Consider the following 54,606-nt stretch of genomic DNA (forward strand, 5'->3'; position numbering starts at 1 on the left):
AGAAGCAGAGAAATTTATCGAGGACTCATCGGAACTAGAATTTGATTTCAACCGTATGTGTATCGGTCCATATAAGCTGCTGGTTGCCCCCTACGAGGGCGTTTATCGTAGTGGTAATCATGTCATAAACACAGATGAAACAGTCAGAGTTGCGGAGTTTTATCAACATATTGGCCTCGTCATTGATGAAAAACTTAATGAACCAGCGGACTTTATCGGTAATGAACTCGAGTTTCTCTACTGCGTTCACGCTTTAGCAGATGAGCAAAGATCAGCAGGTAATATTCAAAACCATGAGGAGCTAACAGCAATTGCTGATGAGTTTATCTCTAAGCACCTTGGCACTTGGATCACTCCTTTCTGTGAAGGGATAAAACACCATGCTCAACAGACTTTTTGGCGCGAATTTGCTACTGAACTGCACCTTTTTATTAGCCAACAAATACAGTAATGCGCTGAAGAGATTTATATCTATTTACGCACTTTGTAATAAGTAAAACAGCATCATCCGTCTCAATCTGCACTCCAAGCCTGCAGATGCTGGCGGATAGCGCTTAATAGGCGACCTTGGTCGCTACAGGAGTTATGAATGAACAGAGCAATAAGATTATTTAGTTTTATTGTCATCAGCCTGTTTGCCTCAACAGCAATAATGGCCGCAGAAGTGGCAACACTACAACCTCAACAATGGCAAAAAATTGAAGTACAACCCATTGCAGGCGATATCCCGGAACTGCTTGGTATGCCAACTCAAGCGGAATTATTGATGCCAGCATCAATACCAGAGGAAGCCAACGAGACGACCTTAGGCTATTTAAGCAATACAGACAGTATCGCATTGCTAGTTTTTGCGAGCCTATTTGGTGTCATCGCGTTATTTATCATCTTCATCAAGGTCAACGGCATCTCACGCCTGGATAAAGGCTTTTCAGGTAAGATGATCAAACGCTGGTCAGGCTTAAGTATTAGCGTCCATTGGCTAGGTGCTATAGCTTGCATCTTGCTCATCTTGACTGGCTTAGTCTTAGCTGGCGGCCGTCACTACTTCGAGCCAAGTATGAATGCACCGAGCTGGGCATCACTGGTAGGCCTTTCCAGTGGCCTGCATGAGCTGATGGCCTTTCCCTTCATCCTAGGCTATATCCTGATGATATTGATGTGGGCACCCAAGCAGCTCCCAGCAAGCTATGACTTGAAATGGTTTGCCGTATTGGGGGGGTATCTCAACGTGGGTAAGAAACATCACCCAGATGCAGGCTTTGCAAACGCAGGTGAAAAATTATGGTTCTGGGTATTTGCACTCTTCGGTGGTGTGATGGTGATTTCAGGCCTGACAATGATGTTTCCTGAAACCTTTGTCGTCACTAAGAATACCGCGAACTTAATGCTGCTATTGCATATCCTATCGACCATCATTATTAGTGCCTTCTCTGTGGTACACATCTTTATGGCAACTGTGATGTCAGAGGGCGGTATGTCTAACATGATCTCCGGCTACTGCGATGAAAACTGGGCTAAACAGCACCATAACTTATGGTTCAACGAGCTTAAGTAAACGACTAACTCTCTAACATCAAACTATGCTCACCTTCCCAAGAAGGGGGTGAGCATTCTTAAATAGAGCCCCGGCTCTGATAACAGATTATTCAGCACCGCACTAATCAGCTCTTCCTTAAGAGATTGATGAATTGTTGCGGCCTGAATTTAACAACATAGAAGATGCATACGATGAAAACACTACCATCACTAGTAGCACTTGCCGTTACACTTTGCAGCTACAACGCCTTTGCAGATGATGCTCAGTCTTTAGAGCAGCGTATCAAACAACTTGAAAACAGACTCGAAAAAAGTACCACGCCCTCCCAGTTTGAAAATAGCCAACTCAGCCTCTACGGCTCCATTCGCCCAACACTAAGCTACTTAGATAATGAGCGAGATGAAACCTGGGATGTCCGTGATGCCCTGTCTCGTGTAGGTATTAAAGCTAGCACTGAATTTGCCGACGGCTGGACAGCCATCGCCCAAGGTGAGTGGAGTGTCGATATTGCCAACTCTGGTAACTTTGGTAAAGCACGTCAAGCATATGCAGCTATCGCATCACCCTATGGCCAAATCGGCATTGGTAAGCAACGTCCTGCGCAATACACCTTAGTGGCTGAGTATGTGGATATCTTTAACCATGGTAATAGTCCTTACGCCTATGACCATGAGAGCCCCTTTTTCGTCGATAACTTCGTGACCTACCAGCTAGTCACAGGTGACTTCACTTGGATGGCTGGCGCACAGTTTGATGGTGAAAGCGGTGATGATGCAACCGATATGGTTAACCTCGGCCTTGGCTACGATGTCGACCAACTGCATATAGGTCTTGGCTATGTTAGCCAAAATACGATGACTGATGCAGGTATCGAAGGCGATGACCAAACAATAGGCGGCGTCGTCGCTTATACCTTCAGCAACGACCTCTATGTCGCTGTCAGCTACCAAGACAAGCAATATAACCTAGATGCATTGAGCCAAGACCGAAGCGGAAGCACGCTAGATAGTGCTTTAGCCTACCCAATTGCTAAAGACTACAAGGTAAAGTTGGGGTATTTCCAGTTTAAGGATGGCATCGAAGATAACACTTCAGCTGACTATGATGGCTTCAATACCACACTTGAATGGAACCCAATTGACAACCTGCGCGTGCACTTAGAGTACCTAGATAAGAGCTTCGAACATCGCAATGACGATCAAGCAATCACCATCGGCTTTAGATACGACTTCAACCTAACTTGGACTGACTAAGCTTAATTAGCGCCTCGATTACTCGGGGCGTCTATTTTTTAACTTATTTTGCTGGGTAAACTCAGCCTTTAAACGTTCGACAAAACGCCTCATCACTAAAGGAAGCTGCTTTTGATATGAATGCAGTGCGTAGACATCCCGTACTTCACCAGTAAACTCTGGCACAAGTTGCAATAATCCCCCCGAATCAAGTTCGTCCTGTACAAAGATTGAGGGGACTAAACCAATGCCGACTCCCGACTTAATACAGTTAATTGCGCTGATCGACGTATTCACTTTTATCGTTTTATCACTAATAAAGTTCAGCACTTGCCCCTGCTTTCCCTTTAAAACAGCCTCTTGTTGCCAAGGTAATACCACTAAAGTCTGCATTGTAAGATCTGAAAGTTCAAGCTTGCCAACCCTGGCAAGGTAACGCGGTGATGCCACTAAGATACTGTCTAGCTTGCCGATAAGAATCGCTTGATAGCTACTGTCTTTTTGCGGGCCAACTGATATCGCAATGTCCAGCTTATGCTCTAGTAAATCTAGCCTTTCATCGGTAAATGCCAATTCAGGAGTTAGCTTAGGGTATTCATTACAAAGCTCAGCCACTATTGGCGTTACCATATTAGCTTCAAAAGCATGAGGCGCTGTGATCGATATTCTGCCTGTTGGATCATGCTCAAGTGATTGCATCTCATCGAGCGTCATTGACAACACCTCTAGCAGTTGCTCGCTACGCTTAGCTAGTTTTACGCCTGCAGTGGTTAGGTTTAATTGCCGAGTACTGCGATTAAGTAGCCTAACACTGAGCCCGCTTTCCAGCTGGCTCACATACTGACTGACTGCTGACTTAGTGTGGCCCAGAGACTCTGCCGCTGCGGTAAACGAGCCCTGCTTAATGACCTCATCAAATACCAGCATCTGGTATGCCAAGCGCTTTTGTTCACTTTTTATGAACATTGATTTCAATATCCACATAATTATTAATAGTTAAAATAACAATAAACTGCTCAGCATACTTAAACAAGCAAGAGATAAATAAGATGAGCCAGTCAATTCGCCAATCAGTCATGCAAGCAAGCCGAGAATGGGTTGCCGATTTCAATCGTGGTAATACCCAAAAATGTATCGCCCGCTACTTTCCTGAAGCTAAGATGCAGGTATCGCCATTCGGTCGATTCGATGGCCTTGAAGCCATCTCTCAGTTTTGGTTAGGGTTTGCCGAAAGTAAGCCTGGGGATCTCGTGTATCGAAATGTTGAGATCAAGGTGCTTAACGATAAGCAAGCCATCTTATCGGCAAACTGGTCGATGAATATCGCCAGCGGCTTTATCAGTAAGGAGCTATGGACCTTAGCGCAAGACGGGCAGTGGTATTTAGAAGAGGACGATTTTAGCGTACTCACGCAACTTGAGGCGCCATTAGCCCAAGCGCAACGCACGGCACTTGTCTTGGTCGATTTGCAAAATGATTACTTCCCTGGTGGACGTTTCGAGCTGGAAAATCCAGTGACGAGTACTCAAAAAGCAAAAGAGTTACTCACTCACTTCAGAGCTAAGCAGCTGCCTGTTATCCATATTCAGCATATCTTTGAAGATGAAAATGCGCCCTTCTTTGCAGTGAATACAACAGGTATTGAGATTGAGAACAGCGTCGCACCGATTGAGGGCGAGCCAGTTATCGTCAAACATCAGATAGACAGCTTTATCAATACTGCACTGGAACAAACTCTGGTTGAGCTAGGCATAGATAAACTCGTGATTGTCGGAGCAATGGCACAAGCCTGTGTGCAGACTATCTGTCGCAGCGCTGTTAATAAGGGCTATCAATGTGAAGTAATTGAAGATGGTGTCGCGGCGCCTGCGTTAGAGTATGCAGCCCATAGCTTCTCAGGTGCAGAGCTGATTGCAGCCAATATGCTGTCACTCACTTTTGGTGGCGCTGCAGTGACTAATAGCCAAACCTGGTTCGCACAAAACAGCTAAATGAGCAGCTCACATTAACAGCACAGCTAATCAAACCAGGTGGCAGCTTTGGCTGCCGCCTGACTTTCTACGGCATCATCGATATACATGCTTACCATAGCAAGTGCGGCGGCTAATGCGCCCAAATCATCAGAAAAACCAACCAATGGCGTTAAGTCTGGAATCGCATCTAACGGGGTAATGAAATAGGCTAAAGCACCAAAGATGATGGTCTTAGCCCATTTAGGAGTATCAGGTCGTTGCGCCGCATAATAGAGACATAGTGCATTTTCAATCACTTCTCGACCCGCTTTCTTGGCAAACAGCTTTACCTTGTTCCAGAAGCCTTCATCAGTATACCCCTCAGTGGTACCCGCTGAATTATCACTCATAAACACTCCTAGGGCCTGTTGGCTTTCACGGTTGTTGTTACTCAATCTTAATGGGTTGGGTGTAAGGAATCGAGCAATGATGCCAAATAGGTTAAGCAAAAAGCTCGTAACACTACAACAGGGCCACAAAAAAGGAGTACCCATTGGATACTCCCTTATTTTATATAATTTAGCTAGAAGCTGCGCTACCTTTGATGCTTAGGCGTAGTACCCCAAGCATTTTTCTTAGCTGGACGCTTCTTGCTATTAGCACCTGCTCCCTGCCCTGTGGGGGCTTTGCCACCCTGTTTATTTGAGGAGCCTGACTTATTTGAACTGCCAGCTTTTCCTTTTGGCTTTCTATCGGCAAACTGATCTTCAGAGAAACGGGTAAAGGCCTTCTTGCCATCTGAGCTCGCTTTCTTGTTGCCCTTATTCGCGCCGCTCTTATTCGTGCCATTCTTACTCTTATTACGCATGGCTTCACGTTCTTGACGTGATTCTGCTGGGACGAGACAGTTGGCACCATTACCAATTAACTTCTCTTTACCCATCTCGATTAGCGCTTCACGGATCATAGGCCAGCCCGCCTCGTCATGATAACGCAGCAGTGCTTTATGTAATTTACGTTGGCGGCCTTTCTTCGGCACACTCACCTCTTCACTGGTGTGCTTAACGTTTTTAAGTGAGTTAAGCTCAGTGTGATAAATCGTTGTCGCGTTAGCCATAGGTGATGGATAGAAGTTCTGCACCTGGTCTAACTTAAACTTTTCGCCTTTTAGCCACAGCGCTAGGTTCACCATATCTTCGTTGGTGGTCCCTGGGTGAGCCGAGATAAAGTAAGGGATTAAGTACTGCTTCTTGCCTGCTTCTTTCGAGTATTTATCGAATAGCTCTTTAAACTTGTCATAAGTGCCCATGCCCGGCTTCATCATCTTGTTCAGCGGGCCCTCTTCGGTATGCTCTGGCGCAATCTTAAGATAACCACCGACATGGTGCGTCGCTAGCTCTTTTACATAACGCGGATCTTCTGAAGCTAAATCATAGCGAACACCTGATGCAATTAAGATCTTCTTAATGCCTGGCAAATCGCGGGCCGCACGGTACAGGTCGATTGTCGGCTGATGATCGGTATCCATATGGCCACAGATATCGGGGAAAATACAGGAGATACGGCGACAGGTTTTTTCAGCTTTCTCACTCTTACAGCCCAAGTGATACATGTTAGCCGTAGGACCACCAAGATCTGATATAACGCCGGTAAAGCCTGGCACCTTGTCTTGAATATCTTTAATCTCATTCACAATCGACTCTTGCGAACGACTCTGAATGATACGCCCCTCATGCTCTGTGATAGAGCAGAATGAACAGCCACCAAAACAACCACGCATGATATTGATTGAGGTCTTAATCATGTCATAGGCAGGGATCTTCTCTTTACCGTACGAAGGGTGTGGCACTCGCTGATACGCCAGACCAAACACACCATCCATCTCTTCGGTGCTTAATGGCCATGCAGGTGGATTTACCCAGATAGCACGCTCAGCATGGGGTTGAAACAGAGCTCTGGCACAACCAGGATTCTGCTCTTGGTGCAAGATTCTAGACGCATGGGCGTAAAGGTATTTATCGCCAGCCACTTTTTCATAGCTAGGCAGTAAGACATAGGTCTTCTCCCATGGCTTAGGGCGAGCAGGCTGTACACTGATAGCCTTAGGCGCATCATTATCGAAAACTTTCACATCCGATGGGCCAGAGAGGTTTTTACAACCAACATCATCTGCCCCATACGGGTTTGGAATGGGGTCAATCTTGTGTAGCTGATCGATCTTACGCGAATCCATGCCCTTCCATTCAGGCAAGGGTTCTTTACGGATCACTGTGGTACCACGAATATTGTGCATTTCACTGAGTGATTCTCCACTCGCCATACGGTGAGATATTTCCACCAGCGGACGCTCGGCATTACCGTAAACTAAGATATCCGCTTTAGCATCTAAAACGACTGAACGGCGCACTTTATCTGACCAATAATCATAGTGAGCGATACGACGTAGGCTCGCCTCTATGCCACCAATGACGACAGGCACTTGTTTAAACGCTTCTTTACAGCGTTGGGTATAAACAGTGACCGCACGATCTGGGCGTTTACCGCCGATATTACCTGCGGTATAGGCATCATCATGGCGCATACGACGCTCTGCCGTATAACGGTTAATCATCGAATCCATGTTGCCAGCTGTTACCCCAAAATAGAGGTTTGGCTTGCCCAGCTTCATGAAGTCATTTTTATTAGACCAGTCAGGCTGAGAAATAATCCCCACTCTGAACCCCTGAGCTTCAAGCATACGACCGATAACAGCCATACCGAAACTGGGGTGATCCACGTAGGCATCGCCTGTGACTATGATAATGTCGCAGCTATCCCAACCTAACTTATTCATCTCCTTACGAGACATAGGTAAAAAAGGCGCCGCTTTCGTTTGATCTGAGCGGTATTTGGGATAAGTAAAAAGAGTGGATTCAACTTGCATGAGTCATAAAGCCTAGCTATCTAATGGTGAAAAATCATTCGCGCCCATTAACGGGACGCGGATTATAGCAGGGGACACACCATCTAGGCGAACAAAAAACGAACAAAAGTAAAGAAAAGCGGCTTTAAGATAGAAATACTCGTTTACCCTTAAAACCTGTGTGGCCTTTTGACAAGCTAAGCTTTACCGCTTAACTTGTCCTATGCCGCTCATGAGTTAGCTAAATAACCCATCGAATCCAGAGTGAAGTGAGTTAGGTTAAACACAGCTAAGATCAAAATGACCGACCAGCTCAGTAAACCTCCCCAGAAACGCCCTAGGTGATAGCCTCCACGACCTTTAGTTAAACCTACGGCATGCAGGCAGCGCCCCACTAACCAAGTGATACCAAGCAGGTGCATATAGATAGCAGAAAGACTATTCAACTCGGCGACCAGCAACAAAATCATTGCAATTGGGGCATTTTCAACTAAGTTAGCATGGACACGATTAGCTATTCTCAGCTCCTCATTACCTGAGCTGCCAAGCCCTATTTTATGTTTTCGGCGCAGCTTAATCACCCTCATCGCAAAAGCCACCACTAAGATTGCAGTGAGACTGATATAAAGACCTGAGATTACCACTGACATATGTGTTCCTTTTCCTTGGGTAGGTTGTTTTTACGATCAGCATTACAACATACAGCAAAGATGTAAATATTTTCCAGACGATTAACCTTTTTTCCACAAACTAGGTTAATATGCGCTCGTTTGATGGAAACGGTAATTTAATCCAAAACAGGCCTAACGAGTGAACAACGAAGAATTTATAACAAAACGACGATTTATCATTAAGTTAGGCAAGTCGTTACATAAATTTGGTACCCCTGCTTACCGACTAGAAGCCCACCTTCAAGCGGTCACTCAACTCTTGGGGTTGGAGGGATATTTTCTAATCTCCCCCACAGCTATGACCTTTGTGTTACAACATGACACAGACCAAGAATATAACCATGTCGCCCGCGTTAATCCTGGCGAGTTAGATCTTGGCTCACTTGCCAGAACTGATGAGCTGGTCGAAGAACTAGTTTCCGGAAAGCGCACGCTTTCTGAAGCACTAGAACGCCTCGAAGAGATAGCTAACAAACCTAATCCATACAGCAATAGGCTCACCCTACTTGCATTTGGTAGCTCTGCAGGTGCCTTTGCCATGCTGATGGGCACCAGTTGGAACGATGTTTTCTGGTCAGCACTGTTAGGCCTTATGGTTTATGGCTTAGTTTACCGTGCAGAGCGTTCTAAGCGTATGGCTGAAATGCTAGAACCTTTAGCCGCGATACTCTGTGCGGTTATCGCCAGTGCAATCTCTCACGTCGACCCCAATATCAATATGCCAGTAGTGATCTTATCCGGGATCATTATCTTTATTCCCGGGTTAGCCCTGACACTCGGTATGGCAGAACTGGCCGCAAGAGACTTAATATCTGGAACAGCACGCATCATGGATGCCTTCATGCTGCTGTTTAAGCTCTACTTTGGTGTCATTTTGGGTATGGTTGTTGGCAGCGCTATTTTTGGTGACGCCATAGGTTTCGACCCAGACCCTGTGCCACAATGGGCTATCTGGTCTGCAGTCCCCATTCTTTCGATGGCGCTGGTGATCATATTCAAGGCACGAATGAAAGATGCTCCCTGGGGCATACTCGCCGGGATAGTGGCCTTCTTCTCCTCTATGCTAGGCAGCATCTACCTCGGAGACTCTATCGGTATCTTCTTCGGCGCATTTGCCGTTGGTGTCTATTCAAACTTATTTGCTCGCTGGATGAAGGCCCCCGCCTCTATCGCACTCTTGCAGGGGATCGTCATCTTAGTCCCTGGCAGTAAAACCTATATTGGCCTTAATACGCTTATTTTAGGCGAGACCATGCTCAACCAATCACATATAGGCACGCAAATTTTCCTTATTTTTATGTCGTTAATTGCGGGATTAATATTCGCTAACGTCGCAGTGCCTCCAAGAAGAACGCTTTAATAAGTGATGATGTCACTGAGCGCTAATATATCAAATTAGTGCTCAGTAATTTTTACCCTTTCGCATTTTCCTCTGCACCCTATACCCAGCCTGATGTGTCTCTTAAATTCAAACTAAAACTGAATAAAAATCACCCATTTATTTTCGGTTTCTCCTTGACTAACGCCGACTCCGAGTGTGTTATTAAGTTGTAATAAAATTTTTTAAATTGCGCAGCCAAACATACACTAAAAGTGTATAAGGCCTTTATATGATGGGATTAAAGCGGATTTTATCTCTATCTATTCTTTGTTTTTTGGCAAGCATGCCAAGCAGAGGAGACGAGGCCAGTGTACCTACTTCATCGGTATTGGCAGCCCAAGAGTGGGCATCTCTTCCAAGCAATAAAAAAACGTCTAAAGAGCCTATATTGATCCGCAAGATCGTGGTCTCCAGCCACCCTATCTTTGATGAATCAGAACCGGATACCTTTTTTATTCACCACTGGGCCAACTACCTACATATCAATACCCGTGAGCCTGTCATCATCAACAAGCTAGATTTCGGTGCTGGGGATGAGGTCAGTCAAAAAGATCTGGATGAAGCCCAGAGAATACTCAGATATGAGCCCTACCTTCGTGACGCCAAAGTCACAATCGCTGAGCCCGCCCCCGATGCGGACATCACCGAAGAGGGAGAAACTTTATTGGTTGAAACTTGGGACAATTGGTCTCTTTTACCCACATTGAGCCTTAGTCGAAGCGGCGGTGAGAGTAAATTTTCAGTGGGATTAAAAGAGGATAACTTTCTTGGTTATGGCATACGAACCCGTCTTAAATACAGTTCAGATGCCGATAGAACTGGTTACAAGTTTGCCATAGAAGCCCCATTAGAGAGCTTTGTTCAACACTCTAAAGTTGCGTTCCATTATGATGAGAATAGCGATGGCCAATCGACACAATTCTACTTCAATAAACCTTTTTATACACTCAATACTCAAGACATGTACTCAGCCATGTACAGCGATGACCTGCGTGTCGATACAGTAAAACAAAATGGTATCGATATTAATGAGTTTGAGCATCAGCACGATTTTAATAGCCTAGTATATGGTTGGCGCATCACCCTAAATGATGACTCACGTTCTCGTATTATTACTGGTGTGACACAAGATCGCAGTCAGTTCGATAATCTTGAAACCTATCCTGACTCTGCACTCCCTAAAGACAGAGACTTCCTCTACCCTTGGCTAGCTTACGAGTACCTTCAAGATGATTTTAGAGTGCTCAATAATGTCCACCTTATCAACTATAACGAAGACTTTAACTTAGGTTGGCATCACTACTTTAAACTTGGCTTAGAAACCCAAGATACCAATGACGGCTCACCTCTGGGTTATCACCTCAATTGGAAAACAACCCGAGGTTACCAAGCTGGTCAGGAGTTATTGCTGCTTAGCTTTGATGGCCAGGGCGTATTTGCCACCAGCCAAGATGACTTTTTTCAGGTCAATATAAACGCTGAATACTTTTATCAAATAGATCCTAAATGGACTGTCTATACAAAAACCAGACTCAGTACTTCACAAAATAATTACTTAGATAAACCCTTTGCACTTGGCGATGATACAGGCATCCGAGGCTATCCTAACGACTATCAACACGGTGACAACCAGTGGCTGTTTACCTCTGAGATTAGAAACTATCCCAATATAAACTTGTATCAATTAGCTGAACTGGGCTGGGCTGCATTTGTCGATGTAGGGCAAGCCTTTGGTGGACCCGATGATAATAATGAGATCAACGGGCCAATTGGTAGCGTCGGCATAGGGGCGCGCATCTACTCCTCCCGTTCAAGCTATGGCAATGTCGCCCATATCGATTTCAGTGTCCCCTTTACTACTGGCGTTGAAGTAAACAGTTGGGAGTGGCGTTTTCAGGTCAGAAACCGATTCTGATTGAGGCGAGATATCACTGATACACGTATGTTTACAGACTAGACTTATCTTTATGGAACTTAGAGTGACTCTTTATGCTTCGTTACAGCCTCTTACTTATACTGCTTTTCTCTACGATTTTTCAGTCCCATGCTGAGTCGTTGAAGATCGTATGCCATGAATTTGCCCCCTTTAGCTACGAAGATGAAAACCATAACGTTACAGGGATCTTAGTTGAAATAACCAGACAAGCCTGCAAGAGTTGGGAGCACTCATGCGACATTGAACTCTTGCCCAATAAGCGCGCTAAACAAGTTTTTCACAGTGGCTTAGCCGAAGGGCATTTTCTTGGTTGGAATGCTGAACGCGCCAACAGTATCTGGTTCTCAGTTCCCCTGCTTGAAACTGAATATGGCTTCTACACACTCAAACATAAAGAGGTCAAAACAATTAACCAACTCGCCGGCAAAAATATCGGCGTTTTTGCTCCCTCAAACACTTACCAATCTTTGCTCGATATAGATAAAAGAGTGCAGCAGTCGGGCATGCCAGCTATGCATATCTATCAGTTTAATTCAGCCAATGAGCAACCATTGAAAATGCTATCGATTGAACGTTTCGATGCCTATTTCGTCAACAGAGATGTTGGCGCGTTTTATGCCCACCAGCTCGGCTTAAATGGCCTAGACTATCTGGGTAGCGAAGACAAGATTCATTATTTTCTTGGATTTAAGATGAGATATAACAACTACGACATCATTAAATCTTTCAATCACCATTTAGATACCCTGTTACGTCAGGGCGAATTTGATACCTTATATAAACAGTGGAAAATGCAGCCTCCCAGCCTGCCCCAATCTGAATACTCCCCGTTGAATATCCCTTTTTAATTTTTTGCCAACTTAATGGCTATGCCCTTGTGAAAGATTGATCATCACTACACCAGCAGCGACAAAGATCATTCCCACCCAAGCCGTCGCATCCAGGTGTTGACGATAAAAAAGCGCCGATAACATAGTCACAGTCACTATGGCTAATCCTGCCCATAGAGCATGCACAACACCAACAGGCATCCCCTTCATCGCCTGACCTAAAAATAGAAAGGCAGTGAGATGTCCCAAGATAACCATAGCCGCAGGCAAAGGTCTGGTAAAACCATCGGTCGCCTTAAGTGCCACATGGGATAACGCTTCAGCCATTACCCCTAACAATAGAAAAACCCAACTCATAAATAGCTACCTTATCTGAAACAGATCAAATTCCGCATGTGTTAGCGAGATGACATATCTACCGCTAAACCTAGTCACACCAAGTAAGATAAATGTTCAGGCATAGCCTATTTGCTATGCCCGAACCTTAAACGTCTTACTTATCGAAATGAATAACAGTACGGATACTCTTACCTTCATGCATAAGGTCAAAAGCTTCATTAACCTGCTCTAGCCCCATGGTGTGAGTAATAAAATCATTTAACTGAAACTCACCCGCCATATAACGCTCAACGTATTCAGGTAACTCTGAGCGACCTTTAACACCACCAAATGCAGAGCCTTTCCATACTCGGCCTGTTACTAATTGAAATGGACGAGTTGAGATCTCTTGGCCTGCACCAGCAACACCAATCACCACTGATTCACCCCAACCTTTATGACAACACTCAAGTGCACTACGCATCACGTCAACATTACCAATACACTCAAATGAGTAATCTACGCCACCATCGGTTAGCTCAACAATCACATCTTGGATTGGTTTGTCGTAGTTCTTAGGGTTAATAAAGTCTGTTGCACCTAACTTACGTGCTAATTCAAACTTACTTTCATTAATATCGATAACTATGATGCGTGCCGCCTTTGCCATAGAGGCACCAATGACAGCCGAAAGGCCAATACCGCCCATGCCGAAGATAGCAACGGTAGCGCCCTCCTCAACTTTAGCTGTATTCATAACAGCTCCCATACCCGTAGTGACACCACAACCCAGCAAACATACTTCCTCTAAAGGCGCTTCAGGGTTCACTTTTGCTAGTGATATCTCAGGTAAAACGGTGTACTCAGAGAACGTTGATGTCCCCATGTAATGGAAGATATCTACGCCATCTTTTGAGAAGCGCGTAGTACCATCTGGCATTAAACCTTTACCTTGAGTCTCACGGATCTTCTGACAAAGGTTAGTCTTACCGGACAAACAATATTTACACTCACCACATTCAGGTGTGTACAGAGGAATAACATGGTCACCGACTTGTACGCTAGTCACTCCTTCACCGATAGACTCAACGATTCCGCCACCTTCATGACCTAATATACAAGGGAAGATCCCTTCAGGATCATCACCTGAAAGTGTGAACGCATCGGTGTGACAGACGCCAGTGGCGATCATCTTGATACGTACTTCGCCAGCTTGCGGTGGCATTACATCAACAATTTCCATTGAGAGTGGCTCACCGACAGCCCAAGCGACTGCTGCTTTTGATTTGATTGTTTGTGCACTCATTTATCTTCTACCTTTCATTCTATTCAAGGCCAGCCATCTGCTCCCTTGTTTGTATGGCAGCTATTATAGCTATCTCACACAAGGTGATAATCCACCTACCAAGCAAATAACCTTTACCGTACAGTAACAATCCAGGTAGCCGTTCTCATTAATATGCTTTAACGATCTTCTCGCCTTAATATAAGTGCAGCTTTTACGCTTAGCTTGCTCAATAAAGCCTAAGGGATCACCTCGGAAACCAGCCAGCCAATTATTACAACTGAGTAAAAGTTATTTACCTTTTACACCAATTGTTCCTATTTAAAGCCAAATTATAATAGCCGCCATCAGATATCCCAGTCTCAATACACTAAATTGAAACTAAGCATTAAGCCCTGGGAGTCATCAATCAATATATGTAAAGCACCGCTCAGGGTGCGCGAAGGAACTATTATGTCTCGTGTTGTTATTGTCGGCGGTGGTGCTGCCGGGCTTGAGTTGGCCAGTATGTTAGGCCGCTCAGTAAATAAAAATGATGAAGTTATCTTAGTCGATGGTGAAACCCACCATTACTGGAAACCAAGGTTCCATGAAATTGCTGCTGGCACATTCGATAGTGATTTAGATACCTTATGCTACTTCAGTCATGGGGCCAAAAATGGCTATATGCATTATCAAGCTTGGATGACAGATATCAATCGAGCAGATCAGCAGCTGATCGTCCGTAGACCCAGCGGTAATCTAGATACAATCAATTATGATTACCTAGTGATTGCTATTGGCGCGATCAGCAATGACTTTGCCACTCAAGGAGCACTTGAGCACTGCTTGTTCCTGGATACTCCAGAGCAAGCACGTGACAGCTGGCAACAGATAAGCTCGTTACTGCGCTCAGGTGAGCAGCGTACTGTCAATATTGTAGGCGCTGGTGCTACAGGGCTGGAGCTAGCCGCCGAGCTGGCAAAAGTAAGTAGCAAGCTCGCTCAGAACCCTCACGCAGCGAAGCTAACAATCAACTTAATTGAAGCAAGCGATAGAGTCTTGCCAAATAGTCCGTTAAAGATGTCTAAACATGCACAATCAACCCTAGAGAAATATGATATCAATCTTATGCTAGATACCCGCATCTCCCATGTAACAAGCCATAGCATGACCACCAGCAGTGGTCTCACTATAGATGCTGATATTCAGTTTTGGGCAGCGGGTATTAAGGCCCCTGATTGGTTAAACAACATCGCTGGGTTAGAGAGTAATAATGTTAATCAGCTTAAGGTGCATCAAACACTAGCAACAACCTTAGATCCACATGTATTTGCACTGGGTGATTGTGCTGCCATTCCACAAAGTGATGGCACTATGGTGCCACCCAAAGCGCAAGCAGCAAACCGCGCCGCTGTACACCTATCAAAAAGCTTAGTTGGCTTAATGAAGGGTAAGGCATTGAAGCCATTCGTCTACAAAGACGGTGGCATGGTGGTAGCTATTGGTCATAACTTTGCTATCAGCACTATGATGAATGACAGACTAATATTGAAAGGCCGTTTAGTACGTCGCCTCTACGACACTATCTTTCGCTTACATCAAAAGACAGTCAGTGGCCTATTTACCATGTCACGCTTGATCATAGCTAAAAGGCTGAAGTGTATTTTTCAGCCGAGTAGGTAGCATAGCCTCACAATAATCAAATTAAATAGATAGCCGTTTACTATGAAGTAAGCGGCTTTTTTTATGCGAAAACCTCTATAAATATGCTTTGATATTTACTTATAATGAGATCTGCTCACGATGAGCCCACACCATGGTATCGCCCCACAAAGGCAACATCCACACACCGCTTTCATCATCCTGATAAAGCTGCCTCAAAACCATCCGCTCATTTTGAAGTACACTTTTACGGATCTCTCGATAGATGGTAGCAGACTCTTTAGATAATGTTTGCGGTCGAGTGAATGTTCGATCGTTAATATCAACGAGAAAAGTTTTAACTGTTTTGCCATCAACCTTGGATTGCTTAAGTTTAAAGTCACCACTAAATTGATACCGTATAGAGATCTCTTTAAGTTGATCGTCAGTAATACAGGCTGCGGCAACCAGTTTTCCTCTTATGTCCGAGTCAAAAATCAGCGATAAACGCACATCGGCACGCACAACATTCTTACTCTCGGAATAATAGTAGACATCGGCGCGAAAAATATCCTCTACCACCCCTTTATCGCTACCCTCAAACTGATCTAGCAGTATCTTATTATAGGTAACCTGTTCCATCCTTAATTTCGTATCGGCGAGCCATTGAATATCGAGCGGAGCAATAGGGGCGACAATAGAGCGAACAAGGTTAAGTGGCTGGCTGTCCACGCAGTTCTTTTCAAATTCATTGCATAAGGCTATAGATTCATACTGGCCATTATCAAACATAAACATCTGTTTATCTGAGCTGTTATTTAAAACAGCATCATAGTTAACCCAGTTATCGAACTGATGTTCGACAGGAACGCGTTGATCGTGCTGATTATCTAACAGGACTGTATTGGCTAAAGATGGTGCTTCAGCTAAAGCAAAACTCCTCTCCGTAATGGAGGCTATGTTGGGCTCGGTGATTAATGACAGGGTATTCACGACTCTTTTTAGACTGCCAGTAAAATGCAATGTGGCGATAACGACCAATAACCCGACTAAAGATAGCCATCGGTAAATAAAATTTCTCCGGTGTTGAGCTGTGCTAGGCATTACCGCAGCTTTAGTCGTTATTTTCCCAGAAGGCTCAAAATCACCCATATTGCTTTTTTCGATATCAGTGCTGGTAAACGCTTGCTCTTTGAAGCCAGCAGTATCGACAATACAGAGGCTATAGCCATAACGGGGAATATTTTTAAGTTCAATCTCATCTTGGCTAGCAAGCTTTTTTCGTAAGCTACTCATACATTGAGTCAAAGATGAAGGAGCAACAACTCTCTGTGGCCAACCAGCATCATTTAGTACTTCTTTGCTAACCACTTCACCAACATGTTCGACTAAACATTTTAAAACTTCTAACTCCGCAAGTGACAGTGCACTTCGACTCGAACTTTTAAGATCAACTAAGTCTCTAGCATCTAAGTCTATAATTAAAAATTCTGTAATTTTCACAATCTACCCCTAGCGACTACTTAATACGTAGATCCATAGCAGCACATGCTATACGATTTAACGATTTACAATGCTGATATAATGCTGAGTTCTGTCTAAATAACTCATACATTCTTAATATTTGTGATCCCTGTAAAAAGGCCCTAGAAAAATCCTAGGGCCAAATACTTATAATCAAAACTTTGCAGGAGATGAATTTTTGTTATTTCAGATGATGAGATTCCTTCAGATTATTAAGGCTATGACATACATTACATGACTCTTCTCCAGTGTACTCATCAAGTGTTACACCAAACTGTGCACCGTTTTGCTTCATATGAGCGACGACTTCAGCACGGACTTGCTTACGATCCTCTCCCTCTTCAGCTGCACGCTTACCGTGACAACTTAAGCATACGGCAGCAGTAGGCGAGACGTACGCATCAGCGACACCATCAACAGCATAACGGCCATTCACAGGGTTAGTTGGATCGGTATAGCTATCCATATAATCTAGATCTAATGCTAAGGGCTTACGTCCAACAAGATATTTGGCATCGAAGCTATCATCTGTATGACACTTGGTACAATTAGCCAGATCGGCAGAGTAATCAACGTTACGTCTCCACCCTTCGCCACTTTGGTTAGCTCGGTTATTCGCATGCATTGCATGGATCCACACTTTCTGATCGGGGTGGCTCATGGTCAGCTGCTCAACATAATCCTTATCACCTTGCTTTGTATGGGCATCGCGAATCACCTGAGTGGGTACCACGTTGGCATTATGACAAGCCATGCACTCTTCTGCAGCATTAGAGGCGGTAGTCCAATCACGTTCACCACGAGGCATCAAATCTTTCAATAGAATTTGTTCATTGCTATCAACATTGCCAGAGACACAAGTTGTGCCGTGAAACTCACTATCACCCGCTTTTGAGTGGCAGTTACGACAGTTCAACGTCATCTGCACAAAACCATCTTCAGATGTTGTTGTGCCATGGCAATCACCACATAGCTCATTGGTCACAATTTGACGGCGTGGACGCTCCTCCATCAAGCCTTCGGTATTGAAAAACTCTAGCCAGTTATAGCCCGCAGCACCGTTACTCCAATCAGTCTCACCGTCACAATCCATAATGTTCTCGCCTGCAGCATCCATACAGAACCAGATACGTGGAGAGATGGTGCCATATAGATCTGTCACATCACCTTTGAACTTATCTTCCATTGAGAAGGGACCTATCTCATAAGTCGTCTTACCATTTTTATAATCAACAACAATGGGCTTCTCTGAATAACCTTCATATGGTCCTTTATTGGTATGTACGCGTAATACCTTGCCGCGCCCATCAGCAACGCCTTCTCCAAACCCTAGGCCTTGATCATGATCGCCCCAGTTGATATAAAACTCGGCATAGTAGAGGTAGTTAACTTTATCTAGCTGTTCATTACGCGATACACCATTCTTATCTAAAATATCGATCGTAACTTGAACGAATGAGCCCTCTTTACCCTGATTTTCTTCAGCTTGTGGCTGAGAAATCATCTTAGCGTCGGTTACTGTTAAGTGCAGATTCTTACGGCGCTCATTTTGTCCTTGGTATGTGCCAAGATGTAAACTTTCAATCACATCAGGTGTGTGGCAATTTGCGCACTGAGCGTTATCGGCATAGGGCCAATGATTGATCCCCTCTTTGAAGTCAACCTCTGTATGACAGGTTACACAAGTCTCTGCTGTCGGTACTTCACGCCAGTTAGCATAGTCAGTTGCCAGCTCATTTTCAGAGTGACAGTTATCGCAACCGCCAACTGGCGCTGAAATAACACCAACATGAACTTCATGGGCCAGCATAGGAAAGACTTTATTCGCCTCACTCATCTTGTTATCGGTATGGCATGAAACACAGGTTTCAACCTCTGTATATTTACCACCATGAATAGAAAAGTCATCATGACATCCGACACAGTTTTGATTATTAACCACATTTTTGCTGTATAAGGCCTCCTCGCCCTGAGCTCTGAAGTCATAGTGAGTGTTGGCGTAGGATAACTCTGTTCCTCCTACCGCTTCCCCACCGGTACGTAAGACTAACCTTAGCGTCTTTTCATCTGTAACCGTAAAAGATGGTTCGGCAGTAACATCTTTATCGAAACTGTATAGGTAGCTACCATCTTGATTATCAACAAGGGTTCCACACTTAGAATACTTACTCGCAGGGCAAGCTTCAGAACTCAATAAGCTCCAGCGACTTGCATCACCTTCCACGCCCTCTTCAAGCCCTGAAAGGATAAAGCCAAAGTTCTCTAAACCAACAACAGGTAATTCTTTTTCATTGGTTACTGTAAAAGTAATATCAGACTGATTACCTACTGAGATTCTATCCACTTCAACATTCAGTACTTTTGCATCTGTTGCCACTGGAATACTTGGCTGGCCTGGCGCTCCATCTTTACCATTTTCGCCATCATCACCTGAACAACCCGTAAGGGCTAATCCAATAAACGTTGCTAAGGTTGCAACTTTCATATTGATTCGTTTCATCATCAACTCCACTCTCTTGTCTATAAACCCTCTTTTTTTGGGGCAAGAGAAATGTATCGAATCAACAGAAACTAAAGTGTGACAACCTCGATTGCATTTCATGCAATATCTTCTAGCGAGAGTTCCCCCCCAAAACCAGCGACAGATGTAAACAACAAGTAAACAAACACCCCTTAGCGAGAAGCCCAAATGTTAAGTCAAGGTTAAGCCAGCTTATTTATTCGTGATTGTTAGCACATTTCAAATTCACAAAAGCTAACAAAAGTCTGAATAGTTACCAACAGGTAGGATTTCGAACCGTTTTGCCTGTTAGAACAAAAAATGTTTTTTGATCTCGTCGACGATAACCCATAAAAAAACAATCAAGATTATATGATTGAGCGGCTTTATTTGAACTGCGTAGCGAGTGAGCTAACCTTCAGCCACATAGTAAAATGGTGTAATGAGCCATAGTTATGACGATACTAACTGATAACAAAAAGCCTGTTTACCTATAGGTAAACAGGCTTTCTTTCATTAGGTGACATTTATAACCGATAAGCTGATGCTTTCAGGCAGAAACGTAAAAGGCCCAACATAGCTGCGAGGCCTTCTACTTTTATTAGGTGACATTTATGCCCGATAAGCTGATGCTTACAGGCAAAAACGTAAAAGGCCTCACATTGCTGTGAGGCCTTTCGTGTAAATTAGGTGAGTTGGCCGATAAGCCGGGTCTTGTCGTGGACAGTTATTCATCTAGGCCTGCAATCGCTCACAGGCTCAAGCGACCTACCCGGTTCCAACGCGAGCCGCGCCGTATGGAACCCTATTTGGTCTTGCTTCGGGTAGAGTTTACCTTGCAACGACTATTACTAGCCGCCCGGTGCGCTCTTACCGCACCCTTTCACCCTTACCGACCTAATCGAAATTAGGAAGGCGGTCTCCTCTCTGCTGCACTTGTCGTCGGTTCACACCGCCCAGGAGTTACCTGGTACCCTGCTCTATGAAGCCCGGACTTTCCTCCCCGTTCTTGCGAACGCGGCAACTGTCTGGCCAACTCGGCGCGGATTATAACGAGTGTTAGCCATGACAGCAACACTATCTTGCTCTGATAGTGATGCGGTGACTTTCTCTTAGCACGAAGGCCACACTAAAAAACTAAGCAATACGCTAAGAAGCAACTCTTATAAGCCTATCTCTAAGCCATATTTATACAGAGCGTTTTTCTTTATGCCATAGATTTGGCCAGCGATTGCTGCTGCTTTCTTCAAAGGTAGCTCTTCGACAAGGATCTTAAGGGTATTAACCACTTCGGTCGGAATGCCTGAGTCCTCTGCATCGTTACGATAGCCATGACACATTAGAACGATTTCACCGCGTTGCTGGTTGGGATCATTCTTTACTGTTTCTAGGACCTCACTGACAGGACCAGATAAAAATGTTTCGAAAGTCTTAGTCACTTCTCGCGCCATCACTATCTGACGTTCTTCACCTAACGCAGCTAATATAGACTCCAAGCTGTGAACGATTCGGTGAGGAGATTCATAAAAGATAAGCGTTCTTGGATCTTCTTTAAGCGCAGAGAGTTTATCTAAGCGTCCCTTCTCTTTTGAAGGTAGAAATCCCTCAAAGGAGAATCGGTCTGAAGGTAAGCCTGATGCACTTAACGCTGTAATTGCAGCACAAGGACCTGGTAAAGGGATTACGTTATAACCCGCTGCGCGTACCGCAGTCACTAAGTGATAACCAGGATCGGAAATTAACGGTGTTCCCGCATCAGAGATCAGAGCAACAGGCTCACCATTACTCAATTTTTGAATAATCCAATCTGCTCTGTCTCTTTCATTATGATCATGAAGCGCTGTTTTACGTGTTTCTATGCCAAAATGGCTAAGCAATTTTCCACTATGACGGGTGTCTTCACAGGCAATTAATGCCACGTTATTAAGCACCTCAATGGCACGCGAACTGATATCGGCAAGGTTACCAATAGGGGTTGGAACTATGTAAAGAGCGACCGCCAGATCCATATCTACCTCGGTTTGACTATCACAAGACTTTCGTCAAGCGTAAGAGAAGGTTAAACTATTGGCTGCATCTTACCAGAGTGGCCTCTTGTGTTGAAAAAAAGTGTGTTGAAAAGACTGAATACAACTAAATTTATTTCTATCGCGATTTTATCTACGGTATTGTACGGTTGTGGCTCAACGCCAAGCCAAGTAAAGCCCACTGAAACGCAGGTATCTCTTGTCAGTGCTCCTTTACAAGCTGCTGATTATCTCACTAAAGCCTCAAATTCAGCCAATCAAGAAATGCAAAATAGGTATGCACTACTTGCTGCTCACGCATTTATTAATGCTGGCGATGGCAGCTCTGCAATCAAGACATTAGAATCCATAAAACCGAATTTAGTATCAAAACCTGAGTTACTTGCTGAGCATAAATATCTTACAGCCAGAGCGTTAGAGCTTACATCGACCTATGATCATGCACTCAGTGAGCTCAATTATCCGTCTCAATGGCAACTTGCTGACTGGCAGATGGTGGCCTACTACCAATTTAAAGCCCGCCTGTTTCAATTGACTCAACAGCCAATTGAGCAAGCTAGGCAACTAAGCTTGTTAAGTGTATACCTGCCAAACGAACAGGCAAGTGAAGTCAATGATAATATCTGGCGTATCCTTCAGCCGCTACATGAACAAACATTACTGACATTTAGCAAGGACACCTCAAACCCCATTTTCGCTGGTTGGTTACAGTTAGCCTATATCGCTAAACATTATGCAATAACGCCCAATGAGTTAGTGCAACACTTAGGTGAGTGGCAACGTTTAAACCCAACTCATCCGGCTTCAGTCAAGCTACCAACAGATCTTGAAAAAGCATTAACAACTAAGCCCTACAAGCCACAAAACATAGCAGTATTACTACCTCTTACGGGCCCTAGAGCCTCTGTAGCCAGTACCGTAAAGCATGGGATTGTGTCTCGTTACCTTGCTAACCCGGATGCAAATGTGTCAATTAACTTCTTTGATACCGCAAATGGGGCTAAGGTTGCCTATCAGGAAGCAATGGCTGCAGGCGCTGAGTTTGTCATAGGTCCATTGTTACAGTCTGAGGTTGAAGAACTACAGCAACCTATTCCTGTATCTGAGGCCAGAGATAATCACACAATAGAGCCCGTTGAAAATGCAGCAACACAAGCTCCAACGTTCGTTGATCGTGTCCCCCAGCTATATCTAAACCATATTGATGATTTCATCCCTGATAATGACCAGTTTTACTTTGCCCTTTCCCCTGCACACGAAGCCAGTGATGCGGCAGCTAAGCTATTTGCTGACGGCATAACAACACCACTAATTTTAGCTAGCAATAATTCAATAGGCCATCGAATGGCTGACAGCTTCATTAAGGCATGGTCTGAACTCACGGAAAGCGAGGCTGAGGTTCATTACTATGATGCTGGCGATAAGATGAAGGTCACTGTCCAGAAATCATTAGGGGTTATTGATAGCAAAGAGCGTATTGCTAGAATCAAAGCGCTACTTGGCAATAAAATTGAAGCCGACTTTCGCTCTCGCCGAGATATAGATGCCATCTATATGATCTCTGGAAATAAAGACTTGCCGCTACTTAAGCCTTTTATTGACGTGAATTTCAGTGTTTTTGCAGAGCCAGTCCCTTTATACACCACGAGCAGAAGCCGCGTTGAAGATAACTCTAGAGCGATTTCTCAAGAGCTCAACAACCTCAATATTAGTGATATCCCTTGGCTAATCACTAATAACAGCGAGACGCAGCAGGTTGAACAACTATGGCCAACTTGGAGCTACGGACAGAAACGTCTCTATATTATGGGCTATGATGCACTGGAGCTTGTTGGCAAGCTTGCACAGATGCGTGCACTGCCTGGCTATCAGTTTTCTGGCAGAAGTGGCATGTTATCGGTCGCACCTGATGGCACGGTCAATAGACAGCTAAGCTGGGGACGCTATCAAAGAGGTAGCTTACGTCCGCAGTAATATTTGATGAGTCTGAGTTAAGTAGACCATCGATGCCTCAAGCGGCCATTCCTTTAGCTTGAGAGATAGATACACTGTAAGAGGACATTATCATGGATGATAAGCAGCTTGCGACTCAAGCCTCCGGCCAAGCAGGTGAGCGATTAGCTAGAGAGTTCTTGGAACAACAAGGGCTCACCTTTGTACAGCAAAATATAAAGTACAAATTTGGTGAACTAGACCTGATTATGAAACAAGGTGAAGAATGGATATTTGTAGAAGTTAAATATCGTTCATCGGGTCGCTATGGTGGTGCAATAAACGCACTAGGAAATAAGCAAATTCAGAGATTGAAACGGGCGGCTGAGCACTTTATACAGCTCAACCATATTGATGCTATCTGCCGCTTCGATCTCATTGCTATTGATGATGACCAGATAAACTGGTTACAAAACGCTTTTTAAAACAAAATTAATGTTTCATGCCATCTGTCTCGATGAACTTATGGCATGATAACTACAGCTCTAAAGTTAAGGATTTACCTATGTTAGAACGTATTAAAGACAGCTTTACCCATTCAATTCAAACTAAAATCGATGCCTCTGAAGCACTTCCTGAGTCTATCGAAAAAGCGGCTGAGATGATGGTTCAATGTCTCCTTGGCGGTAATAAAATTCTAGCCTGTGGTAACGGTGGTAGTGCTGGTGATGCACAGCACTTCTCTGCGGAGCTATTAAACCGCTATGAGATTGAGCGCCCACCATTGCCTGCTATCGCACTAAGTTGTGACACTTCAACGATTACTGCGATTGCTAATGATTACAGCTACGATGAGATATTCTCTAAGCAGATTATGGCACTTGGTCAACCTGGTGACATCTTACTTGCTATCTCAACAAGCGGTAATTCAGGTAACGTCATTAAAGCTATGGAAGCGGCATTAAGCCGAGACATGACCATAGTATCATTGACGGGTAAAGACGGCGGTGCAATGGCTGGCTTGTTAAGCGTTAATGACGTTGAGATCCGTGTACCTTCGAACAGTACTGCACGTATTCAAGAAGTTCATCTGCTCGCTATTCATTGTCTTTGTGACAATATCGATCGCACTCTCTTCCCTCAGGATGAGCAGTAATGATCAACCTGCCAGTAAAAGGAACCAAAGCATGAGACGATTGCTACCAATGATGGCAATTTTATTCATGCTACAAGGCTGTGCCGGAGCCGTTATGGTCGGTGCAGTCGGCGGCGCTATGATGGTCAACGATGAGCGGAGCTTTCAAACTCAGCTTGATGATACGAATGCTGACTTTCAGATTTCCAGTGAACTGGCAAAACTAGAAGATGTGAAAAACCAGGCAAATATTACCGGTGTCGTTATGAACGGTAATACCCTGATGATTGGCCAAGCTCCTAACTCAATGTTAAGAGATAAAGCTATTCGTGCAGTTCAAGACTTAAAGTTAGGCGGAAAAATTCACAATCAGATCCGCATCGGTAACCCCACATCATTTACCACCAGAAGTAACGATACTTGGATCACCACAAAGGTTAAGAGTCGTATGTTAAATACAGACAACCTTGATGTGACACGTATTAAAGTGATCACTGAAAATGGTGAAGTATTTTTACTCGGCGTTGTAGCTCGTGATCAAGTCGAACTTGCTGTTGATGTAGCGAGAAATACCGCTGGTGTCCGTAAGGTCATTAAGGTATTTCAAACGCCGAGTTCTTAACACAAATCTAGCTTCACACTTTACGATGACTCAAGTAATACTGGCTAATGCGGGCAGTGATCTGCTGCTTGCTAACGCCGGAGAACAACCAAGGTAGAAGTAGTGAAGGGAGAACAATAAGCCCTGCACCAAACCAGCTTAAAGCATCTAACCATTCTCCAAACCACAACCAGCCAAAAAACACACAAAATATCAGGCCTGTGTACTCCGCTATTGCGACTTCACTCGCTTTAGCTCGTCTGTATGCCAATACGCAAAGCCAGTGATAAATTAACAGGAAGCTATTGCTTGCCACAGCAACGGCTAGCAGCTCCCAGCTGAAACCTGAAAAGCCTTGAAGATAAACAAACAAGATCACAAGAGGAATACTAAACAGGTTATAGAGCATCAATGTTGTTGATGCTGACTCACTGTTAGGTAGCTTTTTAAGCACGAGTTGATTCACGGCAAACGTCAGCGCAGACACTAGAACAAACAGGCCAAACAGGTTCATCTCACTAGGTCTTAAGATAATCAATATGCCGATGAAGCCTAAAATTGACGCCATTATCTGCACGTTTGAGATCTTCTCTTTCAAATACAGGCCACCTAAGATCATAATCATCAAAGGCGCCGAATAGAACAGTGAACTCACTGTAGCTAAGGGAAGAGACATAAGGCCCATGATGAGCATCAAAGCACCGAAGGCGCCCAGATTAGCCCTAAACATATGTAACTTCATATGGGATGTTCTAGGCCTATTTGTATAGTGCCAAAATGGCAATATCATAAGTACTGCAGTGAGCTGGCGCACCAGTAGGAAAGTAGCAGCATTGGCATCATCCGGTAACCATTTCACCGAAACATCATATAAAGCACTAAATAGATTCCCTATAACAAGTATCGCTATAGCGAGCATGACAGCAGGTTTCATTTATCTCAAAACTCATGTGGGGTTTATGGGTCGGATAATATCGAGATAAATACCTTAGCTGAAATGATGCTTTCTAATCATACATGAATTACATTCATGAATGAGATTTAACCTAGGATAGAAGAGATGAGAAGAATTCCCCCTTTACGCGCTCTACAGGTATTTGAAGCAGCCGCCAGACAGGAACATTTTTCACGGGCTGCTGATGAATTGTGCATCACCCAAAGCGCCGTTTCCCACCAAGTAAAGGTTTTGGAAGAGCACTTCTCTGAACAGCTATTTAAACGGGAAGGGAGGCAGTTAAAGCTAACCTCAAAAGGAAAATTGCTTTATCAGGAGCTTACGCAGATCTTTGATAGCTTAAGTGGGCTTAATCAACAGATATCTGGCGGACAAAGCCAGGAGCTTAGGTTAGCTGTGTACAGCTCTTTTGCCGTGAAGTGGCTGATCCCTCGACTTAGCCACTTTAGGAGACAGTATCCTGATATCAAGATCAGACTAATTATGATCACTGACGATCCTGAACTGTCTGACTCTGTCGCCGATATGTTTATCAGCGGCCAAAGTGGCCACTCTGGGTTCTGGCACAAGCTACTTCATCAAGAGAGACTAATCCCTGTGTGTAGCCCAGAGCTATTTGATATAGGTGATACGATTGGCGTTGATTCACTGTTCAAACAGCCTCTTCTCACTGTCGATGAAGGGCCTTTAGGCTTAGACTGGCAGAGATGGAGTCAAACTAATCAAGTCGCGTTTCCTGATAGCCAGCAAGAACATATATTCAGCCACGTGTTACTTGCCATAGAAGCCGCTATAGCAGGCCAAGGAGTTGCATTAGCATCTGACTTTATGGTGATGAATGATATTGCAGATAAACGCCTTATCGCTCTGAATTTACCCGATATTCATACAGGCTTTGAGTTTAACTTTAGCTGTAAGAAGAGCAGGATAAAAGAGCCTGCCATAGCTGCTTTCATCGCTTGGATCTGTGCTCAAAACTAATCTTACACAAAAAAGCCGGCTAACTGCCGGCTTTCATCACAAACTCAAAAACTCACTTATACTAGCAAGCCAATCTTCTCGTAGACCTTTTTCACTGTCACTTCGGCACGAGCCTGAGCTTTTTCAGCACCATCTTTCATCACTTGATTCAAGAAGGTAGTATCTTCTCTGAACTCACGATATCTCGCTTGTAGCGGTTCAATCATCTCTACAACAGCTTCACCTGTTGCCACTTTCAAATGACCGTACATCTTGCCTTCAAATTCAGCCTCTAAGCCAGCAATACTCTTGCCTGAAACACCTGACATCAAGCTTAATAGGTTAGATACACCTGGCTTGTTTTCAGTGTCAAAACGAACAACTGGTGGCTCATCGCTATCGGTCATCGCCTTCTTAATCTTCTTCATGATCTTTTTAGGATCTTCAAGCAAGCCGATAACATTATTACGGTTATCATCAGACTTAGACATCTTCTTAAGCGGGTCTTGTAGCGACATAACCTTAGCGCCTAACTCAGGAATGAATGGCTCTGGAATAGTAAAAGTATCACCGTAGGCATTATTAAAACGCGTTGCAATATCACGAGTTAACTCTAGGTGCTGCTTCTGATCTTGGCCAACAGGGATCTCATTAGCCTGATACAGAAGAATATCTGCCGCCATAAGTACAGGATAACCAAACAAACCGACATTAATGTTGTTAGCATGCTTTTGAGATTTATCTTTAAACTGAGTCATACGATTCAGTTCACCCATCTGGGTATAACAGTTAAGCGCCCAACCTAGTTGAGTGTGCTGTGGCACCTGTGACTGAATAAATACAGTACTCTTCTTAGGGTCTACACCACAAGCTAGGTATAACGCTAAAGTATCTAAACAAGCATCTCTTAATGCTTGTGGGTCTTGTCTAACAGTGATGGCATGCAGATCAACGACACAATACAGGCAGTCATGACTATCTTGCATAGCTACCCACTGTCTTAATGCACCCATGTAGTTACCAATGGTCAGCTCACCTGACGGTTGAGCACCGCTAAGTACTATGGGTTTTGCGGGGTTAGTCATACTATTCTTGCTCCGTTGCTTTAAGGCTACTTTTTAGCAGCGTCATTATTTCACTAAATTGTTCACAGACCGCATTTGGGCCACTCAGCCCGATATCTTCACCGTAGTTATACCCATAGGTCAAGCCTATCGAGGTAATACCAGCAGCTTTTGCAGCTAAAATGTCATTTTTCGAATCACCGACCATCAAAAGCTCGCTTTGCTCTAGCTGCCAATCAGCAAGAATATGGGTCAAAGGCATAGGATCGGGCTTCATTTTGGCTAAGGAGTCACCACCTAAAATCGTCGAAAAATAATCTCGAATTCTGAAGGCTTCTAAAAGCGGCAGAGTAAACTTATGAGGTTTGTTCGTTACTATCGCAAGGGGAAAACCAAGCTGTGCGAGTTGAGCTAGGCTTTCTTTTACTCCTGGGTATAACAAGCTGTGCTGCTGTAAGTGCACTTGATAATGATGCATAAAACGAGACATCGCATTTTCAAGTTCCTCACTTTCAACCTCTCGGTCTAAGGCAAAACTGAGTGCACGACTCATTAATACTTGAGCACCATTACCAACCCAGCCTCTCACTTGCTCTTGAGAACATGATGCTAGGCCCAACTCCTCAAGCGTTGCTTGAGTGGCAGCAGCAAGATCAGGAACACTATCAATCAATGTTCCATCGAGATCAAAAGCAATTGCCTTAATATTTTTCCAGCAGCTCATAGATTAAGCATCAACCTTAGCAAGCTCACTACGCATCTCATCGATAACGGCTTTATAGTCAGGCTTATTGAAAATAGCTGAGCCTGCTACAAACATGTCTGCACCAGCGGCTGCAATTTCAGCGATATTATCCACTTTAACACCACCATCGACCTGTAGACGGATATCATAGCCGCTATCATCGATCAGCTTTCTAACTTGTCTCAGCTTATCTAAAGTTGATGGGATGAAGGACTGACCACCAAAACCTGGGTTAACCGACATAAGAAGAATGACATCTAGCTTATCCATAACATGGTCTAAGCAATGTAAGGGTGTACCTGGGTTTAAGACTAAACCAGCTTTACAACCTGACTCTTTAATCAACTGTAAGCTTCTGTCTAAATGCTCTGTCGCTTCAGGGTGGAATGTGATGATTGACGCACCAGCTTTTGCAAAATCACCAATCATGCGATCAACAGGCTTAACCATCAGGTGAACATCTATATCAGCAGTAACCCCATAGTTTCTCAGCGCCTGGCAAACCATAGGACCAATTGTCAGGTTAGGCACATAATGATTATCCATAACATCAAAATGAACCACGTCGGCGCCAGCATTGAGAACAGCATCAACATCTTCACCTAAACGGGCAAAATCGGCAGATAAAATAGAGGGAGCGATAAGAAAAGGGCGCATAGCAAACTCATACAGTGTCTAAGAAGTACGCTATTCTACCTTTTGCTGACTTTAGGCTCTAGAGCCTATGCCAAATTAAACAGCATCATTCACAAAAAACTCATACCTTTATATGATATTATCTTTCAACTAAAAAAAATGTTCAAAATATAAACGGGTTTGCTATAATTACGCGACCTGTGAGGGCTGTTTGATTAAAGGATATATGATGAAAAATGGACATAAGCTCACTGCGAGCATTAAATCAGCTTGTTTTCTTGCGGCTTCAGCGTGCGTACTCGCCGTTACAGCTCTGAGTGTTCAAAACCTTTCATCAACTGAATCAGCTTCAGCGTGTGTATGCAGTAGCGCAAACTCAACATACAACTCCTCCTTACCTGCGAGCCATCCTAATAACCGATGCGCTCGTCAAAATGAAGATCTCAGCTGGAGCAATTGGTTCACTGGTAAGAGCCAGTCAAATCAACTCCACTTTGTTGACCTTCTCGAGTTGCTTTACGGCCATAACGATAGTCCACTCGATGAAGTGACTCCTGCAAACGGTAAGTTAAACAGCTTTTAATTCAGTTAATGCTTATTAAGTTCTGGCAGCTATTTTTAACGACTGCAGCAGCCTTTTTTGGGGTACAAAGCGAACAGAATAGGCAAAGGGACTTTCAAAGTAGCTCGCCTTTGCCTTTCATCTTGATGGGAATACTTTTAGCCGTTATCTTGATAATAACGCTTATATTTATCGTAAAACAGGTACTTGCTTAGCACACGTAATCGTTAGCCAACTAAGAGAATATTAATCATTTTCACTGTGGTAGCGATCATCATATAACGCCATCAACTCATCTACTTTCTTACGTCCACTGCCTTTTTGGCTGATATTACGCTGCACTTTAATCGTGTCTAAATTGGCACCATGGTAAAGCTCTCTTGTTAGCGGAGTGTCATGGTTACTGATCAAAACAGGAATTCCACGTTCAATTGCGGTGTGACGAGACTCTCTGGCCAATAACGCTTGGTCATCTAAGCTAAAGCCTGCACCCACATAAGTGGTAAAACTTGCTGTGGTGGATAGCGGCGCATAAGGTGGATCGCAATATACGACATCGCCCTCGGTGGCTAACTCAAAAGCTTGCTCATAACCGATACACCTGAACTCTGCACATTGCGCTTTTTCAGAGAAAGCACGTAGCTCTTTCTCTGGGAAGTAAGGCTTTTTATATGAGCCAAAGGGGACATTAAACCCACCCTTACGATTATAACGGCATAAGCCATTAAATCCGTGACGGTTCATATAAAGGAAATAGACTGAGCGAATAAATGGGTCGCTGGTGAGGTTAAATTCAGCTCTTACTTTGTAGTAGGCTTCTTTATCATTCATCTCTTCAACGAACATCGCCTTTGCGGCTTCAATATATCTTTCAGGCTCAGTTTGAACAATCTTATAGAGATTAATAAGATCTTGATTGATATCACATAGAAGATAGCTAGAGTAATTTGTATTGAGAAAAACGGAGCCTGCTCCAACAAATGGCTCTACTAAGCGATCTCCCTCAGGCAGGTGCTCCGAGAGTGCATCAATCAGTTTAAATTTTCCACCAGCCCACTTCAGAAAGGCTCTCTGTTTTTTACTCATCTAAATTGATTGAATGCTAAGACAAAAGAAGGTGTCGATTGTACTCTGTTTAAATAGGAATATCATTAATAGCAAGGCTATCTTGTCGCTCATAATCAACTATATCTTTTAACTGCCTGACCCAAGGTAAACCAATTTGATACTTTTCCACCAAACTACGCGCCTTTTCATTTGCTAGCCCAAGTGATGAAAACTCCCCGAGTAAGACAATCCAACGATCCCCGTGACGAGCAATGCTCACCTCTGACTCAGGCTTTAAGGCTGATAAGATGTTCTTTAGTGATTTTGCTTTGCGTACACTGGCAATTTGGAGCGTGTAGCCATCAGTAATAACGGGCTTATCTTGTTTAACCTCAACGGGTGTAGGCTGCTTATTCGTTTGCAGCTCTATAATTTCGACCGGTTTTGCAGTAAAAACTTCTGGTTTGTTTTCGGCAAGCGCTGTATCCGGCTTGCTAATAACTTCTGTCGAAGACTCTGCAGAGAGCAGAGATTCAGTATGCTTTTTCTCTTGGCTCGCTAGCAATATTTCTGCGCGCTGTTTATCCAATAGATAGGCTCGATTCTCAAAATATCCAACCAGTACTTGCTCACCATATGTCACTAACGTCGTTGGTTTCCCCCATGCTTGTGTAACCGTTTTATCTATTGAGGGGCTAATCGCCTGGCTTGAAGGCATAATAAACAAGAGTAAAGAAGTGATACAAACGACAAGCAGTAACAGGCCTGCAAGCAGCCCCTTAGGCCAACGACGAGGTGGCTCTATTGAGGTTTGCCCATTAAGTGATAATTCAAGTAAATTGACGACCTCTTGTGGGTTGCCTAACTGCTTTTCCAATTGAGACTTAACTATCTCCCTTGGTGTAAAAGGGTCCTCAGCACTACGACTCAGTAACGTGTAGTACAGGGCCTCTCTCTCCTTTGCAGCTAGAGGCTCAATATTAATACAAAGCAGAGTTTCTTGGTGGGTATCTGATAGTCCAGCTTCAAGCTCATCAAAAAATGACTGGCTACAGGTCAAAGTCAACGATAGGTTTTTTCCAGGAATATCGAGCAGACTTAGCATGATACATTCAGCAATTAGCTCCATAGGGAGGTAATGCGCATCATCTAGTACAATAAATGAAGATTGAGGCAGCGATGAAGATAGGCGTAATATGGTATCGGCTAATGGGATCTCATCATCAAAAACGGGATCTGAAAATAGCTGAACTAATATTTTTCGGCGAATTTCACTACTTTCACAATGTTTGGGGCAAGTAACGAGTGCAGAGCTAAACTCCTCAAGTTCATTGAGAAGAGAAGTAATTAGCGTTGTTTTACCTGAGCCATTCCCGCCAGTAACGGCGATTAACTGTTGCCCATAAAGACTAACGTGCTGCAGTCTCTGAACAAGGGTTTCTTGGCTAGGTAATAATATCGAGTCGTTAAATGTCACTCACACACCACATCAATCTAAGTGCAGCGAATAACCTGTTCCAGTACCTCATCAGTCACATCACTGTATACTCCTGACTTGCCTATAGCTTCAGGTAGCACCAACCTAACTTGACCCTTTAGTACCTTCTTATCTCGCCGCATATGCTTAATGAACTGTTCAAAGTTCATTGAATCCGGAGGTGAAACTGGTAAATCAAATGCTTGGAATATCTTAGTAATCCGACAAACAATTGACTCATCGATTAAACCTATCTGTTTAGCTGTATTTGCAGCAAGTACTGTGCCAGCAGAAACTGCTTCACCGTGTAACCAGACGCCGTAGCCCATCTCAGCTTCGATAGCATGTCCGAAAGTATGACCCAAATTGAGCAGCGCACGCACCCCTCTCTCCGTTTCATCTTCAGCAACAACCTCAGCCTTAATTTCACAACACCGACCAATTGCATATTGTAAAGCTTCTGTTTCTAATGACTTAAGTTGAGAAATATTATTCTCTAACCATTGGAAGAACTCTTCATCCCAGATGATACCGTACTTAATAACTTCGGCCATACCTGCGGCAAACTCTCGAGCAGGAAGTGTACTTAAGCAACAAGTATCGATGACCACCAGCTTAGGTTGATAGAAGGCACCTATCATGTTTTTACCTAAGGGATGGTTAACAGCAGTTTTGCCACCAACAGATGAGTCTACTTGGGAAAGTAGTGTCGTTGGCACTTGAATAAAATCAACACCCCTTTGATAACTCGCGGCAGCGAAGCCGGTCATATCACCAATAACACCACCACCTAGCGCGATAAGAACAGTGTCTCTGCCAAGGTTTTGTTGTAAAAGGGAGGTAAAGATATCATCCATCTGAGTGATCGTTTTGTATTGCTCGCCATCAGGTAAGATAACGGGCTCAGCACAATCAAACTCAGCTAATGTAGACTGTAGCGACTCTAAATAGAGTGGCGCTATCGTGTCATTTGTAACAATTAGAATTTTCTTGTCTTGGAGGTAGCGAGCAAAATGCTCGCCACAACTCATCAAATCCTGGCCAATAACTATAGGATAACTTCTGTCACCGAGCTCAACCTGAATCTGCTTCATTATTCCGCCTAGAAACCTAACTGTTCAATAATTTGATTAGCTACTACTTTTGCACTTTGTTCGTCAGTCTTTACTATGACATCAGCAATCTCTTCGTACAAAGGATTACGAGTCTCAGCTAGATTTTCCAAAACTTCTCTTGGGTCGTCTACCTGTAGTAACGGACGGCGCTTATCTCGTTGGGTACGAGCAACTTGCTTATCGATTGTGGTCTCTAAATAGACGACAATTCCACGAGCAGAGAGATTATTACGGATCTCTTTACTTTGAATTGATCCCCCTCCTGTCGCTAGAACGATACCTTGCTTTTCAGTTAAGTCTGCGACTACTTGTGTTTCGCGAACGCGGAAGCCCTCTTCACCTTCGACATCAAAAACCCACGCGATGTCAGCACCAGTGCGCTTTTCAATCTCGTGATCTGAATCGTGGAAGTCTAGGTGTAGCATCTGTGCTAGATGACGGCCTATTGTGCTTTTACCAGCCCCCATAGGGCCTACTAGAAAAATATTACGTTTCTCAGCCATTGCTTTTACGTCTGAATCTTATATGAAGTTTGCGGACGCCGATTTGAAAAAATAAAATCGACCTAAAATGTTACCTTGCTCTAATGAGACTTGACCGTTGATTATCTCAGTTAAACCCTATCAATGGCAACCCATGTATCACACATAATGTAAAATTAGTCACTAGAACATAAAAAAGCCAGTGTTTCATACACTGGCTTAACTTTAGACTATCAGGTGTCTCTATAACTCTTCAGAGATGATTTTAGGAGTTACAAATATTAATAGCTCCTGTCTTTCATTAGAGTCTGAAGTACTCCTGAATAGGAAGCCAACAAAAGGAATATCACCAAGCACTGGCACCTTGCTCACACGGCTAATTAAGTTTTGCTGATAGATACCACCTAGCACTATCGTTTCACCATGATCGACTAGCACTTGGGTACCAATCCGTTGCGTATCAATTGAAACCGCTGAACCTAGAGGTGTATCTACAACTTCACCTTTTGAATCTTGAGTAATCTCTAAGTCTAAAATAACCCTATTATCTGGCGTTATCTGCGGCGTAACACGTAGTGATAACACCGCCTTTTTAAAGCTTACCGTTGAAGCACCGCTAGAGCTAGATTCAACATAAGGAATTTGCACACCTTGCTCGATATAGGCTGCTTTTTGATTAGAGGTAGTAATACGCGGGCTAGCGATGATTTCACCCTTATTTTCCTGCTCTAAAGCACTTAGCTCCATATCAAGGACTGTGCCGTCAGCAAGTTTGGCGACATGGAACGCTATACTAGCGGCTCCAGCAGGCGCAGGTAAGGCTACATTGAGCCTATCGGCTAAAGCTGGAACAAGACCATTAGCAATGCTCTCCGCGCCTTCTAAGCTACCAGAGGTTCCTTTATCACCTTGCTGATCGGTAATTCCCCATTGGATGCCAAGATCTTCAGAGACATTGTCTTTGACCGTTACCATTCTCGCTTCAATAAGTACCTGACGTATTGGTATATCTAGCACTTCAATCAGTCTATGAATATTCTCAAGTGTCTCTTCCGTATCTTTCACCAACAAGGTATTGGTACGCTCATCAACTGCAACACTGCCTCGTGTCGTCAATAAACTAGATTCTTCACTTTTCAGAAGCTCTGCAATCGCAGTCGCTTTTGCGTAGTTAATTTGAAGATATTCAGAATATAAAGGCGCTAACTCCTTCACTTCCAGCTGATTTTTCAACTGCTGGCTTTCTCGAATTGCTAGCTCTTCGCTAGGCGCAATCATTAAGATATTGCCTTCGATTCGTTTATCTAACCCCTTAGTTTGCAAGATAAGATCTAAAGCTTGATCCCAAGGTACGTCGTCTAAACGTAAGGTGATATCACCTTCAACAGTATCACTGGTCACTAAGTTAAAATTATTATAATCGGCAATAATCTGCAAAACGGTTCTGACTGAGATGCTTTGGAAGTTTAGTGACAATGAACGTCCATCATATTTCTTCTCTTCTTTAGCCACTTTTAGCTTTTCAGCTTTCTTAACACTTAGGCGAAAAAGGCTACCCTCTTGCTTATAGTTGTACTCATACTGGCCTGAAATATCGACTAAAATGCGTGTTGTTAACTCATCTTTAAATGTTTCAAAACTACGCACTGGCGTGGCAAAATCTTGAACATCCATCACGTAAAGGAGCTCTTCACTGATCTCAGTATTGTAAAGTTGCAATTCAAGCTTAGAACCAACCTGTTTAACATTCGCAGCAACTGAGCTGTTGTTTAATTTAACCAGTAACTCGCCACCACCTACTGAGGTTCTTCTAAAATCTATGTTCTCGATACCGTTAATAAAAGGATTAGTAGCCACTTCATTACGATCAGCAACTTCATCATTGATGGTTAGGTTATAGGTATTACCTTCAAGCCTTCCCTTATAAGCCTTAACGTTATTCAGCGTCACTACCACCTGCATGACACCGCCAGCTTGACTAATATCAATCAGTTCAACACCAACTGTATCCACAGGTATGCTGTCTTTCTCTAATCCAGAAATAGTGCCATCAAAACCTAAGTTGATTTGAGCAGGCTCTGCATTGAGTGATATTTCAGGTGCCGTTATATCATTCTCAAAAATTAGCTGTAGTTCTAATTGATGGTCTACAACTGCATGGTACTTTACATCCACCAAGCGGTTTTCAGCCGCAGCATTTGAAGCGCTCATTATAAAAATAAAAGCACCGAACACTCTAAAAAGAGAAGACACATTAAAAAAGTTTTTTATCGCGGCAGAAGATTCCATTATTCCCTCATCCTTCGCTTGTTATTCACCAGTAAGTTCCATGCTGCTTGACCTTTCAGTCCAGCAACCTGATCCATCTGGAATTAATTCAATTATTTCGACCATTTGCTGAGAGACTTTAGCGATACGGCCATTATAAAGCCCTAAATACTCACCAATACCCAAACGGTAAACACTACCATCGTTTGTTTCTACCAGAGCCCAAATTGAATCTGGTTCGCTCAAAGTTCCACGCATTTTCAAACTATCTAACGCATAAGTTTCAAGCCGTCCTTTACGCCTATTAAGATCTGGTTGAATACAGTCCTTGGTTGTATCTATCACCTCCTCGGTTAACTCTCTTGAAGGAGGCACAAAAGGACTTCGCATCAAATCAGCTTGATATACAAAATGTTCAAACTTAGGTGTTTCTTTCAATGGCGGAATATGTGCTACATGTTGCGACTTGGTAGTAGTAACAAATAGCTCTAAATCACTACGGTCGCCAACACAACCGGTTAAAAACAGACAAAAAAGGCCTAAAGAAAGTAATCTAGCAATCATTTTTTAGCCCCCTTACTGTCTTCTGGAGGTAGTGAAGCTCCCTCTTTAAACCGATAGGTTTTAGCTAGGATTTCCATCCCCAGCGCCCCATCATCAGTTTTCTTAATCACAAAATCATGCAAACTGACAATACGAGGAAGCTTGGCTATACCACTGACTAACTGGCCTAGTTCATGGTATTCACCACTTACCGACATACTGATAGGAAACTCGATATAAAAGTCTCTCTGAATCTCTTCACGCCAATCTAGACTGTCTATTTTCAATCCTGAGTCTGTCGCAACAAAAGTAATATCATCGACTAGACCTGGCATTTCATTCTGAGAAGGTAGCATTTTAAGCAGCTCAGCAAACTGCAGCTCCATAATGGCCAACTGTTCTCTATAAAGTTTTAAATTTGCTGCCAATTGGTATTTGGATTTAAAGTCAGTCTTGAGAGCAGCTTCCTGATTCTGGACAGTGTTAAGCTCATCAATTGCATCAGAGACAAACAAAAAATAACTTGCAACAAAGATACAAACAGCTAGCAGTACGGCAAAAACAATTTTAACCAGTGGCGGCCAACCACCGACATTTTCAAAGTCGATATCGTTAAACTGATCCAAGTCGAGATTCATCTGCTCGCTCCTTGTGCCACTTCAGTTTTATCTTCTGATGCTCTAATGGTTACTTTTAGATTGAAGCGTTGTAACTGTCTCATTTCAGCACTCTGAGCCACAATTGATTGCATATTAGGGTCATGTAACCAGGTAGAGGTTTTGACCTTCCTCATCATATTCGCCACGTTATTATTCGACTCACTGCGGCCCTCAATCCATAACAGACTCCCCTTCTTTTCAATACTCGAAAGGTAGATCCCAGGAGGCACTATGCGCACAAGTTCATCGAGTACATGAGTCGGCAAGTTTCTCGATTGCTGTAGGTTTAAAATAATCTCTGTGCGTCGTTCAATATCTTTCTTTCTAGTTTTTATCTCTTTGATTTCAGCAATCTGCTTCTCCAACAAACTAATTTCTGTCTGAAGGTATGCATTTCTTGATTTTTGATTATCAGTCATCATCTCCACAAACATTAAAGAGAGATAAACGAACAATGAGGAAACTAAGAAGACTAGAGCGAGTAGTCCAATATAATCTTTCTTCTGCTTTTCTCGTGCTTCTTCACGCCAAGGTAGTAAGTTTATGTTCGCCATTGAGAGTAACTCCTCAGCGCTAACCCACAAGCCACCATATATTTATTTATATTTGGTTGAAGTCGAGTCTTAACATCATCATCTGCATGTAAGCAGCCTTGAAAAGGATCTGCGATGATTGTGTGGATACCTAACTCATTAGTTAATAAATTTGCCATACCCTCAAGCTTAGAAGTTCCTCCACACAACACAATGTGATCCACTTTATCTTTGCCACTGGAGGTACAATAGATCTGTAAAGTACGCTTTATCTGCTGCAGCAACTGAGTCTGAAAAGGTGATAACACTTCAAACATATAGTTTCGAGGAAGGTCACCTTCAATCTTTGCTTTTTCCGCTTGTTCGTGGGACATGCCATAAAATGAAAGAATCGATTGAGTAAACTGTTCTCCACCGAAGGCTTGCTCACGAGTAAAACTCGTTTCACCATTTTCTACTACGGCAAAAGTAGTAATGTTGGAACCAATATCAACAAGGGCTACAACCTTCCCCTCGGCTTCCCCTGGTAATTGAGAGGCTACAATTTCATAGGAACGGCCTAATGCGTACCCTTCAATATCGACCACTTTAGCCTCTAAGGCTATCTCGTCTAAGGCATCAACTCTGACATCAATGTTTTCAGTTCGACATGCACTCAATAGCACATCGACTTTTGTCGGGTCGGTACTATTTGTATTCAATGTTTCAAAATCGATACTTACTTCATCTAACGAATATGGGATTAGGTTATCAGCCTCAATTTCTATCTGAGCCTCCATCTCCTCTTCACTTAATGCCGCATCCATATAGATCACTTTCGTCATAACAGCTGAGCCAGATACTGCTACTGAGGCAAATTTCGCACTTTTGGGTAAGCTACGCTTCACCTGTTTCAAAGACTCAGTGATCGCATCACTGTCTCTAATCTCGTGATCATTTACGGCGCCCTTTTTTACGGGCACTGCAGCATGACTTACAATTTTGTATCCGTCAGCCGTCTTACTCAGCAGTACAGCCTTTATTTCATGGGAACCAATATCGATCCCTACCATCTGCGGAGCCTGACGCTTCCATAATTTCGAAAGCATAGTCCATAGTCACTTTTTTGTTATTGTTCAGGAATTAGATTAGCACAAAATCAACTCGTTATAGATATTTGTACAGAATGTTTCAAGGTTTTACAATTGCCATTTTTTTGACAACTATTTTTAACTTCACCAATAGGCTATCCCCTTATATACTATTGTCCTTGCTAAAATTATTGGAATCATCAGTTGAAGTGGTTTAAACGTATTATTATTGCTCTTTTTAGCCTAGGCCTTTTAGGCATAGGAGCTATTGCTGGAGCATATTTCTATGTGTTACCTGATCTTCCTGACGTTAATACGTTAAAGACAGTTAAACTTCAGACCCCATTACGTATCTATAGTAATGACGGAAAGCTTATCTCTCAGTTTGGTGAGAAGAGACGTATTCCAGTGTCTTTTCAAGATGTTCCACCTATGCTAATTAATGCTGTACTCGATACTGAAGATGCACGTTTCTTTGAGCACCACGGTATTGACCCTATAGGTATCACTCGTGCAGCAATAATTCTTATCACCACAGGTAAAAAGAGCCAAGGTGCGAGTACGATCACTCAGCAGGTTGCTCGTGGATTTTTCCTCTCCCGTGAGAAAACCTATATCCGTAAGATTAAAGAGATATTTCTTGCGATAAAGATTGAGAAAGCGCTGTCTAAAGAGGAGATCTTAGAGCTTTACCTGAACCGTTCGTTCTTAGGTAACCGTGCATATGGTGTCGGAGCCGCTGCACAGGTTTATTACGGTAAAGAGTTAGAGGAGCTGACACTACCAGAAATGGCTATGATTGCTGGCCTTCCTCAGGCTCCATCTGCAGCCAACCCTATTCGAAATCCAGAGCGCGCAACTAACCGCCGTAACTGGGTGTTAAGCCGTATGCTTGAGAAGAAAAACATCACTCAGACTCAATACAAAAATGCTATTCAGGCCCCTATTTCTGCACGTTATCATGGTGCTGAAATCAACCTTTACGCCCCCTACATTTCGGAGATGGCACGAGATTATCTTGTCGATAAATTTGGAGAGGAAGAGGCTTACACCGGTGGTTATAATATCTATACCAGTATTGATTCTAAGCTACAGTTAGATGCCCAGCAGGCATTAAGAAATAACGTTTACGCCTATGATGAAAGACACGGGTACCGCGGTGCTATTGATGTATTGTGGACAGACACGCCTTTAGAAACAGAGAGTATTCTCGAGCACCTTAAACAAACAAGAGCTTTTCAGGGGCTAATACCTGCCGCAGTCATGTCGATCGATGAACAAAGCGCCTCAGTGCTTACCTCTGATGGAGAAACGATTCAGCTTGATTGGCAAGGATTAAAGTGGGCTCGTAAATTCATCACCAATAAGCGCCAAGGTAAAGCACCTAAGGCAGCGGCAGATGTGCTCACTGTGGGTGAAAAGGTTTGGCTACGCAATAATGGAGAGTTCTGGCAACTTTCTCAAATCCCTGTAGTTTCTAGTGCAATTGTTTCACTCGATCCACAAAATGGTGCAATACAGGCCCTCGTTGGTGGATTTAGCTTCCACACGAGTCAATATAACCGTGTCACCCAAGCTAAACGTCAACTTGGTTCGAATATTAAGCCATTCATCTATACCGCAGCTATTGAGAAAGGCTATACACTTTCAACCTTAATCAATAACGCACCAATCAATAACGCCGACACCAGACAAGGTACAGCTTGGCGCCCTAAGAACTCTCCAGACAGATATACAGGTCCTACTCGCTTGCGTGTTGGCCTTGCTCAATCTGTTAACGTCATGTCAGTTAGAACCATGCGCTACACTGGCCTTGATATGGCTATTGATACCTTAGTTAAATTTGGCTTTGATCGTGATGACATTCCTAGAAACGAATCTATCGCCTTAGGCTCTAACTCAGTCACCCCTTTGCAGGTTGTCACCGCGTTCTCGACATTTGCAAATGGCGGCTACAAAGTTGAGCCTTACTTTGTAGAGAGCATTGAAGACTCTTACGGCAATGTCATTGAAACATCTAACCCAACTTTGGCCTGTACTCCAGCTCCGGCTGTAGTAAAAAGCGATGACCCTTTTGCTGCTATGGCAGAGGAGTTTAAACAAAAGGAACAAGCCACTGATGAGAACATTTGTGGTGGACCAGATGCTCGCTATGCTGAGCAGATTATCTCTGAGCAAACTGCATTTCTCATTACTGAAGCGCTTAAGAGTGTGATCTGGGGCGGTGGTAACTGGAGTAAGGGCACAGGTTGGAATGGTACCGCCTGGCGTGCATCACGAGTGGTTAATCGACGTGATATTGCCGGAAAAACGGGTACAACGAACGAATCTCGCGATACTTGGTTTAGTGGTTTCAATCCTAAACTAGCCACTACTGTATGGGTAGGCTTTGATGACCACAGCAAGGAGTTAGGTAGAACTAGCTGGAATGCTAATGCTGCCAAAGATCAAATCTCTGCCGCCGAAGCCGGAGCTAAGACAGCAGGCCCGGGCTGGAATGAGTTTATGAAGAATGCCCTTGCCGGCACCCCAGAAGTACCGACAACACCGCCAGAGGGGATCGTGTCTGTAAGAATTGATTTAGCAACAGGAAAGTTAAGTCGCAAGACAGATTACACCAGTAAGTTTGAGTACTTTATCTCGGGAACTGAGCCTAAAGAGTTCGCGACAGAGGCTGTTGAGTCTAACGATATATTCATCGATGATTCTGCAGAAGATCTGTTTCAATAACTTTTATGTATTGGTTTTATAGAATATAAAGCTAAATAAAAATGCCCCTTAAGTGATTTACTTAAGGGGCATTTTTTATGATATAAATGTTTTAAATTAGTGACTTATTTTTGACGTCATCAAAAATATTTTTCTAACCATTCATCATTTGAACAATTATCAGGCTAATTTACTCGCAAGAGCAGCACGAACTTGAGCTAATGAAGTACCACCTAAAGCTTCCCGCTTAGCTAAACATGACTCAATCGTTAGACAATCATATACATCATCGGTAATTATTGATGAGAACGCTTGCAGCTCATCTATCGCAAAATCTTCAAGTGGTTTTTGCTCAGCTAACGCCTTAACAACAACCTCACCAACAACATGATGTGCCTCTCTAAACGGCATCCCCTTAGCAACTAAATAGTCAGCAAGTTCGGTAGAGTTTGCATAGCCTTGCTGAGCAGCTTTGAGGGTGTTCTCACGATTAACCTTTAAACCACTTAATACCAGAGCAGCCATCTCTAGACAGATAGACCAGCTATCCATCACATCAAATAAGCCCTCTTTATCCTCTTGCATATCTTTATTGTAAGCGAGAGGAAGTGCCTTCATAGTGGTTAAGATACCAATAAGGCTGCCGTATACTCTGCCAGTTTTACCACGAATCAGTTCGAGCGCATCTGGGTTTTTCTTCTGTGGCATCAATGATGAGCCTGATGTCACCTCATCATCTAAGTCAATAAAGCCTGCCTCACCACTGTTGAAGAAGATAAGATCTTCAGCCATACGGCTCAGGTGCATCATGCTAATTGAAGCATCACTACAGATCTCAACAACATGATCTCTATCTGAAACTGTATCTAAGCTATTTAGGGTTGGCGATGCAAAACCTAAAGACTCAGCAAGCTTATATCTATCCATTGGGTAAGCAGTACCTGCTAGCGCGCCTGTACCTAGAGGACAAGTGTCAGCACGTTTCAGCGCATCTTCTAAACGGCTTATATCACGCTCGAACATCTCCACATAGGCAAGACACCAGTGGCCAAAGGCAACTGGTTGAGCCCGCTGGAGATGAGTATAACCAGGCATTACAGCATCTAACTCACGCTCAGCCAACTCAAGGAGCGCTTGCTTCAAGCCATTAAGTAATACGAGTTGTTGCTGACCTTCCTTTTTACACCACAACTTCAGATCGGTAGCAACTTGGTCATTACGAGAACGGCCAGTGTGCAGCTTCTTACCTAAGTCGCCTACTTTTGCAATTAGCGATTGCTCAACGAAACTATGAATATCTTCAGCACCTGACGATATAATTAGCTCTGGCTTGCCTTCAACCTTTGCCAGTAGCTCTTTAAGCGCGAGTTGTAACCTTGTGCACTCATCCTGAGTCAAAACGCCAACTTGAGTGATGGCATCAGCCCAAGCTATTGAGCCTACTATATCTTGCTCTACCAAACGGTAATCAACTGGTAATGAATCATTGAATAACTTGAACAGTGCGCTGCTCTCTTGGCTAAATCTGCCGCCCCATAATGCCATGCTGGTATCCTCATCTTTTACAAAAAAGGACGCTTAGCGCCCTTTATTTAAATTAAATAATTTGCTGCGGTTTATTGCCCTTTAAGCGCTCTGATACGGCTCGATAGAGAATAAAGACGGATGAACCCTTCTGCATCTTTCTGGTTGTACACGTCATCTTCCCCAAATGTGGCAAACTCTTCAGAGTAAAGGCTGTTTGGTGAACGCTTCTTAACAGCTTGTGCCTGTCCTTTATAAAGCTTAATGACCACCTCACCATTCACTAGGTTAGCTAACGGCTGTGATGCGCCTAATAGTGACTCACACAGTGGCGTAAACCAGCGACCATCATAAACAAGATGAGCCATCTGAGCGCCAACTTGCTCACGCCACTCACGGCTGGTCTTATCAAGTACTAGCTCTTCGATGGCACGTAAGGCTGCAAACATCACAGTACCGCCAGGTGTTTCATAACAGCCGCGAGACTTCATTCCCACAAGTCTGTTTTCTGTAATATCAATTCTACCTACACCATGTGCTCCAGCAACTTCATTCAATACCATCAGCGCTGCATAGGGAGAGAGAGTTTCGCCGTTAACCTTAGTGATACAGCCTTTTTCAACTTCTAAGGTCACATATTCAGGTGCATCAGGTGCATCCTCTGGAGCAACAGTCATGGTCCAAACGCCTTTAGTAGGCTCGTTCCATGGATCTTCTAGCTCACCACCTTCGTGGGAGATATGCCAAGCGTTCGCATCACGGCTATAGATCTTAGTCGCTGAAGCTGCACTTTCAATATTACGCTCAGCAAGGTAATCAAGCAGGTCTTCACGGCTAACCATCTCCCACTCACGCCAGGGTGCAATAACCTGTAGATCAGGAGCCAGAGCTGCAAAACAACCTTCGAAACGAACTTGGTCGTTACCTTTACCCGTACAGCCATGGCATACGGCATCGGCGCCTACTTTACGGGCAACCTCTACCTGAGCTTTAGCAATAATAGGTCTAGCCATTGATGTACCAAGTAAGTAGGTACCTTCATAAATCGCACCAGTTGCGATAGTTGGGTAGATATAATCTGCTACCAACTCCTCTTTAAGATCAACGATATGACATTCAGATGCTCCTGAAGCTATCGCTTTCTCATGAAGCCCTTCAAGCTCTGCATCTCCCTGGCCAACGTCAGCACAAAAGGCAACAATTTCACAATTATCATAGGTCTCTTTAAGCCATGGAATAATTGCAGAGGTATCTAGACCGCCTGAGTAGGCCAGAACAACCTTTTTAACACCTGTTTTTTTCGTTTCGTTAGACATCTTCTTTTCCTAATTCTTGCTACTGTTTCGTCGAACCGTCGACGATATGTAAATTTGTTATTGACCCAGTAAGGTCACAAGTACTGCATTTTGTGCATGCATACGGTTTTCAGCTTGTTGCAGTATCAGAGAGCCTTCGCCATCAACGACTTCAGCAGTTGCTTCAACTTCACGATACGCTGGCAAACAGTGCATAAAGTAGCTCGCGCCTGCTTTGCTCATCAACTCTGCATTAATTTGGTAAGGCTTAAATTTGGCTTCTATTTCAGCCATATCAGCGTTATCACCCATAGAAATCCAAGTATCAGTGTAGATAGCATCCTGCTCGCCTAGCGCACTGATGTCTGATGTTAAAACTAATTCACCGCCATGCTTAGCAGCAATCTCTTGCGCCTCAACAACAACCTGACCGTCAGGGAAGTGCCCTTGAGGACATACGACTGTCATCTTAGCGCCAAGCAATGCAGCACCGTACATCAAAGAGTGTGTCACATTGTTACCATCACCAATGTAGGCTAATTTCACTTTACTGACATCATCAAACTGCTCTGATAGCGTAAGAAAGTCTGCTAGGCCTTGGCACGGGTGATACATATCAGATAGTGCATTGATCACAGGCACACTACCGTGCTCAGCGAGCTCCTCGATGGTAGAGTGCGCAAAGGTTCTGGCAACGATGCCATCAACCCAACAAGAAAGATTAGTCGCAAAATCTTTAACTGGCTCACGCTTGCCCATAGCACCATTTTGCTGATCTAAGTAGATCGCATGACCACCCAATTTATTGATACCGACATCAAAACTGACTCGAGTACGCAGCGACGGCTTTTCAAAAATAGTCGCAATACTCTTACCCGCAAGGGCATTACTATACTCAGCAGGGTTTGCCTTAATCTGCTTTGCTAGCGTTAGTAACTCTTGAAGTTGCTTTTGAGACAGATCTTTAATCGATAGCAGGTGGTTCATTCTCATGCTCTCCTTTAACTGGCACCTAGCAACCACTTCATTTAGGTCGCCAGATATTTATCTATTAAGTTGAATTTATTGTTTCTATATTTAAAGCTAGTTTGGTTGAATCTGTGTGCCGACAGCTTGACCATTGGACAGTGCTGTTAGCTGCTCAGCACTTCTCCAAGAAGCGACTTGCACAGGCTGCCCCATTAATTCTGCAACCTCTAAAGCAGCTTCAACCTTCACTTTCATCCCTTTTTCGATCACACCGATATGAGTTAACTCTTCAATTTGCGATCTATTTAAGCTCTTAATCAGTTGACCTTTACCATCAAGCACACCAGAAACATCCGACAAGAGCACTAACTGGCCATCGACTAGCTTAGCCAATACTGTTGCAGCTTGGTCGGCATTTACATTTAACTGCTGCCCAGCTTCATCAATAGCTATTGAGCTAACAATTGGCAACCAGCCTTGAGACAAAATGTAGTTAAGATAGCCTGCATCTTTTGGTGCGACCTCACCCACAAACCCGAGTTGTTGATTTTTTACTTTTGCTGTCACTATGCCGCCGTCAGCAAGACTCATCCCAACACAGGTCAGCCCAGCCTTAATCGCTGCAGCTTGAAGAAGTTTATTCGATGTCCCTGCAAGCGCTCCTACAATGACAGGCACTTGCTCGGCAGGTGTAACTCTAAGTCCATCCAATTTCTCAGTTTTCATACCATTAGCAGTCAGCTGCTCATCAACCAAACAGCCTCCTCCGTGTACTAAAACCAGCTTTTGGCCTTTAGCTATCATCTTAGCTGCGGTATCCATCAGTCTAGCCATACCCATTTCACATTGAAGTAATGCGCCGCCGACTTTTATAACCAAAGATTTATTGTTCGTTGACATAATATCTATCCAGAAAATGAATTAGTATTTAAAATGAATCTTTATGCACTGATGAGCTTGACTTGCAGCGCCTTTCATTAGGTTATCAATTGCGCTCGCTACAACCAGGTAGCCAGTCTTAGAATCAAACTTCCAGCCAAGGAGGCAATTTGGGGTATTAACCACATCATCTACTTTAGGGAATAGGTTCTGCTTTACTGTGACCAGAGGGGCATTATCGTAAACAGCATAAGCCTGTGCGATATCCTCTTCCGTGGTACCAGGTTTAAGTTGCACAGTGATCGTTGCCAAAATACCACGCTTAAAATTACCTAGGTGAGGCGTAAAGATCACCTCTTGACCTAACTGAGTCGCGATCTCCGGTTGATGTCTATGACCTAACACGCCATAAGGCGTTAAGCTCACTTCACAGAAGCTAGTATTTAGCTGCGCCTTTCTTCCAGCACCTGTAACACCACTCACTGCATTAATCACTGGGAGTGAGTCGGTAAGCATACTTGATAGAGGCTTCAACGCAGTTAATGATGCTGTTGGGTAACAACCAGGAACAGCAATCATCTTACTGTCAGCAATATCTGCACTATTCCACTCAGCCAAGCCGTAAACAGCTTGAGAAAGCACTTCTGGGTAGTCATGCTCGAAGCCATACCATTGTGGGTATTGTTCAGTATCAGCAAAACGATAAGCACCACTCAAATCAAAAACAGCTAATCCCTTCTCATAAAACCAAGCTGCAAGATGCAAGCTCACAGCATGATCTGTTGCTAGCACAACAGCATCTGCTTGTTCGACAATAAGTGATTTAGCTTGTTCAGTTAGGGGGGACAAACATTCTGAAATATGACTATAACTAGGATAAAGCTCAGCCAACGGCTTGCCTTTATCTAAGCTATTTTCTGAAACATACAGACCTTGGATAGTCAGATTTGTATCAGCATTTATGAGAGAAGTTATCTGTGCACCTGTGTATCCACTGGCGCCGATAATGGCAATGTTATTCATAATTTTGACTTCTTAGTTTTGGTAAACAATATAAAAAAGAGGGGGCACTACTTAAGCCCTGGCAGAAACACCAATGTTGACAAGTTTATCGTCGCAGGAAGTCGTTACATGTAACCTTTATGTGAATTTTTGTGTATGAAACAATCATTTTTACTCTCATTAATAACCGCTGTATTGTGGTACTTGTCTTAGCTGTTTGCTAGACTACCACAACAAACTATTTATGCAATATATTTGAATATATATTTTACAGGCCAGATATGAGCAAACTACCAGAACTGAAAACATGCTTTAGCCAACTAATCGCAAGCCCTTCAATTAGTGCTTTAGAAGCAGATCAAGATATGAGTAACCAAGGTGTTATCAATCTACTGAATGGCTGGTTCGACGATTTGGGTTTTCAATGTACAACTCAAGCGGTAACCGACTCTCGTGGTAAGCATAATCTAGTAGCATCATTTGGAAGTGGTAAAGGAGGACTGCTCCTTGCTGGCCATACTGATACCGTGCCCTTTGATGAGGGCCGCTGGAGCCAAGATCCTTTTACCCTAACAGAGAAAGATAGCCGCTGGTATGGATTAGGCACCTGCGATATGAAAGGCTTCTTTGCTCTAATAGTGGAAGCCTTAAAGGAGTTGCCACTCGATCAATTCAAAAGGCCGCTACATATTCTTGCCAGTGCCGATGAAGAAACCACGATGAATGGTGCCAAGGCCTTTGCTGAGGCTAAATCAATCTCACCGGATTATGCCATCATTGGTGAGCCAACAAGCTTGAAGCCTGTATACATGCATAAAGGGCACCTAACCCAAGGAATTCGTGTAACCGGCAGAAGTGGACACTCATCAGATCCTGCAAAAGGATTAAATGCAATCGAGATCATGCACTTGGTCATGGGGCAACTGCTTAAGCTTAAGCAACACCTTGCAGATAACTATCGGGAAGATGCCTTTAGTGTCCCCTATCCAACGATGAACTTTGGTCATGTTCACGGTGGTGATGCCGCAAACCGCATATGTGGCTGCTGCGACCTACATATCGATATACGTCCACTGCCAGGACTACCTCTAGAGGAGTTAGAGCAACTTGTTCTCAATTACCTTAAACCTGTATGTACTCAATTTCCCGGCGCAATCGTTGTCGCTCCACTCTATCCAGGCTCTGAACCATTTGCAGATAGTGCACAGAACAGCTGGAGCCAATTAGTCGCCGAGCTTGCTGCAAGCGCACCAGAAGTCGTTAACTACGCAACGGAGGCACCCTATATATCTAAACTAGGCTGCCAAACATTAGTACTTGGCCCTGGTAGTATTGAACAAGCACATCAACCCGATGAGTTTCTCGATATCAGCTACCTAAATCAGACTGTCAATCTACTCAAGCAACTGATTTTTCACGCCTGTATTAAATAAGCCTTATCGATTTGAATAAAATATCACTTCAGCTGACCGTTATGCGCAAAGCAGAAGTGATATAGAACACATAAGCTCACAATATCCCACTTTTCGTTATTGACCTTCCCCCTGAACACTAGGTATTGTGGTTGATTAGCGTAAATCTGTATGGAGTAAGTATGGCTGATATGTATGCGTCTTTAAGGTCCAATGTCGGTACCTTAGGGCAGATTTTAGGTGAAACAATTCGCACCAATTTAGATGACACTTTCCTCGAAAAAATCGAGCAAATTCGTCAATTAGCCAAAAGCTCAAGACAAGGGGATGAAGCCTCTCGAGATGAGATGCTCAAGTTGCTCACAGCGCTACCAGATAATGAATTAGTTCCCTTTGCTAAAGCCTTCAATCAGTTTCTTAACCTCGCGAATATCGCCGAGCAATTCCATACTATAAGCCGTAACTGTGATGAACTAGTGTGTGTTCCCGACCCAGTAGAGCAGCTTTTAGGTAGAGTATTGAGCAGTAATATCGATCAAGAGAAAATGCTCGATTGTCTACAAAACCTCGATATAGACCTAGTATTAACCGCGCACCCTACTGAGATATCCAGACGTACGCTTATTCAAAAATACTCATCAGTCATTGATAGCCTAGCAGCACTTGAGAATCCTCAGCTTACAGAGCGTGAAAAGAAACAGCATCACCTAAGGCTCAGACAGCTTATCGCACAGATATGGCATACCAATGAGATTCGTCACGAACGGCCAACCCCTGTCGATGAAGCTAGGTGGGGACTAAGCACGATTGAAGTTTCGCTCTGGCAAGCAATCCCAGACTTCCTTCGACAGCTCAATGAGCAAGTAGAAGAGAGAACAGGCAAACAGCTTCCCATCGATATTGCACCAGTACGATTCTCAAGTTGGATGGGTGGCGATAGAGATGGCAATCCATTTGTTACCGCTCAGGTTACCCAAGAAGTCCTTGACCGCAACCGTCATACAGCAGCACGCTTATATCTGAAAGATGTGGTCTTGTTGGTCAATGAGTTGTCGATGGAGGAAGCTAATGATGAATTGTTAGCACTGACTAACAATAGTCATGAGCCTTACAGAGACGTATTGAGAGAGATCAGACAAAGATTACGTAACACAGTCGACTACCTCAATGAACGCCTAGAAGGTCATCATCCTGAAGTCGATTTAAGTACTATCATCTGGCATGAGAATGATCTAAAAGATCCACTGATGATGCTCTACAGAAGTCTAGAAGACTCGGGGATGAGCCTTATTGCTAACGGCCTATTACTCGACATGCTGCGTCGTTTAGCCTGCTTCGGCATTCATATGCTCAGACTCGATATTAGGCAAGATGCCCAGCGCCATAGTGATGTTATCGCTGAGCTTACTCGATATCTAGGTATGGGTGACTTCAATCACTGGGACGAAAGTGAAAAACAAGCCTTTTTACTTAGAGAGCTCAGTAGTAAGCGTCCACTTATCCCCTCTAATTGGCAAGCAAGCAGCGATGTTGCAGAGGTCGTTAGTACCTGTAGATTAGTAGCAAGCCAACCTGCTAGAGCGCTTGGTTCATATGTGATATCTATGGCGAGTAAGCCATCTGATGTGCTGACGGTACTATTACTCCTGAAAGAAACTGGCTGTCCGCATCCTATGCGTGTAGTGCCACTATTCGAAACCTTAGCGGATCTGAATAATGCATCTAGTTGTATGTCAGCATTATTTGATATCGATTGGTACCGAGGCTACACCAAGGGCCATCAAGAGGTGATGATTGGCTACTCTGATTCTGCAAAAGATGCCGGTGTAATGGCTGCAGCTTGGGCCCAATATCATGCCCAAGAGCAACTGGTCGAAATTAGTCGTCAAGCAGACGTTAAACTCACTCTTTTCCACGGCCGTGGCGGCACTATTGGTCGCGGCGGCGGACCTGCTCATGAAGCAATCCTATCGCAACCACCAGGTTCCGTTGATGGACGTATCCGTGTTACCGAACAGGGAGAGATGATCCGCTTTAAATTTGGATTGCCAAAGCTTGCCGTTCAGAGCCTTGCTTTATATACCTCTGCGGTCATGGAAGCTACGCTACTGCCCCCGCCAGAGCCTAAGCCTGAGTGGCGTGCCTGTATGCAAAAAATTGCCGAAGAGTCGGTTGATGCATACCGCTCTATCGTGAGAGAGGAGCCTGATTTTGTCGCTTACTTTAGAGCTGCAACCCCAGAAGTAGAGCTAGGAAAACTGCCATTAGGAAGCCGCCCGGCTAAGCGTCGTGTCGATGGTGGCATTGAGAGCTTACGCGCTATTCCATGGATATTTGCCTGGTCTCAAAACCGCCTAATGTTACCCGCTTGGCTAGGTGCTGGTGAGGCGCTGCAAGCCGCAAGCGAACGTGGTGAGCTACCTCTACTACAAGAGATGGAGCAAGATTGGCCCTTCTTTAAAACCCGTATATCTATGCTTGAAATGGTCTATGCGAAAGCTGAACCTAACTTAGCAAAATACTATGAAACCTGCTTAGTTCCTGAGAACCTTCATCACTTGGGTGACGCACTAAGAGTACGATTAGCGACTGGCGTTAAGGCCGTTATGGAGTTAACTCAATCTGAAGTATTGATGGCCCACACCCCATGGAACCGCGAATCAGTAGAGCTAAGAAATCCCTATATTGATCCACTAAACTTTATGCAGGCTGAACTACTTGCCAGAACACGTAAAGAGGAAGGTGCATCAACAAATGTGGAACTTGCGCTTATGCTCACCATTGCGGGTGTAGCAGCAGGAATGAGAAATACTGGCTAATGAAGATAATTCACTTTGCGGTAGCACTATTGATCTTGTCCTTAACGGGTTGTGTCAGTCAATACAATATTACTGAGGCTGAACTTGAAGGTTACCTCTCTGATGAGATCCATTTTGAAGTCAAAGAGGGTAATCAACTTTTTGGCATAGAGATGCGGATCAATAATATCGATGTAAGTCTAGGCCATAAACCTGAGATGATGTCTGTTGCAGCACTCAGTGTCATCAAGGTCCGTAATCCGCTTATGCCATTTAAGGCTGAGATGAAAACAACATTTGAAGCAAAGCCTTGGTATGACGCAAGCAATCATAGCGTATACCTTCGTGAGCTAAAACTCGTTGAAATCTCATCAAGCCCTAAGGACTTTGATAAAGCTATCCAACAGTTTTCACCACAGGTCATGAAGTTTCTCACTCAATTTTTAGAGACCCAGCCTGTTTATGTTCTCGATATCAAGGAGTCAAATCAGGCATTACTCGCTGAAATGACTAAACGTATTGAGGTGGTACCAGGAAAATTAAAGCTTATTTTCGATGACTAGCTTGCCAGAAAAAAGCTCTGCAGTTTAAACAGAGTTAAACAAAAAACGGTGCAACTTAGTTGCACCGTTTTTTATAAAAGTTGTACTGAGATTAAAAGTCTTTTACTTACTGAAACGACTAAAGGAAGAGTAATCGACAATGACAGCCTCTTGAGCGAGTTCACGCCTTAACATGTCATAAGCGACTGCTGTAGATAGGGTTCTCACTAATGCACGTGACCGACTAGGTAATTTTAACATCTGACTATGCACACCGTACTTAGTTGCAAGTGCAATCGCTACCGTCCCAACGGGTTTTTCTTCAGTTCCCCCATCTGGGCCCGCGATGCCACTCGTAGCTAGAGCGTAATCACTATCAAGGATTTCTCGAGCACCTCTCGCCATCTCTTCAACTGTGGCTATAGAGACTGCACCGTGATCATCCAGTGTCTGAGGGTTGACTCCAAGTACTTTTACTTTAGCTTCATTGCTATAGGTCACTAGGCCATGATGCAAGTATGACGAGCTGCCAGCAAAAGCAATCAAACCACTGGTTATCATGCCACCAGTACACGACTCAGCAACACTTAAGCTTATTCCAGAATTGAGAAGAGTATTATGGATCTCTTGATCGAGTGTCGTAACGTTTTCAGCCACTACAGCATTGCCTAATAACGCCTTCACCTCTGATTCGACTCGAGGCAAAGAAGCTATAGCCGTTTCACCTCGCGCAAATAACTTAATTTCTATGTAGGGCATATATGAGCGGTAACCTAAGGTTACCCCATCAGGGAGCGGGATAACTTCTAACCTATCAGCTAGAGCTGACTCACCATTGCCTAAAGTTAACAGCTTCTTTAAAGCTACGGAGGTGGAGGCTGTAAAACGTTCCTCAACGAAAGGAATAAATTGCTCTTTTACCATTCTCTTAAATTCAAATGGCACTCCTGGAGTAAAGAACAGCCAAGCACGATTAAACTTAACTGCAAACCCACAAGCTGTACCAACGGGATTATCAATCATGATCGCGGTTTCAGGCAGTAAGGCTTGCTTTAGATTACTCTCAGCCATCACCCTGGCATTACGACTAAACCAATCTTCGAGCTTAGTGCGCCACTCTTTATTCTCAACTAAAGGGACCCCCATGGCTAAAGCCATAGCTTCAGTCGAGAGATCATCACTCGTTGGACCTAAACCACCATTAACCATGATGATATCAGCCTCATGGCTTCGCTCTTCGAATACAGCCACGAGATCTTCTAAACGATCACCCACAGTGATACGACGCTGACACTCAATACCTTTTTCCATAAGGGTATTAGCAAACCAAGCCGCATTAGTATCAACTATCTGTCCAGCCAACACCTCTTCACCAGTACAAATCATTTCAAGTTTCATCGATAACCTTAAATCGCTAATCCATTAATAGCAGCTAAAGTAACAAGCCAGCTATTAATAGCAATAGCCATTCATGATTTATATCATTCAGAATATGTTAAGCAAAAAAGACGGCTGACAGTACTCAGCATTAATTATTAGTCGTTTAAAACTAAATGAATGCAGTTAATGGCCGTGTTCAGCGGCGCGAGACCGCCATAGATAGCAGAAGTGTCGATATTGAACGACTATATGGATATAGGAGGTAGAGCGAAGCACGACTGAATGGATTCAGGAGGTAGGGTAACGCAGGAGCGGTTACCGAGGATGCTAGAGCCTTTATCGACCGACGTCGGAAGAAGCTATTTTGTAGCCTGCAACAAAGGCGCCTTTCAATGTCCAGCTTCGAGCAAGCTCTCCGCGTTCAGAGCCAACATCAAGCTTCGCTTGATAAGCGTAGGCTCGTCACCCTACTATCACATGAAATGAAGCATGCTTCGCATGCGCTATTTACTTCCCATGTTCGAGTGGTCATTTCAAAAGCTGTTAAACGAAAAAATCCCCAACACAAAGTGCTGGGGATTTATCGTTTATTAG

Annotated in this window: 48 protein-coding genes and 1 other RNA gene (1 of these 49 only partly in view); 20 read left to right on the plus strand and 29 right to left on the minus strand. The window is 43.7% G+C overall.

Annotation, left to right across the window (positions count from 1 at the left end; translation table 11 throughout):
• The 3 genes from BM736_RS12040 to BM736_RS12050 all read left to right on the plus strand — a co-directional run.
• On the plus strand, nucleotides 1-451 hold the 3' portion of the coding sequence (locus BM736_RS12040; protein WP_083700110.1) for a molecular chaperone. 137 nt of this gene lie to the left of the window's left edge; only the last 451 of its 588 coding nucleotides appear in the window; its start codon lies beyond the left edge, outside the window; its stop codon occupies nucleotides 449-451.
• Between the two features lie 138 nt (nucleotides 452-589).
• Nucleotides 590-1,555 (plus strand): formate dehydrogenase subunit gamma, encoded by a 966-nt coding sequence (locus tag BM736_RS12045; protein ID WP_076412358.1) that lies wholly within the window; start codon nucleotides 590-592, stop codon nucleotides 1,553-1,555.
• A gap of 164 nt (nucleotides 1,556-1,719) precedes the next feature.
• Nucleotides 1,720-2,790, plus strand: a complete 1,071-nt coding sequence (locus BM736_RS12050; RefSeq protein ID WP_076412361.1) for a porin — start codon at nucleotides 1,720-1,722, stop codon at nucleotides 2,788-2,790.
• Nucleotides 2,791-2,808: 18 nt separating this feature from the next.
• Here the strand turns inward: BM736_RS12050 and BM736_RS12055 are convergent, their stop codons facing one another.
• On the minus strand, nucleotides 2,809-3,735 hold the full coding sequence (locus BM736_RS12055) for a LysR family transcriptional regulator (RefSeq protein ID WP_256717823.1): 927 nt from the start codon (nucleotides 3,733-3,735) through the stop codon (nucleotides 2,809-2,811).
• A gap of 83 nt (nucleotides 3,736-3,818) precedes the next feature.
• Between BM736_RS12055 and BM736_RS24885 the strand changes: the two genes are divergently transcribed.
• On the plus strand, nucleotides 3,819-4,760 hold the full coding sequence (locus BM736_RS24885) for a cysteine hydrolase family protein (RefSeq protein WP_083700113.1): 942 nt from the start codon (nucleotides 3,819-3,821) through the stop codon (nucleotides 4,758-4,760).
• A gap of 26 nt (nucleotides 4,761-4,786) precedes the next feature.
• Here the strand turns inward: BM736_RS24885 and BM736_RS12065 are convergent, their stop codons facing one another.
• The 3 genes from BM736_RS12065 to BM736_RS12075 form a co-directional block, all read right to left on the minus strand.
• Nucleotides 4,787-5,131 carry a YkvA family protein gene (locus BM736_RS12065; protein ID WP_076412545.1) on the minus strand — a complete coding sequence of 115 codons (345 nt, stop codon included), beginning with the start codon at nucleotides 5,129-5,131 and terminating at the stop codon, nucleotides 4,787-4,789.
• Nucleotides 5,132-5,316: 185 nt separating this feature from the next.
• Nucleotides 5,317-7,644 carry a YgiQ family radical SAM protein gene (locus BM736_RS12070; RefSeq protein WP_076412363.1) on the minus strand — a complete coding sequence of 776 codons (2,328 nt, stop codon included), beginning with the start codon at nucleotides 7,642-7,644 and terminating at the stop codon, nucleotides 5,317-5,319.
• 209 nt (nucleotides 7,645-7,853) lie between these two features.
• Nucleotides 7,854-8,273 carry an MAPEG family protein gene (locus BM736_RS12075; protein WP_076412365.1) on the minus strand — a complete coding sequence of 140 codons (420 nt, stop codon included), beginning with the start codon at nucleotides 8,271-8,273 and terminating at the stop codon, nucleotides 7,854-7,856.
• Nucleotides 8,274-8,433: 160 nt separating this feature from the next.
• Here BM736_RS12075 and BM736_RS12080 point away from each other — a divergent pair, with 160 nt between their 5' ends.
• The 3 genes from BM736_RS12080 (at nucleotide 8,434) to BM736_RS12090 (ending at nucleotide 12,459) form a co-directional block, all read left to right on the plus strand.
• Nucleotides 8,434-9,654, plus strand: a complete 1,221-nt coding sequence (locus BM736_RS12080) for a threonine/serine exporter ThrE family protein (RefSeq protein WP_076412368.1) — start codon at nucleotides 8,434-8,436, stop codon at nucleotides 9,652-9,654.
• 250 nt (nucleotides 9,655-9,904) lie between these two features.
• Nucleotides 9,905-11,590, plus strand: coding sequence for a hypothetical protein (locus BM736_RS12085; RefSeq protein ID WP_076412370.1), 1,686 nt, complete (start codon nucleotides 9,905-9,907; stop codon nucleotides 11,588-11,590).
• Between the two features lie 74 nt (nucleotides 11,591-11,664).
• The gene (locus BM736_RS12090) at nucleotides 11,665-12,459 is read left to right on the plus strand and encodes an ABC transporter substrate-binding protein (protein WP_076412372.1); all 795 of its coding nucleotides are present in this window, start codon (nucleotides 11,665-11,667) and stop codon (nucleotides 12,457-12,459) included.
• A 12-nt stretch (nucleotides 12,460-12,471) separates the two neighbouring features.
• Here the strand turns inward: BM736_RS12090 and BM736_RS12095 are convergent, their stop codons facing one another.
• Complete coding sequence (locus BM736_RS12095) at nucleotides 12,472-12,798, minus strand: multidrug efflux SMR transporter (RefSeq protein WP_076412374.1); 327 nt, start codon at nucleotides 12,796-12,798, stop codon at nucleotides 12,472-12,474.
• Nucleotides 12,799-12,934: 136 nt separating this feature from the next.
• On the minus strand, nucleotides 12,935-14,065 hold the full coding sequence (locus tag BM736_RS12100) for an S-(hydroxymethyl)glutathione dehydrogenase/class III alcohol dehydrogenase (protein WP_076412376.1): 1,131 nt from the start codon (nucleotides 14,063-14,065) through the stop codon (nucleotides 12,935-12,937).
• A 432-nt stretch (nucleotides 14,066-14,497) separates the two neighbouring features.
• Between BM736_RS12100 and BM736_RS12105 the strand changes: the two genes are divergently transcribed.
• On the plus strand, nucleotides 14,498-15,709 hold the full coding sequence (locus BM736_RS12105) for an NAD(P)/FAD-dependent oxidoreductase (protein WP_076412378.1): 1,212 nt from the start codon (nucleotides 14,498-14,500) through the stop codon (nucleotides 15,707-15,709).
• A gap of 99 nt (nucleotides 15,710-15,808) precedes the next feature.
• Here BM736_RS12105 and BM736_RS12110 read toward each other — a convergent pair whose 3' ends face one another.
• The 4 genes from BM736_RS12110 to rsmI form a co-directional block, all read right to left on the minus strand.
• The gene (locus tag BM736_RS12110; protein WP_076412380.1) at nucleotides 15,809-17,170 is read right to left on the minus strand and encodes a transcriptional regulator; all 1,362 of its coding nucleotides are present in this window, start codon (nucleotides 17,168-17,170) and stop codon (nucleotides 15,809-15,811) included.
• 202 nt (nucleotides 17,171-17,372) lie between these two features.
• Nucleotides 17,373-19,691, minus strand: coding sequence for a cytochrome c3 family protein (locus BM736_RS12115; protein WP_076412382.1), 2,319 nt, complete (start codon nucleotides 19,689-19,691; stop codon nucleotides 17,373-17,375).
• A 687-nt stretch (nucleotides 19,692-20,378) separates the two neighbouring features.
• Nucleotides 20,379-20,731: RNase P RNA component class A (gene rnpB, locus BM736_RS12120), an RNA gene on the minus strand.
• Nucleotides 20,732-20,854: 123 nt separating this feature from the next.
• Nucleotides 20,855-21,700 (minus strand): 16S rRNA (cytidine(1402)-2'-O)-methyltransferase, encoded by an 846-nt coding sequence (rsmI, locus tag BM736_RS12125; RefSeq protein ID WP_076412385.1) that lies wholly within the window; start codon nucleotides 21,698-21,700, stop codon nucleotides 20,855-20,857.
• Between the two features lie 102 nt (nucleotides 21,701-21,802).
• On the opposite strand from rsmI, the gene BM736_RS12130 reads away from it, so the two are divergent.
• The 4 genes from BM736_RS12130 (at nucleotide 21,803) to BM736_RS12145 (ending at nucleotide 25,407) form a co-directional block, all read left to right on the plus strand.
• Nucleotides 21,803-23,692 carry a penicillin-binding protein activator gene (locus BM736_RS12130; RefSeq protein ID WP_076412547.1) on the plus strand — a complete coding sequence of 630 codons (1,890 nt, stop codon included), beginning with the start codon at nucleotides 21,803-21,805 and terminating at the stop codon, nucleotides 23,690-23,692.
• Between the two features lie 92 nt (nucleotides 23,693-23,784).
• A complete protein-coding gene (locus BM736_RS12135; RefSeq protein ID WP_076412387.1) occupies nucleotides 23,785-24,135 on the plus strand; it encodes a YraN family protein in 351 nt (116 codons plus the stop codon).
• Nucleotides 24,136-24,215: 80 nt separating this feature from the next.
• Nucleotides 24,216-24,806 carry a phosphoheptose isomerase gene (locus BM736_RS12140; RefSeq protein ID WP_076412389.1) on the plus strand — a complete coding sequence of 197 codons (591 nt, stop codon included), beginning with the start codon at nucleotides 24,216-24,218 and terminating at the stop codon, nucleotides 24,804-24,806.
• A gap of 31 nt (nucleotides 24,807-24,837) precedes the next feature.
• A complete protein-coding gene (locus BM736_RS12145) occupies nucleotides 24,838-25,407 on the plus strand; it encodes a BON domain-containing protein (protein ID WP_076412392.1) in 570 nt (189 codons plus the stop codon).
• Between the two features lie 13 nt (nucleotides 25,408-25,420).
• Here BM736_RS12145 and BM736_RS12150 read toward each other — a convergent pair whose 3' ends face one another.
• Nucleotides 25,421-26,320 (minus strand): DMT family transporter, encoded by a 900-nt coding sequence (locus tag BM736_RS12150; RefSeq protein ID WP_076412395.1) that lies wholly within the window; start codon nucleotides 26,318-26,320, stop codon nucleotides 25,421-25,423.
• Between the two features lie 126 nt (nucleotides 26,321-26,446).
• Here BM736_RS12150 and BM736_RS12155 point away from each other — a divergent pair, with 126 nt between their 5' ends.
• Nucleotides 26,447-27,322, plus strand: a complete 876-nt coding sequence (locus BM736_RS12155; RefSeq protein ID WP_076412398.1) for a LysR substrate-binding domain-containing protein — start codon at nucleotides 26,447-26,449, stop codon at nucleotides 27,320-27,322.
• Nucleotides 27,323-27,378: 56 nt separating this feature from the next.
• Here the strand turns inward: BM736_RS12155 and trpS are convergent, their stop codons facing one another.
• Genes trpS through rpe form a run of 3 tightly spaced genes read right to left on the minus strand, consistent with a single transcriptional unit; the run spans nucleotide 27,379 to nucleotide 29,767 of the window.
• Nucleotides 27,379-28,386, minus strand: coding sequence for a tryptophan--tRNA ligase (trpS, locus tag BM736_RS12160; RefSeq protein ID WP_076412401.1), 1,008 nt, complete (start codon nucleotides 28,384-28,386; stop codon nucleotides 27,379-27,381).
• Between the two features lies 1 nt (nucleotide 28,387).
• Nucleotides 28,388-29,089 (minus strand): phosphoglycolate phosphatase, encoded by a 702-nt coding sequence (locus tag BM736_RS12165; RefSeq protein ID WP_076412404.1) that lies wholly within the window; start codon nucleotides 29,087-29,089, stop codon nucleotides 28,388-28,390.
• A gap of 3 nt (nucleotides 29,090-29,092) precedes the next feature.
• Nucleotides 29,093-29,767 carry a ribulose-phosphate 3-epimerase gene (gene rpe, locus BM736_RS12170; protein WP_076412407.1) on the minus strand — a complete coding sequence of 225 codons (675 nt, stop codon included), beginning with the start codon at nucleotides 29,765-29,767 and terminating at the stop codon, nucleotides 29,093-29,095.
• A gap of 208 nt (nucleotides 29,768-29,975) precedes the next feature.
• Here rpe and BM736_RS12175 point away from each other — a divergent pair, with 208 nt between their 5' ends.
• Entirely contained in the window at nucleotides 29,976-30,329 is a 354-nt protein-coding gene (locus BM736_RS12175) for a hypothetical protein (RefSeq protein ID WP_076412410.1), read from the plus strand.
• 8 nt (nucleotides 30,330-30,337) lie between these two features.
• Nucleotides 30,338-30,523 (plus strand): DUF2970 domain-containing protein, encoded by a 186-nt coding sequence (locus BM736_RS12180; protein WP_076412413.1) that lies wholly within the window; start codon nucleotides 30,338-30,340, stop codon nucleotides 30,521-30,523.
• A 31-nt stretch (nucleotides 30,524-30,554) separates the two neighbouring features.
• Here BM736_RS12180 and BM736_RS12185 read toward each other — a convergent pair whose 3' ends face one another.
• From BM736_RS12185 to BM736_RS12225, 9 genes are all read right to left on the minus strand, one after another.
• Nucleotides 30,555-31,394 carry a Dam family site-specific DNA-(adenine-N6)-methyltransferase gene (locus BM736_RS12185; RefSeq protein WP_076412415.1) on the minus strand — a complete coding sequence of 280 codons (840 nt, stop codon included), beginning with the start codon at nucleotides 31,392-31,394 and terminating at the stop codon, nucleotides 30,555-30,557.
• A gap of 49 nt (nucleotides 31,395-31,443) precedes the next feature.
• Nucleotides 31,444-32,832: an AAA family ATPase gene (locus BM736_RS12190; RefSeq protein WP_076412418.1), complete on the minus strand. Its 1,389-nt coding sequence runs from the start codon at nucleotides 32,830-32,832 to the stop codon at nucleotides 31,444-31,446.
• A 17-nt stretch (nucleotides 32,833-32,849) separates the two neighbouring features.
• Nucleotides 32,850-33,926 carry a 3-dehydroquinate synthase gene (gene aroB, locus BM736_RS12195; RefSeq protein ID WP_076412421.1) on the minus strand — a complete coding sequence of 359 codons (1,077 nt, stop codon included), beginning with the start codon at nucleotides 33,924-33,926 and terminating at the stop codon, nucleotides 32,850-32,852.
• 8 nt (nucleotides 33,927-33,934) lie between these two features.
• Entirely contained in the window at nucleotides 33,935-34,450 is a 516-nt protein-coding gene (gene aroK, locus BM736_RS12200) for a shikimate kinase AroK (RefSeq protein WP_076412423.1), read from the minus strand.
• 222 nt (nucleotides 34,451-34,672) lie between these two features.
• The gene (locus BM736_RS12205; protein WP_076412426.1) at nucleotides 34,673-36,718 is read right to left on the minus strand and encodes a type IV pilus secretin PilQ; all 2,046 of its coding nucleotides are present in this window, start codon (nucleotides 36,716-36,718) and stop codon (nucleotides 34,673-34,675) included.
• A gap of 21 nt (nucleotides 36,719-36,739) precedes the next feature.
• Nucleotides 36,740-37,261 (minus strand): pilus assembly protein PilP, encoded by a 522-nt coding sequence (locus BM736_RS12210; protein WP_076412428.1) that lies wholly within the window; start codon nucleotides 37,259-37,261, stop codon nucleotides 36,740-36,742.
• Nucleotides 37,258-37,878: a type 4a pilus biogenesis protein PilO gene (locus BM736_RS12215; protein WP_076412431.1), complete on the minus strand. Its 621-nt coding sequence runs from the start codon at nucleotides 37,876-37,878 to the stop codon at nucleotides 37,258-37,260. Before BM736_RS12215 ends, BM736_RS12210 begins: the two co-directional genes overlap by 4 nt.
• On the minus strand, nucleotides 37,875-38,453 hold the full coding sequence (locus tag BM736_RS12220; protein WP_076412434.1) for a PilN domain-containing protein: 579 nt from the start codon (nucleotides 38,451-38,453) through the stop codon (nucleotides 37,875-37,877). Before BM736_RS12220 ends, BM736_RS12215 begins: the two co-directional genes overlap by 4 nt.
• The gene (locus tag BM736_RS12225) at nucleotides 38,441-39,520 is read right to left on the minus strand and encodes a pilus assembly protein PilM (RefSeq protein WP_076412436.1); all 1,080 of its coding nucleotides are present in this window, start codon (nucleotides 39,518-39,520) and stop codon (nucleotides 38,441-38,443) included. The genes BM736_RS12220 and BM736_RS12225 overlap by 13 nt, the downstream gene beginning before the upstream one ends.
• Nucleotides 39,521-39,706: 186 nt before the next feature.
• Between BM736_RS12225 and BM736_RS12230 the strand changes: the two genes are divergently transcribed.
• Nucleotides 39,707-42,232 (plus strand): penicillin-binding protein 1A, encoded by a 2,526-nt coding sequence (locus tag BM736_RS12230; RefSeq protein WP_076412438.1) that lies wholly within the window; start codon nucleotides 39,707-39,709, stop codon nucleotides 42,230-42,232.
• A 159-nt stretch (nucleotides 42,233-42,391) separates the two neighbouring features.
• Here BM736_RS12230 and argH read toward each other — a convergent pair whose 3' ends face one another.
• The 5 genes from argH to argC form a co-directional block, all read right to left on the minus strand.
• Complete coding sequence (gene argH / locus BM736_RS12235; RefSeq protein ID WP_076412440.1) at nucleotides 42,392-43,756, minus strand: argininosuccinate lyase; 1,365 nt, start codon at nucleotides 43,754-43,756, stop codon at nucleotides 42,392-42,394.
• A 71-nt stretch (nucleotides 43,757-43,827) separates the two neighbouring features.
• Nucleotides 43,828-45,051: an argininosuccinate synthase gene (locus BM736_RS12240; protein ID WP_076412443.1), complete on the minus strand. Its 1,224-nt coding sequence runs from the start codon at nucleotides 45,049-45,051 to the stop codon at nucleotides 43,828-43,830.
• A gap of 57 nt (nucleotides 45,052-45,108) precedes the next feature.
• Nucleotides 45,109-46,017 (minus strand): ornithine carbamoyltransferase, encoded by a 909-nt coding sequence (locus tag BM736_RS12245; protein ID WP_076412445.1) that lies wholly within the window; start codon nucleotides 46,015-46,017, stop codon nucleotides 45,109-45,111.
• A 96-nt stretch (nucleotides 46,018-46,113) separates the two neighbouring features.
• On the minus strand, nucleotides 46,114-46,899 hold the full coding sequence (gene argB / locus BM736_RS12250; protein WP_076412448.1) for an acetylglutamate kinase: 786 nt from the start codon (nucleotides 46,897-46,899) through the stop codon (nucleotides 46,114-46,116).
• 21 nt (nucleotides 46,900-46,920) lie between these two features.
• Entirely contained in the window at nucleotides 46,921-47,901 is a 981-nt protein-coding gene (gene argC / locus BM736_RS12255; protein ID WP_076412450.1) for an N-acetyl-gamma-glutamyl-phosphate reductase, read from the minus strand.
• Between the two features lie 260 nt (nucleotides 47,902-48,161).
• Here argC and argE point away from each other — a divergent pair, with 260 nt between their 5' ends.
• From argE to BM736_RS12270, 3 genes are all read left to right on the plus strand, one after another.
• Nucleotides 48,162-49,313, plus strand: coding sequence for an acetylornithine deacetylase (gene argE / locus BM736_RS12260; protein ID WP_076412453.1), 1,152 nt, complete (start codon nucleotides 48,162-48,164; stop codon nucleotides 49,311-49,313).
• Nucleotides 49,314-49,474: 161 nt separating this feature from the next.
• Nucleotides 49,475-52,111 carry a phosphoenolpyruvate carboxylase gene (gene ppc, locus BM736_RS12265; RefSeq protein WP_076412456.1) on the plus strand — a complete coding sequence of 879 codons (2,637 nt, stop codon included), beginning with the start codon at nucleotides 49,475-49,477 and terminating at the stop codon, nucleotides 52,109-52,111.
• Entirely contained in the window at nucleotides 52,111-52,653 is a 543-nt protein-coding gene (locus BM736_RS12270; RefSeq protein WP_076412458.1) for a DUF1439 domain-containing protein, read from the plus strand. Before ppc ends, BM736_RS12270 begins: the two co-directional genes overlap by 1 nt.
• 102 nt (nucleotides 52,654-52,755) lie before the next feature.
• Here BM736_RS12270 and BM736_RS12275 read toward each other — a convergent pair whose 3' ends face one another.
• On the minus strand, nucleotides 52,756-54,030 hold the full coding sequence (locus BM736_RS12275; protein ID WP_076412460.1) for a CinA family nicotinamide mononucleotide deamidase-related protein: 1,275 nt from the start codon (nucleotides 54,028-54,030) through the stop codon (nucleotides 52,756-52,758).
• Between the two features lie 374 nt (nucleotides 54,031-54,404).
• Between BM736_RS12275 and BM736_RS25310 the strand changes: the two genes are divergently transcribed.
• Nucleotides 54,405-54,606, plus strand: a 202-nt coding sequence (locus BM736_RS25310; RefSeq protein ID WP_218638746.1) for a hypothetical protein, incomplete at its 3' end; no start/stop codon positions are given.

Source organism: Shewanella sp. UCD-KL12, assembly GCF_001957125.1.
GTDB lineage: Bacteria > Pseudomonadota > Gammaproteobacteria > Enterobacterales > Shewanellaceae > Shewanella.

What these genes read in the sequence shown, in the direction of transcription:
- BM736_RS12185 (WP_076412415.1), bottom strand. Translation starts at nt 31,394, where the DNA reads ATGAGTAAAAAACAGAGAGCCTTTCTGAAGTGGGCTGGTGGAAAATTT.
- BM736_RS12095 (WP_076412374.1), bottom strand. Translation starts at nt 12,798, where the DNA reads ATGAGTTGGGTTTTTCTATTGTTAGGGGTAATGGCTGAAGCGTTATCC.
- aroB (WP_076412421.1), bottom strand. Translation starts at nt 33,926, where the DNA reads ATGAAGCAGATTCAGGTTGAGCTCGGTGACAGAAGTTATCCTATAGTT.
- ppc (WP_076412456.1), top strand. Translation starts at nt 49,475, where the DNA reads ATGGCTGATATGTATGCGTCTTTAAGGTCCAATGTCGGTACCTTAGGG.
- rsmI (WP_076412385.1), bottom strand. Translation starts at nt 21,700, where the DNA reads ATGGATCTGGCGGTCGCTCTTTACATAGTTCCAACCCCTATTGGTAAC.
- argH (WP_076412440.1), bottom strand. Translation starts at nt 43,756, where the DNA reads ATGGCATTATGGGGCGGCAGATTTAGCCAAGAGAGCAGCGCACTGTTC.
- BM736_RS12210 (WP_076412428.1), bottom strand. Translation starts at nt 37,261, where the DNA reads ATGATTGCTAGATTACTTTCTTTAGGCCTTTTTTGTCTGTTTTTAACC.
- BM736_RS12140 (WP_076412389.1), top strand. Translation starts at nt 24,216, where the DNA reads ATGTTAGAACGTATTAAAGACAGCTTTACCCATTCAATTCAAACTAAA.
- BM736_RS12225 (WP_076412436.1), bottom strand. Translation starts at nt 39,520, where the DNA reads ATGCTTTCGAAATTATGGAAGCGTCAGGCTCCGCAGATGGTAGGGATC.
- BM736_RS12085 (WP_076412370.1), top strand. Translation starts at nt 9,905, where the DNA reads ATGATGGGATTAAAGCGGATTTTATCTCTATCTATTCTTTGTTTTTTG.
- BM736_RS12075 (WP_076412365.1), bottom strand. Translation starts at nt 8,273, where the DNA reads ATGTCAGTGGTAATCTCAGGTCTTTATATCAGTCTCACTGCAATCTTA.
- BM736_RS12150 (WP_076412395.1), bottom strand. Translation starts at nt 26,320, where the DNA reads ATGAAACCTGCTGTCATGCTCGCTATAGCGATACTTGTTATAGGGAAT.
- BM736_RS12275 (WP_076412460.1), bottom strand. Translation starts at nt 54,030, where the DNA reads ATGAAACTTGAAATGATTTGTACTGGTGAAGAGGTGTTGGCTGGACAG.
- BM736_RS12050 (WP_076412361.1), top strand. Translation starts at nt 1,720, where the DNA reads ATGCATACGATGAAAACACTACCATCACTAGTAGCACTTGCCGTTACA.
- BM736_RS12045 (WP_076412358.1), top strand. Translation starts at nt 590, where the DNA reads ATGAACAGAGCAATAAGATTATTTAGTTTTATTGTCATCAGCCTGTTT.
- BM736_RS12090 (WP_076412372.1), top strand. Translation starts at nt 11,665, where the DNA reads ATGCTTCGTTACAGCCTCTTACTTATACTGCTTTTCTCTACGATTTTT.
- BM736_RS24885 (WP_083700113.1), top strand. Translation starts at nt 3,819, where the DNA reads ATGAGCCAGTCAATTCGCCAATCAGTCATGCAAGCAAGCCGAGAATGG.
- BM736_RS12180 (WP_076412413.1), top strand. Translation starts at nt 30,338, where the DNA reads ATGCTTATTAAGTTCTGGCAGCTATTTTTAACGACTGCAGCAGCCTTT.
- BM736_RS12205 (WP_076412426.1), bottom strand. Translation starts at nt 36,718, where the DNA reads ATGGAATCTTCTGCCGCGATAAAAAACTTTTTTAATGTGTCTTCTCTT.
- BM736_RS12065 (WP_076412545.1), bottom strand. Translation starts at nt 5,131, where the DNA reads ATGAGTGATAATTCAGCGGGTACCACTGAGGGGTATACTGATGAAGGC.
- BM736_RS12100 (WP_076412376.1), bottom strand. Translation starts at nt 14,065, where the DNA reads ATGAGTGCACAAACAATCAAATCAAAAGCAGCAGTCGCTTGGGCTGTC.
- BM736_RS12240 (WP_076412443.1), bottom strand. Translation starts at nt 45,051, where the DNA reads ATGTCTAACGAAACGAAAAAAACAGGTGTTAAAAAGGTTGTTCTGGCC.
- argB (WP_076412448.1), bottom strand. Translation starts at nt 46,899, where the DNA reads ATGTCAACGAACAATAAATCTTTGGTTATAAAAGTCGGCGGCGCATTA.
- BM736_RS12135 (WP_076412387.1), top strand. Translation starts at nt 23,785, where the DNA reads ATGGATGATAAGCAGCTTGCGACTCAAGCCTCCGGCCAAGCAGGTGAG.
- aroK (WP_076412423.1), bottom strand. Translation starts at nt 34,450, where the DNA reads ATGGCTGAGAAACGTAATATTTTTCTAGTAGGCCCTATGGGGGCTGGT.
- BM736_RS12070 (WP_076412363.1), bottom strand. Translation starts at nt 7,644, where the DNA reads ATGCAAGTTGAATCCACTCTTTTTACTTATCCCAAATACCGCTCAGAT.
- BM736_RS12245 (WP_076412445.1), bottom strand. Translation starts at nt 46,017, where the DNA reads ATGAACCACCTGCTATCGATTAAAGATCTGTCTCAAAAGCAACTTCAA.
- BM736_RS12270 (WP_076412458.1), top strand. Translation starts at nt 52,111, where the DNA reads ATGAAGATAATTCACTTTGCGGTAGCACTATTGATCTTGTCCTTAACG.
- BM736_RS12105 (WP_076412378.1), top strand. Translation starts at nt 14,498, where the DNA reads ATGTCTCGTGTTGTTATTGTCGGCGGTGGTGCTGCCGGGCTTGAGTTG.
- trpS (WP_076412401.1), bottom strand. Translation starts at nt 28,386, where the DNA reads ATGACTAACCCCGCAAAACCCATAGTACTTAGCGGTGCTCAACCGTCA.
- rpe (WP_076412407.1), bottom strand. Translation starts at nt 29,767, where the DNA reads ATGCGCCCTTTTCTTATCGCTCCCTCTATTTTATCTGCCGATTTTGCC.
- argC (WP_076412450.1), bottom strand. Translation starts at nt 47,901, where the DNA reads ATGAATAACATTGCCATTATCGGCGCCAGTGGATACACAGGTGCACAG.
- BM736_RS12165 (WP_076412404.1), bottom strand. Translation starts at nt 29,089, where the DNA reads ATGAGCTGCTGGAAAAATATTAAGGCAATTGCTTTTGATCTCGATGGA.
- argE (WP_076412453.1), top strand. Translation starts at nt 48,162, where the DNA reads ATGAGCAAACTACCAGAACTGAAAACATGCTTTAGCCAACTAATCGCA.
- BM736_RS12145 (WP_076412392.1), top strand. Translation starts at nt 24,838, where the DNA reads ATGAGACGATTGCTACCAATGATGGCAATTTTATTCATGCTACAAGGC.
- BM736_RS12115 (WP_076412382.1), bottom strand. Translation starts at nt 19,691, where the DNA reads ATGAAACGAATCAATATGAAAGTTGCAACCTTAGCAACGTTTATTGGA.
- BM736_RS12175 (WP_076412410.1), top strand. Translation starts at nt 29,976, where the DNA reads ATGAAAAATGGACATAAGCTCACTGCGAGCATTAAATCAGCTTGTTTT.
- BM736_RS12215 (WP_076412431.1), bottom strand. Translation starts at nt 37,878, where the DNA reads ATGAATCTCGACTTGGATCAGTTTAACGATATCGACTTTGAAAATGTC.
- BM736_RS12155 (WP_076412398.1), top strand. Translation starts at nt 26,447, where the DNA reads ATGAGAAGAATTCCCCCTTTACGCGCTCTACAGGTATTTGAAGCAGCC.
- BM736_RS12220 (WP_076412434.1), bottom strand. Translation starts at nt 38,453, where the DNA reads ATGGCGAACATAAACTTACTACCTTGGCGTGAAGAAGCACGAGAAAAG.
- BM736_RS12055 (WP_256717823.1), bottom strand. Translation starts at nt 3,735, where the DNA reads ATGTTCATAAAAAGTGAACAAAAGCGCTTGGCATACCAGATGCTGGTA.